This window comes from Acinetobacter sp. XS-4, from assembly GCF_023920705.1.
Taxonomy (GTDB): domain Bacteria; phylum Pseudomonadota; class Gammaproteobacteria; order Pseudomonadales; family Moraxellaceae; genus Acinetobacter.
This window is the reverse complement of sequence record NZ_CP094657.1, coordinates 3,920,365-3,978,035: the sequence shown is the minus strand read 5'-3', so window position 1 is coordinate 3,978,035 and position 57,671 is coordinate 3,920,365. Positions and strand designations below refer to the sequence as shown.

Sequence of the window (57,671 nt, the reverse complement as noted above, 5' to 3'; positions counted from 1 at the left end):
GCACATAACGCCGATCAAGTTGTTTTACAGATACAGGTAATAGAGGGGCGGCAATTGCTGCCATAATGCCGGGTACAGTAATAATAAGACCTGCTGTACCTACAGAAATATTTAAATCTGTTGCAACACTATTTAAAACACCAACAGGTAAAAATTCACTTGTTACTAATGCAAACGCTGCAATCGCAACGGCCAAAATGGCAAACCAGCTCCCTTGAGGGGAGGTCGTGGGTCGCGCTTTAGAAATAGAAGATTGGTCCATAGGAAATCCTTACTTGGCTAAATTTAGAGTGAAGAAAGGCAATTTATTAATTAACTAACGATCATTATGAAAATAAAATAGTTGATAAAAAATCGAACGTCAATTAATTTAATAACGATTGTTATAAAAATAGATGTGATCTTTATGACAAATAGGCATGAAACGAATTTAGCTGTTACAGAAGACGCTCTGAAAAAAAAGCGTGGACGCCCTAAATGCTTTGATGAACAACAGGTTTTGCAAAAAGCAATGTTGCTGTTTTGGGAGCATGGTTATGAAGCAACGTCTATTAGTGATTTAACACAAGCTTTGGAAATTACAGCACCTAGCTTGTACAGTGCCTTCGGCGACAAAGAAGGGTTGTTCTACAGATGTGTTGATTACTATTTAGCTCATGAAGGATGTCCAATTGACACTATATTTGTAGAAGCAAAAACTGCAAAAATTGCTGTTGAGTTATATCTTTATGACATTGTTAAAAGATTGGTTCAGCCGAATAAGCCAGCAGGTTGTATGGTGGTTGTTGCTGCTATGAATTGCTCTGATGCAACTCAAGATGTACAGCAAAACCTATTAGATAAGCGCATAAAGACAAAAGAAAAATTATTAAAACGCCTTCAGCAAGGTGTGGAGCAAGGGGATTTATCTTCTCATGCACCTTTACAGGAAGTGACTGATTTTTATACTACTGTTATTCAAGGGCTTACTATTCAAGCGAGAGATGGTGCGAGTAGTGAGCAATTACATAAAGTGGTAGGGCATGCCGTGAAAGCTTGGGCATTATTTTAGATTCTAGAAAAAGATGATGTCCTAAGTTCAATATCAATGTCGGAAATACGATATTTCAATTTATTAAGACATTCTTCAAAATAAAATCTCTTTTGTAGATGGTGTATTACTATGAGTCAGGTCATGAAATATCACAAATGGGCATTTATTTTTCCCATTTTGGCAGTACTGATTTGGTCTTTAAACATTGTAGTCACCCGCTATGTCTCGGATTATATTTCTCCAGTAAGCATTAGCTTCTATCGGTGGCTAATCGCTTTTATTATTTTGACTCCATTTATGTTTATGCCTGTGTGGAGACAAAGACGACTAGTAATACCATATTTGCCTAAGTTGGCTGTGTTAAGTGCATTTGGGATGGTGCTTTATCAAGGGCTTGCTTATACGGCTGCCCATTATACCAGTGCAACCAATATGGGTATTGTGAATGCATTTATCCCTATATTTACGATCTTTGTTTCGCTTGCCATTTTAAAAGATGTACCTAATCGATATGCAGTTTTTGGCAGTATTTTATCTTTCGCTGGTTTGTTATATGTCATGTCCCAAGGGAATATTAGCCAGTTATTAAGTGGAGGTGGACATCTTGGTGATGCATTAATGATTATTGCTGTATTTTTCTATGCATTTTATGGCGTTTTCCTTAAAAAGTGGCAGCTACCTCTACCAATCATGACGAGCTTATATGTCCAGATTGGTTTTTCTGTTGTGTTTCATCTGCCTTTAATTTTCTGGTTTGGACTGGATGCTTTAAATGCACAAAATGCGCCAAGCGCTATTTATGCAGGAGTATTTGCTTCACTCATTGCGCCTTTAGTTTGGATGTTAGCTGTTCAGCAATTAGGTCCTAATAGAACTAGTATTTTCATGAACTTGGTTCCAGTCTTTACCGCAATTATTGCAAGCGTTTGGTTGTCTGAGCAGTGGACTATTTATCACACAATAGGTGGCGTAATAATTTTAATTGGTATCGTTATGGCTCAAAAGAAGGTGAGCTCTAAAAAGAGTGAACTCATACAAGAGCAAAACTAAAGCGGTTAAAAAAACTATGGCATATTTTTAAAAAACTGATAAAAATATGCCATTTTTTTATTAGTTAAAGTTTTTCTATATGATTTATAAATAGTTTATAAAAATAGATTGAAATATAAATATTAAAAAAGCCGAATAAAAATATTAATATAATTTTAATTATTAAGCGAAAAACCTTAAATTCCCTACACTTTTCATGTTTTTTTTAGAGAAATAATATATTTCTCACATTTGATCACTTACTACATAATAGCGACCACTACGAAAGATGCTGTTTTTTGCAAATTATCTTTCGTTGCAGAGATATCCAAACCCTCTGGATGCGGTATATACCCATCCTTTTTTATGCTCAGTTATCCCTATATAACTGAGCTTTTTTTTGTCTGAGATTAGGCGCGGATAATCTCTCCAGTGAGAGCATTAATAATTCTACTTGGCTGCTGACTTTGGCCTAAATCACCATTGAGATAGTTTAATTGTGAACCAAAGTATTGGCAGGCGTCTTGTAGTGAATGAGCAGGCTCTTGCCCACTTGGGTTGGCACTGGTCGAGACAATAAACCCATGAAAAGCATTGCATAATGCTACACATAAAGGATGCGTGGTCACTCGAACAGCGACAAGAGGATGTTCACCTTTAATCCATGAAGGAATATGTTCGCCAGCAGGTAATAGCCAAGTTGTAGCTCTTTCTGAAAGTTTGTGATTCGTCCAACAATCAATAATTTCGTGTTGAGTCGCTTCAGGTAAAGAGGCCAACAGGTGTTCAACTTGACTAATATGACCTGCTAATAAAATGACCCCTTTTTGAATAGGTCTTTGTTTCAGCTCTAGAATTTTTTGGAAAGCTTGTTCATCAAAAGGGTCACAACCTAGCCCCCAAACGGCCTCAGTTGGATACGCCAAGACTTGACCTTGATGTAAACTTTCGGCTGCTTCGGTAACTGAGGTGGTAATCATGGTAATACTCTTCCTTTCAATCAGACAGAATTGCTGTTGTGCGCGCCTTTACTAAGAGCGACAACGTAAATACAGTCCTGATTGTTGCATACATAAACCAAGTAGTTCTAGTTCCATGAGTGAAGAGGTGAGTTCTGCCACAGTCTGAGAATGGTGTAGAACAAGCTGATCAATATTTTGTCCGACCCAGTCTAAAGACTGGTAAAGGTTAATTAAATGCTCAGGAATTTCTGGGGCGCAAGCAACGACTACCTCCTCAGTTGAGTTTTGCTGTTGGCTTTGCCATTGGGTAGGTAAAGCAAGGTCCTCAACAATCTGTTCAGGATGATCGACTAAAATGGCTCCCTCACGAATGAGCTGATGGCAACCTTGATGGAACTCACTATAAATATGGCCAGGAATAGCAAATACTGTTTTACCTTGTTCGGCAGCTTTGTTGGCAGTAATGAGAGAACCACTTTTTAAAGTCGCTTCTACCACTAACACCCCTAAACTCAGACCACTAACAATTCGGTTCCTGCGAGGGAAATGCTGTTGTAAGGGCGGCGTACCTGGCAAAAACTCAGTAATAATGGCGCCGTTTTGAGCCAAGATCTGCTCTGCAAGTTTTTTATTTTGAGCTGGGTAGGTACTATCTAAACCTGTTCCCGTTACTGCAATAGTACGTTGATGTGCTGAAGCTCCTTGGTGAGCAGCTTCGTCAATGCCATATGCCAAGCCACTACTTACGTAAAAACCTTTTTCACTTAAGTAATACGCAAAATCATAAGCAACCTGACGACCATGTGGGCTTGGTTTTCGACTACCTACAATTGCAACTTGTGGTTGCAATAAGGCTTGAGCTTGGCCTTTTCCAAAAATGATGGGTGGATGGTCTGTATATGGTAATAATTGCGTAGGATAGCCAGAATCATCTGAGGTTAAAATAAAGTCCGTATGTTGCTGGATCTGCTGAATCAGTTTTTCAAATTGAGCCTGACCCTGAGCAGTTTGAAATTCATCTACACGTTTTAAATGATTAGCATGTAATCCGAGATTGCGCCATTCGGACAACCCCGTAGGTTGGACCGCCTTTTCACAGCTACCAAAATAATCGACAATTTTTTTGAAACTAACTAAAGAGTGCTGCACCAAATACCACACTTTAAGCGTGTGGTAATGGTGTGAAGAAAGTTGAGTGAGCATTGTAAAGTGTATATCCAGCGTTAATCATCAAAACGAGGTGGCTGAATACTTGAACCTACTTTAATAGGTAAGTCACTTTCTAATACATAGGCATAGCTAAGCTGATCAAAGGTTCCAAAAACCATCAGACTACCAATCTGTTGTCCAGGTAATTGTATTGGTTCTTTGGTTTTTGGATCTCGAATGGTTTCACCTTTTTGGGTAATATCAAAAACTTGCCCCACTTGAATCCCTTGTGCTGCACCTCGGTCCAAAGTCACCACACTATTTTTGGCAGCGCTACCAATTGAACCCATTACACGAATGATCTTTCCGGCATCTGTAACTTGTTTGGCATCTACTGGATAAAATAAAGTAGGCAGTGTTGCATCTTCTTCTGGCATAACCCGATCGCCACGACGGACTTCGGAATCGTAGCTATCAGTTAACTCAAGTGTTGTTATGTCCTTTTCAGAAGAGATGGCAATCCCTGAGGCAACTTGTTGTAGTTCAATACCTAGACTGTGCTTTTTACCTTTACTGTCTGTGAAATAGTAAGGTTCACCTTCACGGTAAACTGCATAACGTTGACCATTAACTAAACCTTGTCCGCGTGCATAAATAGTTTGACCTTTTGCTGCAAGCACACGTTGATCGGCAGTTCCCACGATATATGGAGTATGTTCAATTGCATCGGCTGGTAAAATTGTGCTGTGTTCCAACCACTGTTTGATATGTTCAAGCGGAATAACAGGTACGTTATCGTTGAGAGATTCCACGCGAACTTGAGGTTGCAAGTTTGTCATTTGGCCTGTGTAGCGACGAATAATGCCAACACAACCATCTCCCTCATCCTTACCTATTAATGGTCGACCAGCTAAACTGCATAACAATAATCGGTCACCAGGATAAATCCAGTGTGGATTTTTGACATGTTGATTATTTGCCCAGATTTCTGGCCAGCGCCAAGGTTTAGTTAGGAAATGACCGGAAATATCCCACAGGGTATCTCCGCGTTTTACAACGTAGACATGTGGTGCATTACTTTTTAGAGAGGGTGGATTATGGTTCGGACTAGCAGCATGAACCTCTGCTACTGTACCCATTGCAACCCCTGTAAAAAGTGCGAAAGCAAGTAAATGCTTTTTTATCCCCAAAGCATGAAATTCAACCATGCCGTTAAAAACCTTTTTCATTATGATAATTCCTAAAAATTATGCGTGCAGATGCGTTATAATAGGCGGCTTACACACAATTTTTCGATGAAGTATTTCCTTCATTTGGTTTTTCAATCAATGGCATAAGTGAGGACGTCAGTATGGCCTTATTACCTATTTTAAGTTTTCCTGATCCCCGTCTTCGTACCATTGCTAAGCCTGTTGAAGAAGTTACTGATGAAATTCGTCAACTTGCAGCAGATATGCTTGAAACCATGTATGCCGCACCCGGTATTGGTTTAGCAGCTTCACAGGTAGATCGTCATATTCAGTTAATCGTTATAGATTTATCTGAAGCTAAAGATGAACCCTTGGTTTTTATTAACCCCAAAATCACTCCACTGACAGAAGATAAGCAGCAGTACGAAGAAGGCTGCCTATCGGTGCCACAAATATACGATAAAGTTGAGCGCCCGTCACGTGTGAAAATTGAGGCAATTAACCTTGAAGGTCAAGCATTTGAGATAGAAGCTGATGGACTTCTCGCTGTTTGTATCCAACATGAAATGGATCACTTAAATGGCAAATTATTTGTGGATTATTTGTCGCCACTTAAACGTCAGCGTGCTCGAGAAAAAGTCGAAAAAGTTGTTCGTCAACGTGAGCGTGAAAAAGTTGCAGTAAAACGTTAAAAATTTCTATTCTTGAAACATTAATATAGTGTGGATGTGATTTTTGGTTTTTCGTAGTGGTTTATTGCTTGCATGTGCAGCAGTATTTTTACAGGTTGCGGTATTTCTACAGCCGCTATTACCGAAGCAATATCAAATTGCTCCGGTCTGTGAAACTATTACTCGTGCTTTGCTTAAACCTAAAGCACAAATGGAAACCATGTCACATACCATGCATTCACATCATGAACATCATATTGAACAGGCACAAGCTTCCGGACAACATGATCATCATGATGCAAATCACCAGTGTCAATATTGTACCGTCTATGCCAATCTAGTTTTACCACCTGAATTCGGCGTAAAAGAAGTCTTAGTCCGCATACAAGTCCGCTTAGTCGCTTATCAACAAGCATTTCGACATGTTTACTTTGCGCTACAGCGACTTTTCCTACTCCCGCAAGGGCGCGCACCACCTCTATTTGCATAAATAAAAGCAATTTTTGTTGGGGTCTTAACTGACTTCAATATCACTTTATTTATGTTTTAGAGCGTATAAAAATGCCACATTCTAAATTTTTATTACAACCTTTATGGGTTGCGATGTTTGCTGTCTCTCATTCAGGTCTAGCTTTTGCTGATTCTCAAAAAAATGATACCGATACAAATTCACTTCATTCATTAGCACCCATTGTTGTTACAGCACAGCAAGGCAATGATGCAAATGGCTTGATCGTACATGCAGATCCAAAGCAGCCAATTCAGCCAGTACCTGCTACAGATGGCGCAGACTATCTACAAAGTATTATGGGTTTCAACTCAATACAAAGCGGTGGAACAAATGGCGATGTGACATTCCGAGGCATGTTTGGCTCACGCATCAAAATTCTAACGGATGGTACAGAGAACTTAGGTGCCTGCCCAAACCGTATGGATGCTCCAACTTCTTATATTTCACCTGAAAGTTATGACCGTATTTCTGTCATTAAAGGTCCGCAAACGGTTCAATATGCCAATACAGGTTCTGCTGCGACTGTTCTTTTTGAACGTCAGCCTGAAAAGCTCACCACAGAAAAACCTTATCGTGGACAAGCGAGTGTCTTGCTAGGTTCATATGGACGTATTGACCATAATGTTGAAGCGGCAATTGGTGATGAGAAGAAATATATCCGTTTAAATGCCAACCGTTCAGAGTCGAATAGTTATCAAGATGGTGACGGCAATACCGTGCCTTCAGCATGGAAAAAGTGGAATGCTGATGTAGCACTTGGCTTTACTCCAGATGAAAACACATGGATTGAACTCACAGGCGGAAAATCTGATGGTGAGTCGCTTTATGCTGGACGCTCAATGGACGGTTCTCAGTTTGCGCGTGAAAGCTTAGGTCTGCGGTTCGAAAAGAAAAATATCACTGATGTCATTAAGAAAATTGAAGGGCAGGTGAACTACAGCTATAACGACCATATTATGGATAACTTTAGCTTACGTACACCACCATTAGTTGAAATGATACATGGTGGTATGACCATGTTGATGCCGAATGCCATGGCAATGCAAGTAACGCGCCGTACACTAAACTCGCGTTTAGCCATGACTTCTGAATGGAATAAGTGGAGTTTAATTACAGGTGTAGATTCTCAATTTAATAAGCATGGCGGTAGTATGTCATCACCAAATATGCCTTCTATGAATGTTCCATACCGTCAAGATATGCGTTTTCAATCATACGGTGCTTTTGGTGAACTTGGTTATCAGTGGAATGACCTCAACAAACTGGTTACAGGTGTACGTTTAGATCGAGTCACAGTTGAAGATGAACGTGCCGACTCTCAAGCACAAGGTTTCAATACTAAACTTGAAAAGACTTTACCAAGTGCATTTGTTCGCTGGGAAAATCAACATCCTGAGCACGACCTAAAAAGCTATATCGGTTTAGGTTATGTAGAGCGTATGCCTGATTATTGGGAACTTTTCTCGCCCAAACATGGTAATGCTGGTTCAACCAACACCTTTAACGGTGTAAATCCAGAGAAAACACTACAGTTAGATCTGGGCTTCCAGCAACAACATGGTGCTTTAAATACATGGGCTTCTGCTTATGCGGGCTTAGTAGATGACTACATTTTAATGAGTTATCACCATCACCCAAGTACTGGAATGGGTGGGCATGATATGAGCCATGATATTACTGCAGGTGCTAAAAATGTCGATGCAACCATCGCAGGTGCGGAAGCGGGTATTGGATATCAATTTACCGACCATATTCAAGCAGATTTGAGTGCGATGTATGCATGGGGTAAAAACACTACAGATGACAAACCACTACCTCAAATTTCACCTTTAGAAGGTCGTTTAAATATCCGCTATGTAGCTGACAAATATAATTTAGGTCTATTGTGGCGAGCTGTTGCTGAGCAAAATCGTGTGAGTCTACATCAAGGTAATATCGTGGGATATGACCTAAAACCAAGTAAAGGTTTTTCAACTCTTTCTCTAAACGGAAGTTACAACCTTCGTAAAGATATTGATGTCTCTGTTGGTGTCGATAACGTATTAGATAAGACCTATACAGAACACTTAAATAAAGCGGGTAGTGCAGGGTTTGGATTTGCGAGCGAAGAGCAGTTCAACAATATCGGAAGAAATTACTGGGTTCGTATGAGCATGAAGTTTTAATAAACTGTAGCGAATGAAATGAACTGAAAATATTAATTTAAAGAGAGAAATGAAATGACAAATAAATTATCGCCTGAACAATCGTGGTGGGGATGGAAGTTACTTATTGTGGCTTCTATCTTGAGTTTATTATTTATGATTATCTTTTACTTGGCGATCAACAACGAGCCTGACTACATGCCAAGTCAAAAAAATAAGCAAATGATGGAGTCACCTGAGCAAATGAATCACGCTGAAATGCATAGTTCGTCAGCTCAATAAGCGCCTTAATATTTGAAAAAGGAAGTCTGGTTAACAGGCTTCCTTTTTTTATTTTTAGGTTTTAAAAATTATTGATGCATACTTGCTAAGGTTTTTGCCTTACCTTGATTCTGATAAAGCGTTAAGCCAAGCTTTTGTATATTGCGACCTGATTTGGATAAAAACTTTTCAACTTTTGGTGAAAGCTTTGCGCCACTATAAAGTAGTGAATTACGCATAATTAGATAATAAGCAAACCATGAAGCAGACTGCTGAGGCAATCCGAGTAGTTTCATTCTTTTCTTACCAATAAAAAACTGGGTAAGTTCTAAATGTTGTCGGTAAGCAAGTTTCTGCTGCAAAGAGCGTAAATGCAGATATTTTCTCTCAAAAGGCTCTTTAGATAAGCTCGATCCTAATTCAACACTGCTATGATCAGAGCGAGGGTGAGCAAACTGCATCCAGTAAAGTAACCGCCAACCTTCAGTTTCAGATTGAATAAGCCATTTTTCATCAATACCCATCAACCAGCCAACATAGCGCCAAAAATGTAAAAAAGTCTTAGCTTCTTGTTTCGTTGGCCATACACCTAAAGCTCTAATACCAAGTAAAACTACACTGCTAAAAGCTAAATTAGTCATTGCTAAATCAAATTGATTAAGTGGAATTCCCCAAATTTCACTATCCCAACGATCAGACTTTTTTAATTGTCGACGAACAAGTGCATGAATAAAACGAACATAAATCGTTGACGTGAAACCTGAGCTTAAACGAGAAAGCCCCTGAGGTTCAGTAATATCAACCCACCATTTTGTAGTTTCTGCTAAACGAGTACCCGCTTGTTTCTTCAATGCACCTGTTAAAATTAGGGGCTGATTAAATCCAGGATATAAATATCCTGCCATTAACGATAAATCTCTAAGAATAAAACCATTATTTATTCCTAAACGATGAGTAAATTTAATAGCCTCATCAATTTGGTACTGGTCTAACCATTCGGGCTTCTGTTCAATGTAATTAAAGAAATTTTCCAAATCAGTAGGTATTGGCTCAGATAGGTCATCGCGGCCTTGAAATAATATTTTCTCGAAAATCATTCGGTGACCTTTGGGATCTTGCATAACCCAATCAATCACCTTATCCATTTCAATATCCCCTTCACAAAGAGCACGTTGTAAAGATACATATTCTGTATAGTTTGGTTGAGCTGGTTTTTCGCAACAGACATTTAAAAACTGCGTAAAGAAATTACTGTCTTGCATGTCATTAAAAGAAGCAAGTCGAGTTGGGCTAATCGTTTGCATATCGTTACTTACTTATTGAACTGAATAATAAATAGGCTAATATGAATAATTATTCGCATTCAATTCGCATTTAACGAATAAACAACCGATGAGAAAAGCCCCACAGCAACAGCGTTCAAAAATTATTGTTGACCATATTTTAGAGGCGACACAACACTGTATTGCTCAATATGGGTTACTACATACCACAACTCCTAAAATTGCAGAGAAATCTGGAGTAAGTGTAGGTTCGATTTACCAATACTTTGAGAATAAAGATCAAATCATAGAAGAACTATTACGCCGTAAAAGCGAGCTATTAGGACATCAACTTAAAGAGCTGGTTGTGCAGCAAGGAAATATTCCTTTAGACCTGCTCATCCCCTTGGCGATAGAGCTAGGGTTTAATGCATTAAAAGCCGATCATGGATTTTTTATAGAAGTACTGAAACATTGGCATAACTATAGCCATTCGCAAGCTGCTCAGATTTTAGAAAAGCATTTTTTTGAAGTAGGGCTATATACATTTAGTAGAAATCCTCATCAGTGGGACTTCGAACAGGTGAAGCATAAATCCTTTGTAATTATTAATAGTACGCTTTTTACGATGATGCGATATGTGAGTCAGAACAATTTTCTTATATCAGAACAACAACTTAAGCGCGAATTGTCGAGCATGATCTTGGCTTATTTAGGTCAAAAATAAATAATTAAAATAATTAGATATATAAAACAATAGGTTATATTTGTTGTTGGTTTAAAAGTGAACGCTCAAGTCATAAGTTTCTAATTTTCGCTTGCCAATGAAATTTAATGGTCTATAATGCACATCCATCGGCGGTGATGCAGATAAGAACTTGTTGAAAAACAGTTACTTGGAATTAAGTTGATTACTTTAGGTAGTGAATTTGAAGAGAAGTTGGTTTTGAGAATAAGTTTTAAAAATATCGAAATTACCTGTTGACTTTTAAGAGATTGAGAGTAATATAGCCGACCTAGCTTGCTGGTGACGAACCAGGAAGAAGATCATTAAGAAATTATGAAGAACAACTTGTGTGGATTTTTACTGATTGATTGATCGAAATATTATCATTGATTGATTGGTTTAAATTACTCGAAGTTTATTTGAGCGAAATTTAAGTCAGAAAATTGATGAGCCAGAATTGGCACCTTGTCTTTAATAAGGTGCAAAATGATTTTTAACTGAAGAGTTTGATCATGGCTCAGATTGAACGCTGGCGGCAGGCTTAACACATGCAAGTCGAGCGGAGTGATGGTGCTTGCACTATCACTTAGCGGCGGACGGGTGAGTAATGCTTAGGAATCTGCCTATTAGTGGGGGACAACATTTCGAAAGGAATGCTAATACCGCATACGTCCTACGGGAGAAAGCAGGGGATCTTCGGACCTTGCGCTAATAGATGAGCCTAAGTCGGATTAGCTAGTTGGTGGGGTAAAGGCCTACCAAGGCGACGATCTGTAGCGGGTCTGAGAGGATGATCCGCCACACTGGGACTGAGACACGGCCCAGACTCCTACGGGAGGCAGCAGTGGGGAATATTGGACAATGGGCGCAAGCCTGATCCAGCCATGCCGCGTGTGTGAAGAAGGCCTTATGGTTGTAAAGCACTTTAAGCGAGGAGGAGGCTACTTTAGTTAATACCTAGAGATAGTGGACGTTACTCGCAGAATAAGCACCGGCTAACTCTGTGCCAGCAGCCGCGGTAATACAGAGGGTGCAAGCGTTAATCGGATTTACTGGGCGTAAAGCGCGCGTAGGCGGCTAATTAAGTCAAATGTGAAATCCCCGAGCTTAACTTGGGAATTGCATTCGATACTGGTTAGCTAGAGTGTGGGAGAGGATGGTAGAATTCCAGGTGTAGCGGTGAAATGCGTAGAGATCTGGAGGAATACCGATGGCGAAGGCAGCCATCTGGCCTAACACTGACGCTGAGGTGCGAAAGCATGGGGAGCAAACAGGATTAGATACCCTGGTAGTCCATGCCGTAAACGATGTCTACTAGCCGTTGGGGCCTTTGAGGCTTTAGTGGCGCAGCTAACGCGATAAGTAGACCGCCTGGGGAGTACGGTCGCAAGACTAAAACTCAAATGAATTGACGGGGGCCCGCACAAGCGGTGGAGCATGTGGTTTAATTCGATGCAACGCGAAGAACCTTACCTGGCCTTGACATAGTAAGAACTTTCCAGAGATGGATTGGTGCCTTCGGGAACTTACATACAGGTGCTGCATGGCTGTCGTCAGCTCGTGTCGTGAGATGTTGGGTTAAGTCCCGCAACGAGCGCAACCCTTTTCCTTATTTGCCAGCGAGTAATGTCGGGAACTTTAAGGATACTGCCAGTGACAAACTGGAGGAAGGCGGGGACGACGTCAAGTCATCATGGCCCTTACGGCCAGGGCTACACACGTGCTACAATGGTCGGTACAAAGGGTTGCTACCTAGCGATAGGATGCTAATCTCAAAAAGCCGATCGTAGTCCGGATTGGAGTCTGCAACTCGACTCCATGAAGTCGGAATCGCTAGTAATCGCGGATCAGAATGCCGCGGTGAATACGTTCCCGGGCCTTGTACACACCGCCCGTCACACCATGGGAGTTTGTTGCACCAGAAGTAGGTAGTCTAACCGCAAGGAGGACGCTTACCACGGTGTGGCCGATGACTGGGGTGAAGTCGTAACAAGGTAGCCGTAGGGGAACCTGCGGCTGGATCACCTCCTTAACGAAAGATTGACGATTGGTAAGAATCCACAACAAGTTGTTCTTCATAGATGTATCTGAGGGTCTGTAGCTCAGTTGGTTAGAGCACACGCTTGATAAGCGTGGGGTCACAAGTTCAAGTCTTGTCAGACCCACCATGACTTTGACTGGTTGAAGTTATAGAAAAGAAGATACAGAACTGATGATGTAAGCTGGGGACTTAGCTTAGTTGGTAGAGCGCCTGCTTTGCACGCAGGAGGTCAGGAGTTCGACTCTCCTAGTCTCCACCAGAACTTAAGAGAAGTTCGGATTACAGAAATTAGTAAATAGAGATTTAGATCTTAGTTTATTAACTTCTGTGATTTAAGTATCACGGTATTAAGCATGACCTGACGAAGGCGTGTTTATTCATTAACAGATTGGCAAAATTGAGTCTGAAATAAATTGTTCACTCAAGAGTTTAGATTAAGCAATTGATCTAAATGAATTGAGAACTAGCAAATTAACTGAATCAAGCGTTTTGGTATATGAATTAGATTGAAGCTGTACAGTGTTTAAGTACACAGGCAACAGATAGTAGCGATGAAGAATCGCACGGACAACACTCACTTGTAGGTGTTGACGACTGTTTGGGGTTGTATAGTCAAGTAATTAAGTGCATGTGGTGGATGCCTTGGCAGTCAGAGGCGATGAAAGACGTAATAGCCTGCGATAAGCTCCGGGGAGGCGGCAAATATCCTTTGATCCGGAGATTTCTGAATGGGGGAACCCACCTACTTTAAGGTAGGTATTGCAACATGAATACATAGTGTTGCAAGGCGAACGAGGGGAAGTGAAACATCTCAGTACCCTTAGGAAAAGAAATCAATTGAGATTCCCTTAGTAGCGGCGAGCGAACGGGGATCAGCCCATTAAGTTATGTGTGTTTTAGTGGAACGCTCTGGGAAGTGCGAACGTAGAGGGTGATATTCCCGTACACGAAAGGGCACACATAATGATGACGAGTAGGGCGAGGCACGTGAAACCTTGTCTGAATATGGGGGGACCATCCTCCAAGGCTAAATACTCCTGACTGACCGATAGTGAACCAGTACCGTGAGGGAAAGGCGAAAAGAACCCCTGTGAGGGGAGTGAAATAGATCCTGAAACCGCATGCATACAAGCAGTGGGAGCCGACTTGTTCGGTGACTGCGTACCTTTTGTATAATGGGTCAGCGACTTATATTCAGTAGCGAGGTTAACCGTATAGGGGAGCCGTAGAGAAATCGAGTCTTAATAGGGCGTTTAGTTGCTGGGTATAGACCCGAAACCAGGCGATCTATCCATGAGCAGGTTGAAGGTTGGGTAACACTAACTGGAGGACCGAACCCACTGTCGTTGAAAAGCCAGGGGATGACTTGTGGATAGGGGTGAAAGGCTAATCAAGCCTGGTGATAGCTGGTTCTCCCCGAAAGCTATTTAGGTAGCGCCTCGGACGAATACCATAGGGGGTAGAGCACTGTTTCGGCTAGGGGGTCATCCCGACTTACCAAACCGATGCAAACTCCGAATACCTATGAGTACTATCCGGGAGACAGACTGCGGGTGCTAACGTCCGTAGTCAAGAGGAAAACAATCCAGACCGCCAGCTAAGGCCCCAAAATCATAGTTAAGTGGGAAACGATGTGGGAAGGCATAGACAGCTAGGAGGTTGGCTTAGAAGCAGCCACCCTTTAAAGAAAGCGTAATAGCTCACTAGTCGAGTCGGCCTGCGCGGAAGATGTAACGGGGCTAAAACTATGTGCCGAAGCTGCGGATTTGACTTTAAGTCAAGTGGTAGGGGAGCGTTCTGTAAGCCGATGAAGGTGTATTGAGAAGTATGCTGGAGGTATCAGAAGTGCGAATGCTGACGTGAGTAACGACAAAACGGGTGAAAAACCCGTTCGCCGAAAGACCAAGGGTTCCAGTCCAACGTTAATCGGGGCTGGGTGAGTCGACCCCTAAGGCGAGGCCGAAAGGCGTAGTCGATGGGAAATTGGTTAATATTCCAATACTTCTGTGTAATGCGATGAGAGGACGGAGAAGGTTAAGTCAGCCTGGCGTTGGTTGTCCAGGTGAAAGGAAGTAGGCATGCATCTTAGGCAAATCCGGGGTGCTCTATGCTGAGATCTGATAGCAAGCTGTACTTGTACAGCGAAGTGGCTGATACCATGCTTCCAGGAAAAGTCTCTAAGCTTCAGTTACACAGGAATCGTACCCTAAACCGACACAGGTGGTCAGGTCGAGTAGACCAAGGCGCTTGAGAGAACTCTGCTGAAGGAACTAGGCAAAATGGTACCGTAACTTCGGGAGAAGGTACGCTGTTGTTGGTGATGGAACTTGCTTCCTGAGCTGATGACAGCCACAGAAACCAGGCCGCTGCAACTGTTTATTAAAAACATAGCACTCTGCAAACACGAAAGTGGACGTATAGGGTGTGATGCCTGCCCGGTGCTGGAAGGTTAATTGATGGGGTTAGCGTAAGCGAAGCTCTTGATCGAAGCCCCAGTAAACGGCGGCCGTAACTATAACGGTCCTAAGGTAGCGAAATTCCTTGTCGGGTAAGTTCCGACCTGCACGAATGGCATAATGATGGCGGCGCTGTCTCCAGCAGAGGCTCAGTGAAATCGAAATCGCTGTGAAGATGCAGTGTACCCGCGGCTAGACGGAAAGACCCCGTGAACCTTTACTGCAGCTTGACATTGAACTTTGACCTTACTTGTGTAGGATAGGTGGGAGGCTTTGAAGTTGGAACGCTAGTTCCAATGGAGCCGTCCTTGAAATACCACCCTGGTAATGTTGAGGTTCTAACTCTGCCCCGTAATCCGGGGCGAGGACCATGTCTGGTGGGTAGTTTGACTGGGGCGGTCTCCTCCTAAAGAGTAACGGAGGAGTACGAAGGTGCGCTCAGCGTGGTCGGAAATCACGCGTAGAGTATAAAGGCAAAAGCGCGCTTAACTGCGAGACCCACAAGTCGAGCAGGTACGAAAGTAGGTCTTAGTGATCCGGTGGTTCTGTATGGAAGGGCCATCGCTCAACGGATAAAAGGTACTCTGGGGATAACAGGCTGATACCGCCCAAGAGTTCATATCGACGGCGGTGTTTGGCACCTCGATGTCGGCTCATCTCATCCTGGGGCTGAAGCAGGTCCCAAGGGTATGGCTGTTCGCCATTTAAAGAGGTACGCGAGCTGGGTTTAGAACGTCGTGAGACAGTTCGGTCCCTATCTACCGTGGGCGCTGGAAATTTGAGAGGATCTGCTCCTAGTACGAGAGGACCAGAGTGGACGAACCTCTGGTGTACCGGTTGTGACGCCAGTCGCATCGCCGGGTAGCTATGTTCGGAAGGGATAACCGCTGAAAGCATCTAAGCGGGAAGCCTACCTCAAGATAAGATTTCCCTAGGACTTTATGTCCTCTAAAGAGCCGTTCGAGACTAGGACGTTGATAGGTTGGATGTGGAAGCATAGTGATATGTGAAGCTGACCAATACTAATTGCTCGTGAGGCTTGACTATACAACACCCAAGCAGTTGTATATAAAGCATCAATCGATTCATTAATGTACAAAGCAACTTGATTTAGTTATATGCTTAGCTAAAATGAACAAATAAAGTAAGATTCAATCAGCCCATCTGTAAAGTTTTGGAAAACGCATCGGCACATTAAGACCAATGCAAGTATCCATACCAGTTGTGCTGGCGACCATAGCAAGAGTGAACCACCTGATCCCTTCCCGAACTCAGAAGTGAAACCTCTTAGCGCTGATGGTAGTGTGGGGTTTCCCATGTGAGAGTAAGTCATCGCCAGCTCATTATTCTAAACACCCCCTACTTAATCGTTGGGGGTGTTTTTTTGTGCGCGGAAATTAATGAAATTGAAGAGTTTTAACTAAAAAACTTCATATTATTTCAATCTTTGCTTATGATTTAAACAATTAAAATAGAGTTTCTGCTTATGCAGTTTAAAATCATCGCGGCTCATGACCTAGATAAGCAACAACGGCAACAAATTGCTGAGCTGTGTTTTGCTGCTTTTGATGAAGATCCTTGGAGTCAATATACCTTCATGCAAACTGCTGTACATATAATAGGTATATTGGACAATACTATTGTGTCACATGCTTTATGGACAGATCGAATTTTCACCTTAAAAGATGATGTCATTGTAAAAACTGCTTATATAGAATATGTGACTACCGACTACAAGATGCGCGGGAAAGGGCTCGCATCGCAATTATTAAGATATTTAACTAATCTTTTAAGTACTTTAGGTTACGAACTCGCGGCATTACAGCCCGAAGATGAAGCATTTTATGAAAAATTAGATTGGATTTCGTGGTTGGGATATTTATACATCAAACAAGATGTTTCCACTTATCTAACAGATGATTATCAAATTATGCTATTTCCATTGACCACTAAGCTAAAAGAGCGACTAACGTATAATTTAGAAGAAGATACTATTTGTGCTGATTGGAGAGAGGGTGAACTTTGGTAACTCACGATATAAAATTTTGAAAAACATTAGCTTTAATTTATGACCAGACGATGTGCGATATTAGCCTGACGTTCTCTTATTTTTAATGCATGATATGGATAGATAAATAAACTTATTTAATCTAATAATTTGTTTTTTAAAATAATTTTTTAATTTTTATTTATTAAAAGAAATCTATGACAAGAGACACTGTTCATTTGAGAATTTAGGTATTACTTAGCTTTTCTACTTTCCTGTTTATTATAGAAGCTTATAATGATTCAGAATCATTCCAAATCTAATAAGGATATAACATGTCTACTGATCAGCAATTTCCAACACCCAATAATTTAGGGATCGCAGTTTATTCAAATAATGCAGAAGCTATTGGTAATACTCCTTTAGTTCGCATTAACCGTTTGATTAAAACCGGTGCAACCGTATTAGCAAAAGTGGAAAGCCGTAACCCTGCATTCTCTGTGAAATGTCGTATTGGAGCGGCACTAATTGCAGATGCAGAAAAGCGCGGCGTATTAAAAGAAGGCATGCAAATTGTTGAACCAACCAGTGGTAACACGGGGATTGCACTAGCTTTTGTTGCAGCTGCTAAGGGTTATCCAATTACTTTAACTATGCCAGCAAGCATGAGTCTTGAACGTAGAAAAGTATTAAAAGCACTCGGTGCCAATTTGGTTTTAACTGAACCTGCGAAAGGGATGAAAGGTGCGGTTGATGAGGCTGTACGGTTAGCAGCTGAACAGCCAGATGTTTATTTTCTGCCTCAGCAATTTGAAAACCCAGCGAATCCACAAATTCATGTGGATACAACTGGTCCTGAAATTTGGCAAGCAACAGATGGGCAAGTCGATATTTTGGTTGCGGGTGTAGGTACTGGCGGCACAATTACTGGTATTTCTCGTTATTTCGAACAAATTCAAAATAAACCTTTGTATTCTGTAGCCGTTGAACCTGCTGAGTCTCCAATTATTACTCAAACTAGAAATGGGGAGAACATTACACCTGCACCACATAAAATTCAGGGAATTGGTGCGAACTTTATTCCAAAGAATCTTGATTTAGATCTTGTTGATGAAGTCTTACCAGTGACTAGCGAAGAAGCAATTCAGTGTGCAAGAAACTGTGCAACCCAAGAAGGTATTTTAGTGGGTATTTCAAGTGGAGCAGCTTTGGCTGCGGCAGCTAAGGTTGCAGAACGCCCTGAAAATGCTGGTAAAACGATTGTTGTTATTCTTCCAGACAGTGGAGAGCGTTATTTATCTTCTGTTCTGTTTGACGGTTTATTTGACGAATAAAATTAACCGCATAAAAAAGCCCATCTATTGATGGGCTTTTATTTAAGCTTATTTATAAAGCACTTTTTAAAGCTTTTTGATGATGTTTAACAGATCGAGCATATTTTTTAGCTTTGTGCCGTGTCCAGAAGCTTCGCTCATATCCAGTTGGGCCAACATTATAATAAGCCGTAGCCTTAAACCAACTATCTGCTGATTGATAGTAATGATTTAAAATATATGCGCCACATTGAATATTTGTAGATTCATCATACAAATTACCAGCACAAGTTTGTTGCCAATAGCTGGGAATAATTTGAGTTAAACCTACTGCACCCGTAGGCGAGAGAGCATTAGTATTGTAACTTGATTCTTGTCTTATGATCGCGGCAAGTAAAAGAGGCGGCACATTATATTGGTCAGCACTTTGAATAATAATTGGAGATAACCGATTCGCTGTGCTTTGCGGAACAGAATAAGCTTTTTGTAGGCCAGACGAGAGCTTATTTGAACGCCATGAAAATGAACCACTATTCGGGCCTAAGCTGGTACACCCCGTCATTATTGTCATTAAAGCAATTACGAAAAATTTGAGACTCAAAATTTGTATTTGAGCAGGTTTAAAATAATTGTTAGATAGAGATGAGGTAAGCAAAATACAAAACCGATAATCAAATTTCAAATGAAATCATGGTATTCAGCTGTAACTAATCGATCAATATAAGTTCTGTTGCTCAGCACAAGCAAATAGTGAGAATTTTGTATAATTAAAATGAAAGAACCCCGACATCCTGTCGAGGTTCCTTCGTATTCAGCTTATGTAGCTAACTCCTGTCAACTACCGCTTCCTGCGTTCTTATTCTTCTTCAATGAGACATCCTGTCTCTCTATGTTTCATATAATATGAAAAAATACTGAAGATGAATATCCGCAAATCGCCGCAAGTTTTGTACGCTTTAACTTACAGACGGACTTCTTCAACTTTCTTAAATACAATGTCGACAAGTTTCTAGGCTATAGGAGCAGAAATCGATACACTTGGAAAAGCCAACAGCCATGCAATAATCCAAGCCGATACCCACAATGAAAGAAAATGATGATTTAGTCCCACTACTTTAAAAGTTCAAATACCTGAAATGATAAAAGACATCATTTCAGACAAAACTAAGAGGAATGAAAATTTCTGTTCTTTCATTGGCTTATATTCCTTTATAAGTATTTAAGGTCAATGCAAAATTTTCTCCAAATTGTTGAGCAGTTTTAATATCTCCTTCATCAAACCTATCGGCATTACTGCCATGTTCAGCCTGAGCCATTAAGCCTGACCATGAACCGAGACGATTCGCTGCTTGAGTATAAGGAATACCTTGGTGCTGTTCAGGCATAATCGGGTTGCCGACCCATAACATGCCGTGTTGCATACAAAAGGTAAAAAGTGAAATGAGCGTCGATTGTTTATCACCTGCAGGGAGGGAAGATACGGTAAAACCAGCCGCCAGTTTTCCTTTAAATTTCTGTTTTTTCCATAATGGACCTGTTGCATCCATGAGTTGTTTTAACTTGGAAGATACACCACCTAAATAAGTAGGGGATCCCCAAATTAAGCCATCATATTGAATTAGTGTTTCTGGGTTTTCGACAAGATGTTCAGCATTTAGCAAATCTACTTTAATATCTTTACGGCTCAAGATGCCAGTTTGAATTTGCTGAGCAATAAATTGGGTGTGGCCTTGGCGACTATAGTAAATAATGGCAACGGTTTTCATGAGTAGTTTCCTCTTTATTTAAAGTTGAAATAGTTTTGCAGTGAGATATAAGCCACAACCAAAAACACTATGGTTCATCAAACTTTTTAGGCAGTTCAAAAAAGGGTGAGGTGTTTTTGATGAAGCAAAGCCACTACCCATCGCAGGTTGCATAATAAAAAAAGGAATAAGAACGGTGACTACACCAAACAGAAGTGCTGGATAAAACTGAGGATGGCTAAGCCAAGTTGAGCCGACAATGAAGAGAAAGCTCAATGCAAAGATCAGCCCAACACTATAATGAGCAACCCAACCTAATAAATATTCATCTTTAATTTGAGGGCTTTGAGCTATAGATTGATGGATGATTTTTCCGTGGAATATCCAACCGACCCAGCGGCCGAGAAAGGCGAAATTTAAGGTCGGAATTTTAAAGATATTCAATATTAACAGCCAGATATCCATAATAATTGTTGCACCAATACCGAGACATAAAGCCTGAAAGAACAATGTGGAGAGATTCATTTTGAAACCTTGCTTTTATACGTCTGAAACGTGATAAATTTATTGTGCAAGTTCAAGTTCACTTGAAGTCAAGAGGCTGTTATGGATATTGGTGAAGTCGCTAAAAGAGCAAAAGTCACAACGGCTACGCTACGCTTTTATGAAGAGAAAGGATTAATTAAATCGATAGGGCGGCAAGGTTTACGTCGGCAATATGGTAAGCAGGTGCTTGATCAACTAGCACTCATTGCTTTAGGTCGTGCCGCAGGTTTTTCTTTAAATGAAATCGTAACAATGTTTGGACAAGATGGTAAGCCTGAGCTTGATCGGCAAAAACTAAAAGATAAAGCTGAACAGCTAGAGCACATGGCAAAGCGATTGCATTTTATCAGCCAAGGATTAGAACATGCTGCGGTATGTCCTGCTGAAAATCATATGGAATGTCCAACATTCCAGAACTTTTTAAAAGCAGCAATTGCAGGAGAATATCAACCAACGAAACTTTAATCAGTTTTTTAGCAAGAAGTTTAATTTTCTACTGAGCAGTTGGGCTTGTCATATTTTCGCCATAAAGATTTCATCTTTTTGAAGTAAAAACTTCATATAAGCTTGATTAAATTTGCTTAATTTTTTTACCAAACGTATAAAACTATGAGCAAAAAAACATTAGTGGCATTATTGTGCTGTGCCAGTTTAGGGTTGACGGCATGTAACGATGATAACGACCAAGAACAAACTTCACCTACTGAAAACCTGACTGAACCAACCTTAATTTCTTTTGCCAAGTTACCTGTAGAAACCTATGCAGCTGGTCCAGACTCTGGGGCATATGTGAAAGGTGCAAATGGAATTTATCCTCCATTTAAAGGCCAACCTGTACAAGGCTTTTCTGCTGCATTAAAAAATGAAGATGGCAGTTATATGGCAATGGCTGATAACGGTTTCGGAACTCAAGATAATTCAGCAGACTTTCTACTTCGTATTTATAAATTAAAGCCTGATTTCAAAACTCAAGCTAAAGGCACGGGTCAAGTAACTGTGCAAAGCTTTATCCAGCTACGTGATCCGAACAAATTAATTTCATTTAATATCGTGAACGGTAATACGCCTGAGCGTTTATTAACGGGTGCTGATTTTGACCCAGAGTCAATGCAACGTACTAGTGATGGCACTTATTGGATTGGCGATGAATTTGGGCCTTATTTACTTCATTTTTCAGCAGATGGCGTGTTATTAGATGCACCGATTGCTCTACCAAATCCGTTAAACCCGACTCAAGAATTACGTTCACCACAAAATCAGTTTAATAAAGCACAAATTAATTTTGTAGAGCCTTTGGTTCAGCAAAGTGGTGGTTTTGAAGGAATGGCAATTTCACCAGATGGGCAGTATCTTTACCCGCTTATAGAAAAGCCAATTAAATCAATTCGAGAAACAGAAAGACAATTGCTGATTTCTCAATTTGACCTGAAGAAAAAAGCGTATACAGGGAAATATTATTGGTTCCAGTTAGACAGCAAGGCAACCAATATTGGTGACTTCCAACTCTTTAATGATAAAGAAGGGATCATTATTGAACGTGATGCGACCCAGAATAATTTAGGCGGCTATAAAAAATTAATTCGTATTAAATTAAATGAGTCAGGCCAACTAGTAAGCCGTGAAGATTTAGTCGATTTAATTAAGATTGCTAATCCGAATATGTTGTATGGCACAGCTAGAGCAGGGGATATTGGTACGGGACAGGTTTTTGCTTTCCCATTTGAAACCATTGAAGATGTGATTATTGAGAATGGTACAACGCTTACCGTTTTCAATGATAATAACTTCCCTGGATCTACAGGACGTAATGCAAAATTGGCTGATAATAATGAGATTATTCAGATTCGTTTGCCAAAAGCTTTATTCTAAGTTTTATAAATAAAAATTAAAGCTGCGGCGGATTTTGTTCCGCCGTATTTATGCCAAGAATAAAATATTGAGCAAAGTTTAATCAAATTAATTTCTATATTGTTGTTTTCGCATGTTTTATAAACAGGGAAAATGAATGAAATTCATGTTAAAATGATCAGCTTTCATCTTTAGATGTCTCTCCTCCATCTGCTAGCCGAGATTCGCAAGCCATGTCTACTGCCTACACCATGCAGACTGCGCCAAAAGCGCTGTTTGATTACGACAAATATTGGGCGTCGTGTTTTGAACCCGCACCATTTTTGCCGATGTCACGAGAAGAAATGGACCAACTCGGCTGGGATGCATGTGACTTTATTTTAGTCTGTGGCGATGCTTATATTGACCATCCATCATTTGTATCGGGTGTAATTGGACGTGTGCTTGAAGCACAAGGTTTCCGTGTCGGAATTATTGCGCAGCCAGACTGGACCAATGTTGAAAGCTTCCGCGTTTTAGGTAAGCCAACAATTGCTTGGGGTGTAACCGCAGGTAATATGGATTCGATGATTAACCGTTATACGGCAGATCGTAAAATCCGTTCTGATGATGCTTATTCTCCAAACAATGAGCCGAACAAACGTCCTGACCGTGCTGCAACGGTATATTGCCAACGTTGTCGTGAAGCATTTCCAGACGTACCCGTGTTATTAGGTGGTATTGAAGGTAGTTTACGTCGTATTGCCCACTATGATTATTGGTCAGATAAAGTCCGTCGTTCGATTTTGATGGACTCAAAAGCCGATTTGCTCATGTATGGTAATGGTGAGCGTGCCATTATTGATGTGATGCACCGATTAGCTAAAGGTGAAAAAATCCACGAAATTACAGATGTTCGTGGTACAGCATTTATTATTAATAAACATAACAAAGCATCAAAAGCAAAGTTTGTTGAAGTTGCAAGTAATGATGTAGATAGCATTGGACGTGTTGATCCAATCATTAACCCATATGTCATGACTGAAGATATTGATGGCTGTGAGGTTGAAAAAGAAAAGGGTAACTCTTTAGCTCAGTATCAAGATTTCCAAAAAGAGTTTGTTGCAAATCCGATTGTGCGTGAAGGCGACAAATTAGATGACGACACTCAAATTGTTCAATTAAAGCCGGCACCGTCAAAAGCAATTAAACACAAGTTGCCACCACGAGAGTTAGCGGTAATTCGTTTACCTTCTTTTGAAGAAGTGGCAAATGATCAAGTGCTTTACGCGCATGCAAACCGTATTTTGCATCTTGAGACTAATCCGGGTAATGCACGTGCACTCGTTCAACGTCATGGTGAGCGTGATGTCTGGATCAATCCTCCACCAATTCCTCTAACCACTGAGGAAATGGACTATGTATTTGATCTTCCATATGTACGGTTACCGCATCCTACATATGGCGATGCGCGTTTCCCTGCATTTGATATGATCAAATTCTCGGTCAATATTATGCGTGGTTGCTTTGGCGGTTGTACTTTTTGTTCGATTACAGAACATGAAGGTCGTATTATTCAAAACCGTTCTGAAGAATCAATTTTACGTGAGATTGAGAAAATTCGTGACACGGCACCAAACTTCACTGGAATTATCTCAGACTTAGGCGGTCCAACAGCAAACATGTACCGTTTGCACTGTAAAGACCCTGAAATTGAGAAGAACTGTCGTAAACCTTCTTGTGTATATCCGGGCGTTTGTCAGAACTTGCATACCGATCATGCACCTTTAGTGCAGCTTTATCGTAAAGCACGTGCGATTAAAGGTGTGAAGAAGATTCTGATCGGTTCGGGTTTGCGTTATGACCTTGCGGTATTGAACCCTGAATATGTGAAAGAGTTGGTACAACATCACGTTGGTGGTTATTTAAAAATTGCGCCAGAACATACTGAAAATGGTCCTTTATCTAAGATGATGAAGCCGGGTATTGGTACGTATGATCGTTTCAAGCAAATGTTTGACCGTTTCAGTAAAGAAGCAGGAAAAGAGCAATACCTAATTCCTTACTTTATTGCAGCACATCCGGGTACTTCAGATTATGACATGATGCACCTTGCAATTTGGCTTAAGAAAAATGGTTTCCGTGCCGATCAGGTACAGACGTTCTATCCATCGCCAATGGCAACCGCAACGACCATGTATTATTCGGGCAAAAACCCGCTTGCTAAAGTAGCTCGCTATACTGAAAAGGTTGATATTGTAAAAGGTGACAAGCGTCGTCGTTTGCATAAAGCATTCTTACGTTACCATGATCCAAACAACTGGCCATTACTTCGTGAGGCTTTAAAAGAAATGGGCCGTGCCGATTTAATTGGTAATTCAAAGCAGCACTTGATCCCGACCTATCAGCCACAAGGTACTGCTGATGGTGAATATAAGTCCGCACGTAAGAAGAACTCTTCTGTCGCGGGTGATTCAGCAAAACGTGGTCAAGGGCAATCTCGTTCAGTAGCAGGACAAAAACGTCCACAAAAAGGACAGGTTCTAACCCAACATACAGGCTTGCCTCCTCGTGAAACAGGTGAGAAAAGACCATTTGGTGGAAAAAGTAAACCTAAAAGCAAAGTTCGTGGATAGTGATAAAACAGGCTCTTAAACAGAGCCTGTTTTGTTTTTAAAGTGTCTGTTTAAATCATATAGTGAGATTTTTGCAGATTAAAAGTACAAAAAACGTAACGAATAATGATAAATAGCAAAAATCTGACGAGCTGCACTTGATTGTTGTAGAGTCTATGATTATAAATAATGTGAGGGTGGCTAAATTTAAGCCAAGCTTGATAACTACAAGTGAAATTACTAAGTGAACCTTTTAAAAAACGGCTGTGTCGTTATCAATTAAAACAAAGTGTGATCTAGCAAAATCATTATAAAAAACCTAAAGGATTGGACCCATGTACTATTTAATCACGATCTTATTATTATTTCTGGCTGTTGTGATGGCAGTGAAAAGTCTTTCACGAAGGCATCAACATGATAGTGCCTTGAAACGCCGTGCAGTCTTAACCAGTCATGAGCAAATGACATTAACCAGACTACAAACAGTTTTACCTAAATTTACTGTGTTGGCACATGTATCGTTTGATGCACTATTAACTACAAAATATGCGCATACACGTCGAAAATATCAAAATATGGCGGCTGATTTTGTTGTACTTGATCAAAATTATCAGGTTGTTGTAGTGGTTGTTCTTGGAGAAAGTGGTTTACGCCGAGCTCATCAACAATATGAACGTCGTCTATTACAACTGGCTGGCTATCGTGTACTGCATTACAGTGAAGTGCCTGATTATCACGATCTAAGAAGGGACTTATTGACTCCAGAAACAGAGATGGCAACTTTACATGCAACGCCGCAATTAGAAAGAATGTCAAATGCTTTTGTGAAGTCTTAAAAATTAGAGACTATAGCAATTGATCGGAGAACTCATTAAAGAAGACCTAAATAACATGCTGACATTAAAAATTTTAAACCCACAAAAAAATTGAGCAATATAATTAGAAATATTGCTCAATTTAATGCCGTTTTATATTTATAAAAATTATGGAAGTACTGCAACAACCGTCATTTCTACAAGCACATCTGGCGCATAAAGTTTAGATTCGACACAAGTACGTGCTGGTGGATGTCCTTCACTAATCCATGCATCCCAAACTGCGTTCATTGCTGCATAATCTTTGTCGATATCTTTTAGAAAAATCATAACAGAAAGAATATGGGTTTTATCAGTTCCAGCTTCTGCCAATAGACGGTCAATATTATCTAAAGTTTGTTGAGTCTGTGCTGTAACATCTACGCTCGTATCATCTGCGAGTTGTCCAGCTAAGTGTACTAAATTACCTGAAATCGCAACTTCGCAGTAGCGTGAAGTCACGTGTAAACGCTTTACCGTCATAAAAATGCTCTAGAGTGGCTTTATTTAATAGTATTGATTTTATGAAGAGTTGCTATGAGGGTGCAAGCAAGTAGAACGGAATTTCAGTAGATTATTGTGATGAAGGGATGTCAAAGCCATGTATCAGATGGGCCCTGTAATATTCGGATTTGGTCGTCACGCCAATCACAGGACGATATGCCGAAAGTAAAGGTTGCTTTTGGCATGTTGCAAATACATGGGTAATGAATATGCGCTGATTAGGTTACTCTAAACTTGGAGTAAAAGGGAATAGCTTTTGTTTAAAAGTTGCTCTTTTGGGTAAAAATTAGACAATCACCAAAGGTTAAGTTGGAAGTCATCCGCTTGAGTCTGTAATTGATAAACTCCTATACCAATTAAACGAAACTGGAAATGTTCGGGAATCTGCATTTCATTTAATAATAAAAATAAAACTTGGATTAAGTCTTGTAACGACTGGATGGGTCTTTTAAAGCTTTTACTATGTTGTAATGTTTGAAAATTCTTGAGTTTAAGTTTGATATTCACACCACGCGCATTGAGCTGTTTTTTCTCTAAGCTTTGCCATACTTTTTCGGCTAATCCCTGCCAATAAGGCTGACATTGAACCAAGGTAAAGTCACTATCGAAAGTTGTCTCTTTCGAAATTTGTTGGCGAGCTCTTTCAGCTTGAACAGGTCTATGATCAACTCCCTGCGCATATAGGTAGAGTTGTTGTCCATATTTACCAAAGTGGTGAACTAAAACAGCCTCTTCAATTTTCTGTAAATCGCCCAAAGTATGTAATTGAAGCTGCTGTAATTTTTCCTGAGTGACTTTGCCGACGCCAGGAATTTTTTTAAGTGGAAGGTCTTGAATGAAATTGGCAACCTGCGAAGGTTTGATTACACATAAACCATTAGGCTTGTTCCAGTCCGAAGCAATTTTTGCTAAAAATTTATTAGGGGCTACACCTGCGGATGCAGTCAGTCCAGTTAACCGAAAAATATCTTCCCGAATGTGCATGGCAACTTCGGTTGCACTCGCAATCTGTTTTAGGTTTTCAGTGACATCTAAATAAGCTTCATCTAAAGATAAAGGTTCAATAAGCAGAGTATATTGCTGAAAAATAGAGTGAATTTGAGCGGAGACTGTACGATATTTTTCAAAATTTGGCTCAATAATAACCACTTGAGGGCATAATTTTCTTGCCTGAGTCATCGACATGGCTGAGCGTAAACCAAATTCGCGGGCAGGATAAGATGCAGCAGCAATCACAGCTCGCGGATGATGCGAAGAAATAACCACAGGGAGATGCTTTAGATCAGGACGCTCTCGCAATTCGACTGATGCATAAAAGGCATCCATATCGATATGAATGATTTTGCGCATATTATTGTGCTTTCACGATGCCTTGCAGCTGTAAGAATTGGTGCCATTCTTTGACTGAACCCTCATAAACATTTAAGTCTACGGGCTTTGTCATCCCTTCAATTTTACCCTGATTACTATGCTGCCAGAAGAGCCATTTTCTCTTGTCTTTAAGTTCAGGTTTACCTTCATAATCACGAACCCAAAGTGGTGTATTGGGAAAACTACCGATTAACACAATGTGGTAAAAAGTTTTAGAAATATAAAAGATAGGCTGTTTGCCATAATGCTGTTTTAAGCGATCATGCATGATGCCTATTTCTTTAAGTAATTGTTCTTTGGTATGTGCATTAATACAATTGCCGTCATATTCCAGATCAATAACGGGTGGAAGGGCATCTGATTTTTTAGGCACAGTCGCAATAAAGTTATCTGCTTGCGTTTTACCATCACGACATAAACGGTAAAAATGATAAGCCCCTACATGAAGCCCATGTTCGCGGGCTTTGAGCCAGTTTTCTTGAAATTTTGAATCTTTGTAATTGCCACCTTCAGTCGCTTTTAAATAAACGAATTGAAACTTTTCTGGTGATATTTTTTTCCAGTCGATATCACCTTGATGGTGAGAAACATCGAATCCTTGAACTGGATAATCTTGCGCAACGGCTTTTTGTTGATAGAACAGACCAAAATAAGCTAGGAATCCCATAACACATGTTAAGCCAATTCCGATTAAGGTATTGTACCGTGCTGTGGAAAAGGTTTTAGCCAGTTTGGTCATGCAAAACTCATTAAAAATATGAAGCCGACATCATAGCGTGATTCAGGAGTCAGAAACCACGCTAAAAATGCAACGGCTTATACGGGGGTATTTTTTGGAATTTGCCAGAAAATAAGAGCCGCAATTACATTGATACAGCCGAGACAAATTAAAGTGACATGGAATGCTGTAGTCACATGAGCTGCACCATAATAGCTGGTGAATACATTAATGAGTGTACCTGCCAGTGCCACGCCAATACTCATTGATAGCATCATGATCATCGATAAAAAGCTATTGCCGCTACTCGCATCTTGTTGAGGTAGATCTTTTAAGGTCAATGTGTTCATGCCAACAAATTGTAATGAGTTTAATGTGCCGAATAAGAAAAAGTGCAAGGCTCTAAACCAAGTTGGAGTGTCGACTGTCATGATGGCGAAAGAGGCAATACATAGCCCGACCAGTGTTGTGTTGATGAGTAAAAAACGTCGATAGCCAATTTTTTGAATAATAGGTCTGACAATTGGTTTTGAAAATAACGATCCTAAGACTAATGGGATCATCATTAAACCTGCTATGAAAGGTTCAAAGCCAAAAGCCACCTGTAGCATGAGTGGTAAAACAAAAGGTAAGGCATTACCACCAAAGCGGGCAAAGAAATTACCTAAAATACCAATCGCATAAATTTTGTTTCTAAAAAGACGGCTGCGGAACAACGCATTTTGATGAGTATGAGAATGATAGGCATACCAAAGTGTTGCGATTATGCCGACCACTAATAACGAAATGCTGAACCATTTTGAATATTCAGGTGAGGCTAAATGTTCAATACCCAAAGACCAGCCAATCATGGCCACCACTAACAAGATGAAACCACCTAAATCAAATGTTTTGACTGAAGGCTCTTTTAAATTAGGCATGACTTTTAATGTCATTAATATGCCTAAGATACCCATGGGAATATTAATCAGGAAAATCCAGTGCCAGGTTGCAACTTCAACTAACCAGCCACCTAAAGTTGGACCAGCCAACGGCCCGAGTAAACCTGCAAGACTCATTAAGCTCATTGCAGCTAAAAACTGAGTTCGGGGAATAATTCTTAAAAGTGATAGTCGGCCAACAGGAAGTAGTAAAGCTCCGCCTACGCCTTGGATGACTCGGAAAAATAAGAGCTCATTGAGACTCTGAGAAAGACCACAACCTAAAGAGGCTAAAGTAAAAATAACGATTGCCGATAAGAAAATATTTCTAACACCAAAGCGGTCTGCTAACCATCCACTTAAAGGAATGCAAGCCGCTACTGATAAGACATAGGCCACTACTACGCTGTGCATGCGCAAAGGATTTTCATTTAGATGGTGAGCCATTGCAGGAATAGCAGTATTTACAATCGTTGTATCCAAAGCCTGCATAAAAAAGCCAATGGAAACCAAAAGAACGAGTAAGCGATATTCAGGTTGCAAGGCTTGGTGAGTCGGCGTGGCATTCATAACATTTGAAAGTTAACGTTTTGGTCTAGTGTAAAACAAATTGGAGCTAAAAGAAGCAAAACTAATAAGAAGCCTATTATGGTGAAATTCACATGAAAATGTCATCAGAATTAAATGGTGTGCTTATAAATTAATCAATTCAAAATAAGCTATGGATATTAAAATGAAATTTAAGTTTACAGCATTGCTCGTTGCAATTTTATCAGTGGGGATAAGTGCTTGTAATGATAGTGACAATACCGTAAGCCAACCAGAAACCGAAATCACTCCAAATAGTATTCAGTTAAGTTTACTGGGACGTTATGAAACAGGTATTTTTATTGAAAGTGCAGCGGAAATTCCTGCTTATGATCCACAAAGTAAACGCTTATTTGTAGTAAATGCACAAAAAGGTTTGGTTGATATCTTAGATGCTTCTAAACCTGAGAAACCCGTCCATATTAAAGAATTATCTGCTCGCCTATATTTAGCGGATTCAGAGGTAAATAGTGTTTCAGTACATAATGGGATTGTAGCTTTAGCTGTACAAGCAAAAGTCAAAACTGATCCGGGGATTGTTGTATTTTTTAAAGCCAGTGATCTTAGCTTTATTAGTAAGGTTGAAGTTGGTGCTCTGCCGGATATGTTGACTTTTACACCAGATGGTCAGAAAGTTTTGGTCGCAAATGAAGCTGAGCCTAATGATGATTATTCTGTCGATCCTGAAGGTTCAGTGAGTATTATTGATGTGAGTAATATTCAGCAGCCAAAAGCAGTTATTGCTGATTTTAAAGCATGGAATAATCAAAAGGCAGCATTGCTAGAAAAGGGTATCCGTATTTTTGGACCAAATGCGACTGTCGCACAAGACTTAGAACCCGAATATATTACTATTTCGGATGATAGCAAAACTGCTTGGGTCACATTACAAGAAAATAATGCATTGGCGCAAATTGATTTAACTCAACAAAAAGTGATTGAGCTTTATCCTTTGGGTTATAAGGATTATGGCATTGCGGCAAATGCATTAGATGTTAGTGATCGTGATGGTCCACAAGATAGCAAAGGTAATCCAACTGGTAAAATTAATATTCAGCCATGGTCAGGTCTGGTGGGCATGTATCAACCAGATTCAATCTCGCATTATATGGCTAATGGCCAGACTTATTTGGTAACTGCCAATGAGGGTGATGCACGTGAATGGCTATCAGATGAGGATACCTATTTTGCAGGTGATATCACTAAAGGTTTTGCTGAAGAAATTCGTGTAAAAGATTTATTCAAGAAAAAAGGATTTAATGCAGACGGAGATTATCCTGCACATCTGCAAAAAATTGTAGCAGGTGTAAAAGGCGCACGTTTGAATCCAGCGATTTTTGGCTATTGTGGTGCAACGGCAACTGATGCTGCTGGTTGCCGTGAAGATAATCAGTTAGGCCGTTTAAAAGTCACTTGGACCAAAGGCTACCAGACTAATAATGATGGCTCACCTAAATTAGATGCTGATGGTTATCTAACTTATGACAAGCTTTATGCTTATGGTGGGCGCTCATTTAGTATATGGAATACTAAAGGGCAGTTAGTTTGGGACTCTGGTAGCGAATTTGAACGTAAAATTGCTGAGCTATTCCCAGATTATTTTAATAGTGATCATGAGGAAGTGACATTTGATAGTCGCAGTACGGGCAAGGGACCAGAACCAGAAGGTGTTACTGTTGGGACCATTGGTAAGAAAACATATGCTTTTATTGGATTAGAGCGAGTAAGCGGTATTATGGTCTATGATATTACTAATCCGCAAAAGCCGCAGTTTGTTGAATATTTTACGACTAGAAATTTCAAAGAAACTGACATGGCAAAACAAGGTGACTTAGGCCCAGAGGGTTTAATCTTCATTTCGGCAAAAAATTCGCCAAATGGTCAGCCATTATTAGTAGTAGGTAATGAAGTGAGTGGTAGTACGGCAATTTATCAAATTAATTTAAAATAAATTAAATACAACGTACAAATAAAAAGAGCCTATCAGGCTCTTTTTATTATTTAGAAAATTACACAACAAATCTTTTCGGCATTTTTAAATTTTTAATGACGTTATAAATTTGATTAACATCATCACATACAATTAATTTAGCACGGTGCTGAAGTGGGAGGAAACCTTCTTGAACCGCATGATCTAACTGGGTAATCAATGCATTATAAAAGCCATTTACGTTATATAAAATCATCGGTTTTTGGTGTTGGTTGAGTTGGCCCCAAGTGGCTATTTCCAATATTTCTTCGAAAGTTCCTAAACCACCGGGTAATGCAATAAATGCACTTGCACGCTCTGCCATCATGGCTTTGCGTTCGTGCATGGTTTCTACGACATGTAATTCGGTTAAGCCTGCATGGGCTACTTCATAATCGAGCATAAATTCAGGAATGACACCTACAGCTTCTCCGCCGTTTGCGAGAACGCTTTCAGCAACTTGTCCCATTAAACCAATACTGGCACCGCCATAGACTAAACCAAAACCTTGGTCAGCAATTCCATGAGCGAGTTCAATCGCCTTTTCTCGGTAGATTGGGTTATTTCCTGCACGTGAACCACAATATAATGCAATAAGAGGTTGTTTTGTTTTTACAGCTGTTATTGGTGAATCATTTACTGCCATTGTTAATACGCTATTCATTGTTCTATTTTCACCTTATCACGTTCATATTTCTTGTCTACAGTAAGCAAAAGATATGACAACTTTATAAGCAGATTTATAGGAAAGATTCATGTTTTGTATGGGTTTGGTGAATGCCTGTCATGAACAAATAAAAATGATGAATTTATGTTAAATCTTGCCTATACTAAAAATTCGTTTAACAACATATGAACAAATATGGGTAGTGGTTGTAGTCGCTCCGTTTTAATTTCTTGTCCTAAAAAAACATTTTCCCCACTTTGTGTAGGCGCGCCTGTTGTGTTGCCAAATAAAGATAAAATCCAGTCAGCACAGGAGCAGGATCGATGATCTTTGAATGGATGTCTGATCCCTCTGCTTGGGTGGGCTTAGCAACTTTAATCATTCTTGAAATTGTATTGGGGATCGATAACCTCGTTTTCATCGCTATTTTGGCCGAAAAACTGCCGCCAGAGCAGCGAGCTAAAGCACGTATAATTGGTTTAGTGCTTGCCTTGGGAATGCGTCTTATACTCTTAGCCTCAATTGCTTGGGTCGTGACACTAACTGAACCACTTTTCCATATTCTTAATCATCCATTCTCTGGTCGTGATTTGATCTTGCTGTTTGGTGGTGTGTTCTTGCTCTTTAAAGGCACCATGGAATTGCATGAGCGCATGGAAGGTAACCAACTTCATAAAGAAGATAATCCTGTTCATGCTGCGTTCTGGATGGTTATTGTCCAGATTGTTGTGCTTGACGCCGTATTCTCGCTAGATAGCGTGATTACAGCTGTAGGTATGGTGAAAGAGCTGTCAATCATGATGGTTGCAGTGGTCATTGCTGTCGGAATCATGTTGTGGGCATCAAGACCACTGATGGACTTTGTGAATAAGCATCCAACGGTTGTTATTCTGTGTCTTGGTTTCTTGATGATGATCGGTTTCTCTTTGGTGGTGGAAGGTTTTGGTTTCCATATTCCGAAGGGTTACTTATATGCTGCAATTGGCTTCTCTGTTTTGGTGGAAATTATCAATCAGAGCATGCGCCGCAATCAGGAAAAACTGGTTACAACCACAGACTTGCGTTATCGCACTGCCTCTGCCGTTTTACGTATGTTAGGAAGTAAAAGCAGTGGTTCTAGCTCAGATACGCAATCTTCTGATAAAGAAGACGTATTGGCTACACAAGCTTTTGCAGATGAAGTTTTTGACGAAGAAAATGGCGCTTATCACAGTGTGCTAGTGCAAGGAGTTTTGAGTTTATCAGAACGTCCTGTAAAGTCTGTTATGACGCCACGACCTGAACTTGAATGGATTGATTTAGACGACGAGCCAGAAGTTTTAAAAGAACGTTTAATGTCAATGACACACTCTCGTTTGATTGTTGCACGTGGTGAACTTGATAATATTGAGGGTATTGCACTTACTCATAAAGTTCTAAATGGCTTCATTGAAACAGGTGTGGTCGATTTCCAAAAGCATTTACGTGAACCCGTCATCGTGCATGAAAATGCTCAAGTACTTATGGTGATGGAACAATTGCGTCAAGCACCTTTACAAATGGCAATCGTTTTAAATGAATACGGTTCAATTGAAGGTATTGCAACGCCAATCGATATTTTAGAAGCGATTGCGGGTGAATTCCCTGATGAAGATGAGCTAGATGCAGCCGCTGAGAGTTTGGCAGATGGTTCATTAATACTTGAAGGTTCAACGGATATTCGTCACGTATCGCTTTTATTAGGCCGTGATTTGGTTGATGAGAGTGAACAGTATTCAACTTTGTCGGGTTACTTGTTATTCCATTTAGGCCGCTTGCCAGAAAATGGTGAAGCTGTTGAAGCAGATGGTTATCGCTTTGAAGTGATTACGATGGAAGGTCATAAAATCGAGAAAGTTCATATTGTTTCTATCGAACAAGATGAATCAAAAGATTAAATGACATTTTAAGCCTAGAAACATCATAAAATAGCTCAACTCTGAGCTATTTTTTTATTTGAGAAACACAGAATGACTCAACACACTTGTCCATGTGGAAACGGTAACTATCAAGAATGTTGTGAGCCGTTACATTTAGGCACAGCAAAAGCCCTGACAGCAGAGCAGCTTATGCGTTCGCGTTATAGTGCTTTTGCATTACAGCAAATTGATTATATTGTGAAAACAACCGCTTTAGGCCAGCAAACTGCACTTGATAAAGAGGCTATTGCAGACTGGAGTAAACAAAATCAATGGTTGGGTTTAGACGTCGTTAACGCCAAAGAGAGACTAGATAAAACCCATGCACAGGTTGAATTCAAGGCACATTATCATGATGGGCAAAAAGCTCAGGTTCACCATGAGGTTTCACATTTTGTATATCAGCAACAACAATGGTTTTTTCTTGATCCTACTGTAGATATGCATGTCACTATGAAACAGCCTTGTATATGTGGCTCTGGAAAAAAATTTAAACAATGCTGTGCACAATTCCTATAACTTTATCTTAAAATACGCGCACCGTTTGGCCTGAGGGAAAGGGCAATGTTACTCACCGTTATTTATATTATTGCGATTACTGCTGAAGCCATGACAGGTGCATTGTCTGCTGGGCGACGGAGTATGGACTGGTTCGGTGTCGTACTGATTGCCTGTGTGACTGCTTTAGGAGGCGGGTCGGTACGTGATGTATTACTCGGCCACTATCCTTTAACTTGGGTAAAACATCCTGAATATTTGGTTCTGACGTGTTGTGCTGCATTTGTCACAATCATTATTGCTAAATGGATGCGTCACTTACATAACATCTTTTTGGTACTCGATGCCTTAGGCCTAATTGGATTTACCATTATTGGTTGTCAGATTGCCTTACAAATGGGGCATGGTTTTGTCGTATCGGCAGTAGCAGGGGTGCTAACTGGAGTTTCTGGCGGTATTTTACGTGACATTTTATGTAACGATGTCCCGTTCGTTTTCCGTCGCGAACTGTATGCGAGTATTGCTTTTGTCGCGGTCATTTGCTACTGGGTATGCTTAGATTTGGGATTCAGTTTAGAGTTAACTGTTGTTTCAACCTTAATTTTCGGTTTTACTCTGCGTCTGATCGCGATCTATTTTGGCTTAGAAATGCCTAAGTTTATTTATAAAGATGACGATGCAGAATCAGCTTCATCAACCGATGAACATTAATCATGCAGAATGCGATGTGAGCATGCTATAACAATTAAATATTGTCTTGCTCACTTATTTTTCCAGTAGAGTTTTCTTATGGATCTGGTTTCACGTATACAAAATCTTCCAATTGGCAAATTCCACTACACATTATTGTGGGTGGTTGGGTTAGGTTGGATGTTTGATGCGATGGACACCGGTATCATTGCTTTTATCATGACAACGCTTGTTAAAGACTGGGCATTAACCCCAGCCCAAAGCGGTTGGATTGTGAGTATTGGCTTTGTAGGAATGGCTATTGGAGCAGTTTGCTCGGGGGCTTTAGCAGATCGGTTTGGTCGAAAGACAATATTTGCCACGACCATGGCAATTTATAGTATTGCGACTGCCTTATGTGCTTTTGCTCCAGATTTAAAATGGTTATTGATTTTTCGTTTTATTGTTGGCCTTGGACTCGGCGGACAATTGCCTGTTGCAGTGACATTGGTGAGTGAATATATACCCTCACATGTACGTGGTCGTTTTATTGTATTACTTGAAAGTTTTTGGGGTTTAGGTTGGTTAGTTGCGGCGTTAATTTCCTATTTTATTATTCCTAAATTTGGCTGGCATATTGCATTTCTAATGGGCGGCCTCCCTCTGATTTATATTTTAGTGATTTGGAAAAAACTCCCTGAGTCGATACCGTACTTGATTAACCGTGGTCGTATCGAAGAAGCGCATGCTTTAGTACAAAAACTAGAAGCTCAGGCGGGTGTCCAAATCGTTCATCACATTGAAGTTGTACCTGTAGCCATACAACAAAAGGTCTCTTTTAAACAACTTTGGAGTGGTCCTTTTGCACGTCGTAGCTTAATGCTGTGGCTCATCTGGTTTGGAATCGTGTATTCCTACTACGGCATTTTTACGTGGTTGCCAAGTTTATTGGTGAAACAGGGCTATGACATTGTTAAATCTTTTGAATATGTTTTGCTGATGATTTTGGCACAGCTACCAGGTTACTTGGCTGCGGCCTGGTTTGTAGAGCGATTGGGTAGAAAAATTACACTCGCTTCATTTATCGGGTTTTGTGCACTGTCTGCATATTTCTTTGGACAAGCCGACAGCGTAAACAGCATTATGTTTTGGGGCTGCCTCATGTCGTTCTTCAATTTAGGGGCATGGGGAGTGTTATACACCTATACGCCAGAACAATATCCAGCCAATATTCGAGCTTTTGGTTCGGGCTGGGCATCGGCAATGGGGCGTTTAGGTGGAATTTTAGCGCCAATCGTTGTTACCCATATGATGGTTGCAAAGCATGGGTTTAGTCATGTTTTCATGATGTTTACAGTTGTTTTACTTTTGGTTGCAGCCGTAATTTTAATATTAGGTGAAGAAACCCAAGGGAAAAGACTAGAGTCGATAGGCCTATAGTTTTGCCTAACTTTATAGCAAGTAACTAAAAATATAGAGAGATGAGACATAATTTGACGCTCAGGTGACAGACTCCCTCTTGTGTCTGTAACATAGCCCACTTAGCATAAGACTCATTTAAAATAACGACTGATTTGGAAGATAAGCTGACTATGACCAGCCTTGCGCATCAAGCGACAGAAAACCGCTCTGTGGCCGAATTTACTGAACAGGCTTACCTGAATTATGCGATGTACGTCATTATGGATCGTGCATTGCCGCATATCAGTGATGGCTTAAAACCTGTACAGCGCCGTATTGTCTATGCCATGAGCGAGTTAGGCTTAAAAAATAGCGGCAAGCCAAAAAAATCAGCGCGTACAGTAGGTGATGTGCTCGGTAAGTATCATCCTCATGGTGACTCGGCATGTTATGAGGCGATGGTGTTGATGGCTCAGCCGTTTAGTTATCGCTATCCTTTAATTGAAGGGCAAGGTAACTGGGGTGCACCAGATGATCCTAAGTCATTTGCTGCGATGCGTTATACCGAAGCAAAACTTTCTGCCTACAGTGAGTTGTTGTTAAATGAGTTAGGTCAGGGCACAACTGACTGGCAAGATAACTTTGATGGTTCATTAAAAGAACCTATTACGTTGCCAGCGCGTATTCCTAATATTCTACTCAACGGTACAACCGGTATTGCTGTTGGTATGGCGACCGATATTCCGCCACATAATTTACGTGAAGTGATTAAAGGAACGATTGCGTTAATTCGTAATCCGCAAACTTCAGATGAAAAATTGGCTGAATATATTCCAGCGCCAGATTTACCAACAAAAGCTGAAATTATTACGCCGCCAGAAGAATTACTCAAAATCCAGACCACTGGTCGTGGCAGTTACCGCATGCGAGCGGTGTATACCATAGAAAAAAATGAAATCGTGATTACTGAATTACCTTATCAAGTATCGGGCTCTAAGGTGATTACTCAAATTGCCGACCAAATGCAGGCTAAAAAGCTACCATTAGTCGTTGATGTGCGTGACGAGTCGGATCATGCAAATCCAACACGATTAGTGATTGTACTTCGTTCTAACCGCATTGATGCTGAAGCGGTGATGAGTCACTTATTTGCCACCACCGATTTAGAATCGAGTTATCGTGTTAATTTAAACATGATTGGTGAAGATGGACGTCCTCAGGTTAAATCGATTCGTCGTATCTTGCTTGAATGGATTGAGATCCGTAAAAAAACGGTAACTCGCCGTTTAGAGTATCATTTAAACCGAATTGAAAAACGTCTGCATATTTTGGCAGGTCTTTTAATTGCTTATCTTGATATTGATACCGTCATTCGTATTATTCGTGAAGAAGATCAGCCTAAACCTGTATTAATGGAACATTTCAATATTGATGAGATACAGGCAGAAGCAATTTTAGAACTCAAGTTGCGTCATTTAGCAAAACTTGAAGAGATGGAAATCCGTCATGAACAAGATGAGCTTGCTGCAAAAGCAGCCATTATTCGTGAGCAATTAGAAAATCCAGAATCTTTAAAAAATCTGATTATTGGGGAATTAAAAGAAGACGCGAAAAAGTTCGGTGATGAACGCCGTTCTCCAATCGTGGCGCGTGCTGAAGCTGTTCAGATTAAAGAACAGGATTTAATGCCAGCTGAACCAGTAACGGTGGTTTTATCTGAAGCGGGATGGATTCGTGCTGCAAAAGGTGCGGATGTTGATGCAGAGAACTTAAACTATCGTGCGGGCGACCAATATTTAAGTCACGCTGTGGGTAAAACCAATCAACGAATTTATTTCCTTGATGAGACAGGGCGTAGTTATGCCTTACCTATTAGCAGTTTGCCATCAGCAAGAGGTTTGGGCGAACCATTAAGTTCTAAACTTGCTCCTGCCAGTGGTGTGTCGTTTATTCAGGTTTATCTAGAAGATGAAGAATCTGAACTTATTGCTGCCAGCACATCTGGTTATGGGTTTAAAACTCAAGCCAAACAGTTAGATACCAATGCCAAGGCAGGGAAAACATTCTTGTCTGTTCCTGAAAAATCAAAAGCTTTACCATTGATATCTGCTCAGAATATGACACATTTGGCTGTGCTCAGTTCAACAGGCCGACTCTTAATCATTGATTTGGCAGAACTCCCAAATCTAAATAAGGGTAAAGGTAATAAGTTGATACAACTTGACGCGAAAGAGCAAATTTTATCCATGACAACCCTGAACTTAGATGAAATAATTCAGGTGGTTGCAGGTCAGCAACATCTAAAATTAAAAGGTGATGATCTACAAAAATATATGGGTAAACGAGCTTCAAAAGGTCAGCTCTTACCACGTGGATATCAAAAAGCAAATAAACTGTTGATTCAGAGATAAAGCTAGCGTCTGGCAACATAAATACGCTATATATGGCAACATGTTCAAGCAATGAACTGAACTTGTTGGTATTGAATAACGATTAAAAGGACAGCAATTTGGAGTACGTAATTTGTACTCCATGCAAAAAATTTGGCAGGGTTAAATTGTCAAAACTTCTGTCTCATAATCTTGTTCGAAGTGTCATGAATGTGCCAATAAGTTTTAAATATGTTCTGGCACCAAGAAGCTAAAGAATAGCTGGGGCATTGAATAACAGTTATTACTAAGGATTACGAATCGGAGATAATGGCATTATGGAAAAAATTTGGTTTGCAGAATACCAAAAAACAGGGATTCCAGAAACAGTAGCATTGCCTGCGGAAAATACCTCACTTGTTGATATTTTTGAGAGTAATTTCCAAAAATTTGGTTCTCGCGATGCCTTTATCTTTATGGATAAAGCGATGTCATTTAATGAGTTAGAGCTTGCAAGCCGTAAGTTCGCGACCTATTTGCAAAATTTGGGGTTAGCAAAAGGAACTCGTGTGGCAGTGATGATGCCGAATGTATTGCAGTATCCTGTAGTTGCATTAGCTGTGTTACGTGCAGGTTTAGTGTTAGTAAACGTTAACCCACTTTATACGGCGCGTGAACTTGAGCATCAATTAAATGACTCAGGTGCAGAAGTACTTGTAATTATCGAAAACTTTGCCAGTGTTTACCAAAGCATTTTGGGTAAAACTCCAGTGAAGCATGTTGTAGTTGCATCAGTCGGAGATATGCTTGGTACACTCAAAGGTACTCTGGTGAATTTTGTACTACGTAAAGTACGTAAACAAATTCCAGCTTGGAATATTCCAGGGCACGTTAAATTTAACTCAGCATTAAATAAAGAAAATGCGAGTAATTATAAGCGTCCGACTTTAACTTTAAGTGACACTGCTGTACTTCAATACACTGGTGGTACAACAGGCGTTTCAAAAGGTGCAGAGCTTACCCATCGTAATCTTGTAGCAAACTTACTTCAGTGTGACGGTATTTTCCAAAGTAAATTTGGAGCAAACGATGGTGCTAAAGGCGACCGTATTGTTTGTGCATTGCCGCTTTATCATATTTTTGCGTTCATGGTTTGCGCGATGTACGGTATGTATAAAGGTCAGGCAAATATCCTGATTCCGAACCCGCGTGATTTACCAGCTGTTATTAACGAATTACGTAAATATCAACCATCATTCTTCCCAGCGGTAAACACATTGTTTAATGCTTTAGTGAATAATGAAGAATTCAAACAACTTGACCATAGCAATTTAAAAATGGCGATGGGCGGTGGTATGGCCGTTTTACCTTCTACAGCAGAAGCATGGAAGAAAATTACTGGTACAACCATTATTGAAGGTTATGGCTTGTCAGAAACTTCACCGGTAGCAACTGCAAATCCACCTGCTTCTACTGAATTTAGCGGCACTATTGGTATTCCGTTACCTTTAACTGAAGTTGCTATTTTAGATGATGACGGTAAAGAAGTTGCTTTAGGTGAGCAAGGCGAAATCTCGATTCGCGGTCCTCAAGTGATGAAGGGCTACTGGAATCGTCCTGATGAGACAGCTAAAGTCATGACAGCGGATGGTTTCTTCCGTACTGGCGACATCGGTGTGATGGATAGCCGTGGATATACAAAAATTGTAGACCGTAAAAAGGATATGATTTTGGTTTCTGGCTTTAACGTTTACCCAAGTGAAATCGAAGAAGTTATTGCTAAACATCCAAAAGTATTGGAAGTTGCAGCCATTGGTGTTCCAGATGAAAAATCAGGTGAAGTGCCAAAACTCTTTATTGTGAAAAAAGATCAAAGTTTAACGACTGAAGAAGTTTTGAGCTTCGCTAAAGAAAACTTAACAGGCTATAAACGCCCTCGTTATGTAGAGTTTATGGATGAATTACCAAAATCAAATGTAGGCAAAATTTTACGTAAAGACTTACGTAAACCAGCCTAATCAGTTAATAAAAAAAGCGCCTTAGGGCGCTTTTTTTATTTTAGTTTTTATGGCTTTTTATAAACCAGCGGTCTATATAAGGGCGTCCAATTCCGACCATTCCAACAAAAACAAGCATTGTGCCGAGTTGCAGGCGTAGGTGAGTTAAATCAAGCTGACCATAACTTAAATAATTATCTGCTAAACAATATATCGTAATCACAATGAGCCAATGCCACAAAGTAAGTCGTTTAATACCGACTGCAATAAAGGTAATTGTTAAAATAACAAAGGTGCCAAGTGTCGATTGCCAATTCAAATTTGCACAAATCACACTAAGTAAAAAAGCCATAATAGGGAGTACGATCTTTAATATGCGATCTATCTGAAGTTGATTCTGTTTTTGCTTATCCAAGACTTCAAACAATTCTTTTTGATCAGGTTGTTGCATACATGGCCCTATTAATCAGTGATGACAAGTGATTGCATAAAATTTCAGGTAAAAACGCAATGTTATGATAGCATGATCAACAGTATTTTCAGTGATGGATGGCACTATGCAGGGCATCAGCGGCATTATCTATATTATTTTAGTGGCATGTTTGCTGCCATACGCATTTACCGTAATTGCAAAGTTTACAGGTGGTTTTCAGCCTGTTGATAATCAAAATCCGAGAGCCTTTTTTGCCAAAACAACTGGTCTGGCTGCTCGTGCGAATGCCGTACAACAAAATAGCTTTGAAAGCTTACCTTTATTTTTAACGGCTATTTTAATGGCCGAATATATGGTTGTTCCGGAATATTTTATTCTGAGATTAGGCTGGGCATACATTATTTTAAGAGTTATTTATGGGATCTGTTATTTAAGTAACTGGGCAACTTTGCGCTCGATTGTTTGGTTCTTATCTATATTGTGTCCAATCTTCTTATTAGTGGTTACGATTAAACTGACTTGAGTGTCATTCTGTCATCATTCATATCAACTTTCGCATGTGCACATTGTATAATCGGCATCATTTTGACGATATCCACGCTATAATCGAGTGGATTTTACATCTGACTTCATAACGAAAGAGTATTGATATGAGTTACAGCGATATCCCAGCAGGTAAAGATGCCCCAAATGACATCTATGTCATCATTGAAATTCCTGCAAATGCAGCACCAATTAAATATGAAATCGACAAAGATTCTGATGCATTGTTTGTAGACCGGTTCATGGGCACAGCAATGTTCTATCCAGCGAACTATGGTTATGTTCCAAATACTTTGTCTGAAGATGGTGACCCGTTAGACGTACTTGTTGTAACTCCACATCCTGTTACTGCGGGTTCTGTAATTCGTTGCCGTCCAGTGGGCAAATTAAAAATGGAAGATGACGGTGGTATCGATGCGAAATTAATCGCTGTTCCACACGAAAAATTGTCTCCATTGTATAAAGACGTTAAGGAATATACAGATCTTCCGCCGCTATTGATTAGCCAAATTGAACATTTCTTCAGTCACTATAAAGATTTAGAACCAGGTAAGTGGGTAAAAATCAGTGGTTGGGAAGGTGCTGACGTTGCTAAAGCTGAAGTATTAAAAGCAATTGAAGCTGCTAAATAAGCTTTAATTGATAAGGCTCAGAATGCCTTAATTGATATTCTGAGCTTAATAAAAAACCTACATCTGTTGCCAGACGTAGGTTTTTTTATGCTTGATAAATTTGTGAATTAGAATAATTTCACAGGAATATCAAGGAATAAACGCCATTCGTTTGTGTCACCAATGTAAGCACCTTGGTATGAATCACTTGCACGATAGTACGAGTTACGAATACGAAGGCTTGCATCTTTAGCAAAACCGCTTTGAACTGTATATTTCACTTGGTTGAAGAACTCACGTTCTTGAGCACTGTCAGTTACATTTCTAACTTTGATGTCCCAACCATATACATAAGCTGTAGTCCAGTTTAGACCAGGTAATACGCCCAACTTACCAAAATCAACGTTGTATTGAATTTGTGCAGATTTTTCATCGTTACCGATGAAGTCAGACATGTAAGAGTTCGGTAAATAAATACTTTGGAAACCATCAGCGTTTTGACCATAGTCATAACCAACATTACCACTGTTTTGTTGGTATGCTAACATCACACTATGTGGGCCAGTCGCATAAGTTCCTGAAATTGCCCAAATATTATTTGTCTTTTCTTCGCCTGCGATACCATCATTACCATAATTTGGTGCTACAGACCCAGTTGCCGAATAAGTATGGGCACTTGCATCGAATTTAGTGTGGTAGCCACTAAAATCGTAAGTTAATGAACTGTCATTCGCCAAAGGCTGTTTAAAGTTTACATTTACATAATGACGTTCAAGCGCATTTTTGCTGTCTAAACCATAATAAGATGCATTTAAATTATCATCAAATTTGTACTTAGCACCCCAAACAATGGCACGATCAAGACCTCTACCAGAAGCATCAGCATCAGTATTGATTTGATCAGACATTTGGTCTTTAGTAAATTTACCAGCAACCAATTCAAGATTCTTGATTTCATGGCTAGTTAATAAAGTACCTGTAAAGTATTCAGGTACCATACGTCCAGTATTACTTGCAAGAACAGGTAAATCGAGTACTTGAGTACCGTAACGTACTGTTGTATTCGAGAAACGTGCTTTAACGCTACCACCACCACGAGCCCAGTGATCGTAAGCCGAACCGTCGTTGTATTTTGGAATCATTTGGTTTCCGGCATTTTTATTTTCGCCGATTTTAAATGAACCATCGCCAACAACGCCAACGCCGAAGCCAACAATACCAGGGGTGAAACCAGAATCGATACTTACAATTGCTGACTGAGCAAATGAGCTAGTATCTTTCGCGCCCTGTTTTTTGTCACGACTGATATAACCTGTACGGAAGAGAATAGAACCGTTCGCATCTTCAACAAATCCTTTTGCCTCACTTTGCTCGCTTGCCTGAGCTGAGGAAATTATTGCCGCAGAAATGAGAACTGCTAATGTAAGTTTTTGTGCATTTAGCATATTTAAAGAACCTCATAAAAACGATAATCCTGTGCCTTGTTATTGTTCAGGGCCTAGGATTTGAATCAATTGTATAAGTAATCTATAAAAAAGATATATTTTTGTTGATTTTATTTTATATATGCTATGCAGAAATTGATTAATGTGCTACTGCTTGTTTACTAAATTTACCATTAATCTTTTATACTTAATGTATTGTTTAAAATAAAAAAAGTAATTTATTTTTTAGTGTATTTTTACCATTTATTTTATATTCAAAGCTCAAAAAATAGTTGATTCTTGTGTCTATTTTTTACTCTTTTTTGTTGGATATGTTTACTTTTTAATCTTATCTTAAGTTCCTTTTTTTACTGCTCTCTTATAAAAATTCTTTAAAATGTTACTATATAACATTGGTTTGAATCGTGATGTATAAAAATAGATCACTATAAAAGACCAATTTAATTCAGTTGGGTTGGTCAAATTTAGTGCGATATTCTGCGTAAAGTTTGTGCATTATTCTTTTTGCTCATATTGTTGTTTAAAAAAGACCCAAAATAGTTCATAAGCTTTAAAATAGAAAAAATAAAGAAATCTAATTAAATGAAATGCCCATTTACAGACCATTAAAACCCCAGCTTTAAGAAATTTACGTAATTTTTATATTTCTTCTTCAAGGTTAAATAGAAATTTTACATTGAGTAAATGAATACTTCCCATCTCGGTTATTAGTTTCCGATAAGGGGTTTTCGTATGTTCGTTATTTCTAATCGCACAAGAATTTTATTTTATTTCATTGTTTTTCATGGATATAAATTTGTAAAAATTAAACAGGGGTTTTATTGTAAAGCAAGTTTGATTTCAAAATTAATGAAGTGTGCTGATAGCAAATATGGAGTTGGCACAGCAATTGCTAAAGCTTAAGTAACACAATGTGTTTTATATACATAAATCGTGCATTCATTATGGGGGAGATCAAAATGATGAAATTTGCACTTAAGACCTTAGGTCTTGGTATCTTTGCAGCAGGTTCAACCATGGCTATGGCTGAAGATGCACCATCTTTTTATGGTATCACAGCAACAGGGAGCGTCGCAGCAACCACAGACTACCGCTTCCGCGGAGTTACCCAATCATCAAATAATCCAGCCATTCAAGGTGGTTTTACTTTTTCTCATAAGTCGGGTGCTTATGTTGCGCTTTGGGGTTCAAGCGTTGACTTTAATACGCCAGGTGTTTCAACTGAAACTGATATCTCATTAGGTTATACCAATACCTTAAAACTGTCAGATAAGCTGGCACCGACCTATGACGTGGGTGTAATTCATTACGGTTATATTGGTTCTGACTCAAAATTTACTAACCCATACAATGGGGATACTGGTTTTGACTTTAACGAATTTTACGGAAAATTAACTTTTGCTGATTCTTTATTTAAAGGTGATGCACTTAGTGTGGGCGTAAGCTACTCAGATGATTATTGGGGCCACTCTGATGAGTTCTGGTATTTCAATGTCGGCTATTCAGCACCAATTGCAGATACAGGATTTACAGGCCTTGCTTCAGTTGGTTATAACAAGCTTAAAAATAAAGATTCTTTACTTGTCGTTGCGGGTGGACCAGGTGAAGACGATAGCTATATCGATTATAAAGTTGGCGTAAACTATAACATCTTGGGTATTGTTGCTGAGCTAGATGTTGTTGGTACAGACATTAGTACTTCTGGCATGACTGATGCTCAGAAAAAACCTTATGACACAGGTCTGGTGTTTAGTTTAACTAAAACATTCTAAGTTTATGCTGTAAAAAAGCGGGTTTATTGACCCGCTTTTTTTATTAGTTTTCTATTTCAGAAAGTAGCTGTTTTAACTGATTAAGCTCAATATCGTTGGCTTTGAACAGTGGCTTACGTGGTGAACCAGCAGTAACACCTTTTAGCTGCAAACCTGCTTTAATCGTTTTAGGTAAACCACCAGTTACAATAAAGCGTAGTAGAGGAAGTTGTTGATAAAATGACTTCTGGGCTTGTTCTAATTCACCATTTTTTACATGTTTGATAAGTTGTTGAGGTTGTTGACCTAAAAGATTTGGCGCTGCTGTACACCAACCGCTTGCTCCAGCACATAAAGCTTCTAAAGCTAGAGGATTACAGCCGTTATAAAATGGGAGTTCTCCTTTTGATAGCTCTTGAATTTTATGCATACGCTGAATGTCACCACTACTTTCTTTCACCATCGTAATATTTGTAATGTTATTAAACATACGCACGATTAATTCTGGAGACATATCAACACCGCTAGTCGCAGGGTTGTTATAAATCATAATCGGTAAAGTCGTTGTTTGGGCAATTGCCTGATAATATTCAAAAATCTCTTGGTCTGTTAGCTTCCAATAAGATACAGGAATCACCATAAGTGCATCTGCACCATATCTTTGCGCGATCTGTGCCTTTTTGATGGCTTGATCAGTGGTGAGTTCGGAAATCCCAATAATGACAGGTAAGCGTTTATTAATACTTTTAATTGAAGTTTTAGCCACTAAGCACCACTCATCCCATTCAAGATAAGCGCTTTCGCCTGTACTACCTAAAGGCGCAATTGCATCGCAGCCGTTTTCAATAAGCAAATCGAGCATCTGTTTTAAAACAGGAAGATTAATGGTGTTGTCATCAGAAAAAGGAGTAACAGGGTAGCCAATAATGCCGTTTAGTTTCATGGTCGAAATCTCTTTTTAAATACAGTCAGAATGTTTTTTCAAAGCTTTACGTGCGTAGTAAGCAAAGTTCACTTTGTTGCGTTTATCGGTAGACACCCAGTCATGAGCTTCTGTTGCTAAATCGTGGGGGATCGGCTGAATTTGTCCTGCCGACATGGCTAGTAGTTGTAGTTGAGCTGCGCGTTCAATTAAAAGAGCCAAGTTGCATGCTTCTTCAATAGTTTTTCCTGTGACCAGTTGACCATGGTGAGACAACAAAACAGCACGGTTTTTACCCAGGGCAGAAGAAATCAAAATACCTTCTTCATTGCCCACAGGAACACCCGGCCAATGGCCTACAAAAGAGCAATCTTCGTAAAGTGCGCAGACATCCATTTGAGAAATCATGAGTGGAATTTGAAGCATGGATAATGCAGCTACATGAGTCGGATGTGTATGGATAATGCAATTCACCTCTGGGTGTTCTTTATAAATCCATGTGTGAAAGCGGTTGGCTGGGTTTGCCATACCTTCTTGATTAATGGGTTCTAGGTCTTGATTCACCTCAAGCAAATTTGAGGCAGTAATTTCATCAAAGCCTAAACCAAAACGCTGAGTAATAAAGGTCTCTTTATTTTCACTACGACATGTAATTTGACCTGCTAAACCAGCATCATGGCCATGATCAAATAAAATACGACAAGTGAGTGCAAGCTTTTGGTAGTCAGTTAAATCTGAGTCGCTAATCCACTTTTGCATGTCTTGCTGTGCGTGTTGCATGAGGTCTTGTTTGTTTACAGAAGCAGTCTTCATCTCTTCTCCAGTCCAGTTGACCAAATTAAGTAAGTGAAGGCAGAATAGAAAACAACTGGATGAATCAATACATCCAGTTTTAATAAGTTATATGGTCCAGATGGGGCAAATATGCTAAGACCTTGGCAAATACATTTTCGTATCGATGAAAGAGAAGAAAAGACGGTTTTTTTAAAACTGACCAATTTGATTAGTCAGGAAATTTTAAGTGGCCGGTTGGCACAAGGGACTATGCTGCCGGGGTCTCGTAGCCTATCAAAAGAATTAGGAATTAATCGGAAAACAGTGCAAGCGGTCTATGAAGAATTAGAAGCACAAGGATGGCTTGTAACTCGCCCTCGAAAAGGCACATTTGTGGCAGATGTTTTGCCAGACAAACAACTCCAAATAGAGTCAGTATCTGAGCGAAAAGTGAATGAGAAGCCAATTATTCAAGAAGTTGCTTTATATCCACATAACGATGGTGTGCCAGATCCACGGCTTATTCCCTACGAACTATTTTCACGCGCCTATCGGCATGCACTAATTAAAATTACTCAAAACCAGTACATGGGATATGGCGACCCGCGGGGAATGATTGAGTTAAGACAAGCCTTACAACAAATGCTATCGATGGAGCGTTTTATGAATGCTGCCGAAGATGAAATTTGTATTGTACGGGGTAGCCAGATGGGAATTTTTGTTGCATCCCGTGCATTACCCAATCGGCAGGGAATTATTGTTGTTGAAGAGCTGTATTATCCATCTGCTTTTAAAGCGTTCCAATCGAATGGTTTTCAGGTCGTTTCTGTCAAATTAGATGAACAAGGTATTGTTATTGAGGATTTAGAACAGATTTTACAAGAACATTCTGTCGCTGCCATTTATACAACCCCGCATCATCAATATCCTACAACTGTCACGATGCCAATGAATCGTCGTCTTCAACTCTTAGAGCTTTCAAAAAAGTGGGGGTTTTATATTATTGAAGATGATTATGACCATGAATTCCATTATGACAGTCGGCCTATGCCACCTTTAGCGAGTTTGCCTCATTCTGAATTAGTCATTCATGTTGGCTCATTGTCTAAAGTTTTTGCACCAGGGATTCGTTTAGGCTACATCGTGGCATCTTCACCAATCATTCAATCGATTACTGAAGATATTTTATTGATTGATCGACAAGGTAATAATATTACGGAACTTGCTTTGGCAGATTTAATGCAACGGGGTGAAATTAAAAGGCACATCCGTAAAATGAAAAAAATATATCAGCTACGCCGTGACCATGCGTTAACTGAGTTTCACCGAATTTTTGCAGAGCGTGTTCAGATACAACCACCCGCAGGTGGAATGGCGTTATGGGTGAAATTCCAGAAACCATTTACTCAAGATCAGCTGATAAAATTAAAAGAACTCAACATTGATACAGAGTATAAGTTTAAACAAATCGAGCCTTCTAATCGTTGTATTCGTTTTGGTTTTGCAGCTTTATCAGAGAAAGAAATCACTTCTTTAATCGAAACCTTAAATGATGTTCTTAATAAAGGAACAGCGGACTCATCATCCGCTGTTTCATTTTAAGAATGATTGCCGCGATAAGAGAGCGCTTCTGTAAGGTGAGAGCTTTGAATCACCTCACTTTGAGCCAAATCGGCAATGGTCCGTGCTACTCGTAAAACACGATGATAAGCACGAGCTGATAGATTTAAACGTTGCTGAGCCATTTCAATCATTCGCTGTGAAGTACTATCAAGTACAGCATGTTGTTCTAGTTGCTTCGGTGAGAGTGCCTGATTTAAACAATTTTGTCTTTGCATTTGTTGTTCATAAGCAGAAATCACGCGTTGCCTTACAGCCGTAGAGTCTTCAGTAGGTGTTGGATCTTGCAGTTCCTGAGCTTTTAAAGGCGGTACATCAATATGTAAATCAATACGGTCAAGTAACGGTCCAGATATACGGTTCTGATAGCGCTTAATACTTTCAGGCGAACATTGGCAACGGCTGTCTTGATTAAATGCGTAGCCACATGGGCAGGGGTTCATCGCTGCAATCAGTTGGAAGTTAGCCGGATAAGTAATTTGCCGAGCTGCTCGTGAAATAATAATTTCTTTTGACTCAAGCGGCTGGCGTAAGACTTCAAGCACTTTTCTATCAAATTCGGGAAGTTCATCTAAAAAGAGCACACCTAAGTGAGATAGGGTAATTTCGCCGGGTTTGGGGTGAGAGCCGCCCCCAACGAGTGCAATCGCTGATGCTGTATGATGGGGCGCTCGAAATGGACGTTGACCAAAAGTATGCGGTGTATTTGAAATCGAATAAATACTCGCAACTTCAAGTGTTTCTTGATTAGAAAGAGGTGGCAAAATTGAAGGAAGACGTGAAGCGAGTAAAGTCTTACCTGTGCCTGGTGGTCCTTTAAAGAGCAGAGAGTGTCCTCCCGCGGCGGCTATTTCTAGTGCGCGACGTGGGCGTAGCTGACCTTTTACATCTGCCAGATCAAATTTATAAGGCATTTGATTTGATGTGGTTGAAGGTTCAACCGAAGTTAGAGACTTTGTGCCCAGAAAATGTTCACAGACTTCTTTTAAGTGGCTCACTGGATAACATTCAAGATCCGGTAAATGGCTAATATCCTGACTATTATCGAGAGGTAAAAGCATTTTATGCTTGGCCTGTTGACAAGCCATTGCCAAAGTTAAAGTACCTGACACTGGTCTTACATGACCATCCAGCGCTAATTCACCAATTAATTCAAAATCTTCGGCACAGTTTTCTGGAAGCTGGCCAGAGGCAATTAAAATGCCTACAGCAATTGGTAAATCTAGGCGTGACCCATCTTTGGGCAAATCTGCTGGTGCAAGATTAATGGTCAGCCGTTTGGTTGGAAATTGAAATCCACTATTAATAATGGCTGAGCGAACTCGGTCTTTACTTTCTCTTACTGCCGCCTCTGCTAGTCCGACAATGGTAAGAGAAGGTAAGCCTTGACTCACATGTACCTCAACTTCAATCAGAGGTGCATGTAAACCCAAAAGTCCCCGTGTATAAATTTTAGAAAAAGACATCTTATTGTTCCATTATGGTGCTTCATTTTTAATCGTTGTAAAGTATAAGTGCGCTACGTTGGTGCTTATTTTTTATTCTTTAAAGTTTCTTCTAACAGACTTACTTGTTTTTGTAGCTCTTCTAAACGTTGATTGGCTGACTGAAGTGCAGTTTTTTGACGATCAATCTCTTGTTTAGAAACAAGGTCTAACTTTTCGACTGCTTCATTTAATAATGCACGTAAATTTTTTTCCAAATCTTTTTTAGGCTCATCAATTTGTTCCAAAATGGCCTGTAGTAAAGTTTCTAGCATAAAATATCCAAAGTGTTGTATTACCTTATAGTTTACAGTTTAACACTGCTTGAACTTGGGATATAGGTTTCAATTCTTTTAGTACAAATAGAACATTAAAACGACACTCAACAATACTGAAAATTCATTTTATTTTTAATAGCTCATCTACATCTTGATCACTAAATAGGTTATAAAGAAAGTTCATGCAATAGATTCATTTCCCTCAACCTTTGAAATATTGGCATGAAAATTGAACATAAAACCTTACTGGTGAAAAGAAGCCGAAGGAAACAAACATGAAGCTTGTAACTGCAATTGTAAAACCGTTTAAATTAGATGATGTGCGTGAAGCGCTCTCTGACATTGGTGTACAAGGGATTACCGTAACTGAAGTTAAAGGTTTTGGTCGTCAAAAAGGACATACAGAACTCTACCGTGGTGCAGAGTATGTAGTTGATTTCTTACCTAAAGTAAAAATCGAAATTGCGATCAGTGATGAAATGGTTGACGCGGTAATTGAATCAATTACTCGTGTAGCAAGCACTGGAAAAATCGGCGATGGTAAGATTTTTGTGACGAATCTGGAACAAGTAATCCGTATCCGTACGGGTGAAACTGGACCAGATGCTGTCTAATTGGCACAAAGCTTGCTGAGTAGAAAATAACTCGCAAATGAGGTTGGGGGACACGAATGAAAAAAATGCTTATGGCGCTGAGTCTATCAGGCGCTCTTTTGGGTGGTACTGCCGTTTGGGCAGAAGATGCTGTAACAACGCCTACATCGGAAGTTGCGGCTACATCAACATCTCCAGCTACTGCAACCACTGCAGAAGCACCAGTTGCTGAAACTCCAGCAGCTCCAGCACCAACACCAAAACTTGATACAGGCGATACAGCTTGGATTTTAGTTTCAACAGCTTTGGTTTTATTAATGACCATTCCTGGTTTGGCACTATTCTACGGCGGTATGGTACGTAAGAAAAATGTATTAAGTACTATGATGTTCAGCCTTTCCGCTGCAATTTTAGTAAGTTTGCTGTGGGTGATTGCTGGGTATTCAATCGCGTTCTCTGGCACAGGTGCATTTTTTGGTGATTTGTCTAAAGCAATGCTAAACGGAGTCGCGTTTGATGCATTGAGCGGGACAATTCCTGAAAGTCTCTTTGTTATTTTCCAAATGACCTTTGCCATCATTACAGTTGCAATCCTTAGTGGTTCTATTGCAGACCGTATGAAGTATTCAGCTTTCATGGCATTCATTGCAATTTGGGTACTTGTTGTTTATGCACCAATTACTCACTGGGTTTGGGCAGCAGATGGCTGGTTATTTAAAGCAGGTGCGTTAGATTTTGCTGGTGGTACAGTTGTACACATCAACTCAGGTGTTGCAGGTTTAGTTGCTGCTTACATGCTTGGAAAGCGTATTGGCCTTGGCCGTGAATCTATGGCTCCGCATAACTTAACTCTAACTGTGATTGGCGCAAGCTTACTTTGGGTGGGTTGGTTTGGCTTTAACGGTGGTAGTGCTTTAGGTGCTGGTGCTCGTGCGAGTATGGCGATTTTAGTGACTCAAGTTGCTGCCGCTGCTGCTGCATTATCATGGTTAGTTGTTGAACGTATGATTCGTGGTAAAGCCTCTGTATTAGGTGGTGCTTCTGGTGCTGTCGCTGGTTTGGTTGTGATTACACCAGCAGCAGGTTTCGTCGGTGTGGGCGGTGCTTTAGTCATGGGCCTTATCGGTGGCGTAGTGTGCTTCTGGGGTATCACTGCACTTAAACGCTTACTTAAAGCCGATGATGCTTTGGATGCATTTGGTTTACATGCTGTAGGTGGTATTGTCGGTGCGATTTTAACTGGCGTATTTTACAGTGATGAAATTATCAAAGCGGCCAACGTTACCTTGGCACCAACATTCGCTGGTCAATTATGGGTACAAGTTGAAGGCGTATTGGCAACCATGATTTACAGTGGTGTCGCGACTTTCATTATTCTTAAAGTGATTGATCTTGTGATTGGTATCCGTGTGAACGCTGATGATGAGCGCATGGGTCTGGATTTAAGCCAACATGGCGAACGTATTGAATAATCATTATTAATAATCTGCTGTCTTAAAAAACAGTCTTGCGCTGTGATCAAAGCGATGCTTTGATCTTGCTCGGGACTGTTTTTTTGTCTTATAGAATGCTGGTTCTGTAAGTGTAGAAATTTTGCTACACTAGGTCAAAGTAATCGACCCTATAAATCCGCTATGCATTGTCCATTTTGCAACGCCGCAGATAGTAAAGTCATCGATTCACGTTTAGCCGCCGAAGGCTGTCAGATTCGTCGACGTCGTGAGTGTGTAAGTTGCGGTGAACGTTTTACCACTTTTGAAAGCTATGAAGTGGTAATGCCCCGTGTGATCAAATCGAATGGAAAAAATGAACCTTTCGATGAGGCCAAGCTACGCCGTTCGTTAATGCATGCTCTGCAAAAACGTCCGGTCACACAAGAGCAGATCGAAACAGTTTTAAGTGATATTCAGTTGCAGATTCGCCGTTTAGGTGAGCGTGACGTGAAGTCTCGAACAATTGGTGAAGTCGTCATGCAATCTTTATTTGCACTTGACCATGTCGCTTATGTGCGATTTGCTTCTGTATATCAAGATTTTCAGGATGTTGAGGCGTTTCGCCGTCAAATTGAGCAAATGCAACAACGTGAACAATAACGATTTGAGATTTTTATGTCTGAGTTGAAACAAGATCAATATTGGATGCAGCAAGCCATTGAACTTGCCAAACGAGGTCTATATTCGACTAAGCCTAATCCAAATGTTGGTTGCGTGATTGTCAAAGATGATCAGTTAATTGGTGAAGGCTTTCATCCTAAAGCAGGTCAACCACACGCTGAGGTTTTTGCTTTACGTCAAGCAACTGAACAAGCACAAGGTGCAACAGCCTATGTCACGCTTGAACCATGTGCACATTATGGCCGCACTCCTCCCTGTGCAGAAGCACTGGTTAAGGCACAGGTTAAAAGGGTAGTTGTGGCATGTCCTGATCCAAACCCGCTTGTTGCGGGTAAGGGTGTTCAAATTTTGAAAAATGCCGGAATTGAAGTAGAAGTTGGCATTTGTGAAGATTTAGCAGAAAAATTAAATCAAGGTTTTTTAAAGGCGATGTCTACGGGCATGCCTTATGTACGCTTAAAAGTAGCTTCAAGCTTAGATGGACGTACAGCAATGGCGTCTGGTGAATCGAAGTGGATTACCGGTGCAGTTGCACGGCAGGATGTTCAGCATTGGCGTGCCATTTCAGGAGCCGTGATTACAGGCATTGAAACTGTGATTGCAGATGATTGTCAGCTTAATGTTCGCTCACTGAGTCATATTGATATTGAGACAGTTGCTCAGCCAAAACGGGTTGTTTTAGATCGTCGGGGGCGTTTGCCACTTAACGCTAAAATTTTAGAAAACCCTGAAACTGTGATGGTCATGGGACCATATCGCGAAGAACTTGCCAATTTAGGCGTGATACAATTAGAAATTCAGCCTTTAAAAGTGCTGTTACAGACCCTATCTAAGCAACATCAAATTTATGATGTATTGGTGGAAGCCGGTGCGACATTATCTACTGCCTTTTTACAAGAAGGTTTGGTAGATGAGTTGATCAGTTATATTGCCCCAACATTTTTGGGGGAAAGTGCAAGAGCCATGTTCAATGCAGAGTTTGAATATATGGCACAACAACTTCGTTTTACACTTCTTGATGTGACACAACTTGATCAAGATATACGCTTAAGGTTAATCCCTACGCAAGAGAAAGTATGAATTCAGAGCCTTCGGTTTATCACAAACGTCGTCATGCGGCCCGTACGACAGACGAATATCTTTTCCATCAGCTTGTTCCTTACCTAGGTAACAAGCGCCGATTGCTCCATCTAATTTTAGAAGCCCTTGAAATTACAGGGACACTGAATAGCAAGAAAAAGAATCCTCCGATTTTTGCCGATTTCTTTGCCGGCAGTGGTGTCGTGTCTCGTTTGGCGCGTCAAAATGGTTATCGTGTGATTGCAAATGACTGGGAACCTTATAGCCATGCATTAAATCATGCGATTTTAGCTTGTACCGATGCACCTGCTTTTAAAGAGCTGGGTGGTTATCAGAAGGCAATCGATTATTTAAATCGTTTACCTGAAGTTAAAGGTTGGGTAACGCATAACCTTTGTCCACGTAACGATGATGTATACGATCCAACCCGTGACCGTTTGTTCTTTAAACGCCGTAATGGTATGCGTATTGATGCGATTCGCCAGCAGATTGCAACATGGCAGGCACAAGGTGCAATTAATGATGTAGAGATGAGTGCTTTGCTCGCGCCATTACTCTATTCAGCAAGTTTTGTGAGTAACACCAGTGGTGTATTTAAAAGCTTTCACCAAGGGTGGGGCGGACGTACACAAACTGCATTGGAACGAATTGAGTCATTACTTTGGTTAACACCAAGCCGTTTTTGCGAGATTGGTGATCGTAAGCGTCCTGCTGCTGAAATGTGGTGTGTAGATTCCCAGCATTTAGCAAATCAAATGAGTGGTTTTGAAGTCGATGTTGCCTATCTCGATCCACCATATAACCAACATGCATATAGCAGTAATTACCATGTTTTGAATGCATTAACTTTATGGGATCAGGTTGATTTACCGTCACCAGATACCAAAGGTTATAAGAGTGGAATTGATAGAGCGTGGCGTAAAGAGCGCCCGAGTCCATATAACTCTTCTAAATATGCGAAAGATGCGTATGAAAAGTTACTTTCAACCATCAATGCCCGCTATATTCTGACCAGTTATTCAACTGATGGTAATATCGAGCCGAAAGATTTGCTTATGGCTAATTTGGAGCGCGGTAAAGTGACCTTGTTAACACAAGATGTTCCGCGCTATCGAGTAAGTAAACAGCGACAGTCTGAACGTGCACGCGTGCTTGAGTTTATTGTGATTACTGATACTCATGCTAAGTCAGGACCACCATTACGTCAGTTATTAGGCCAGCTTTACCACTTCGCCGAGCTAGGTGGTGTAGATACCTCAGGTAATAGTACACAGCTCGCACTTTGGTAAGCGCTGCAATTTAAGCAGTGTAAAAAGATTTGGAGATTGAGCCATGTTTACAGGCATTATTGAAAGTTTAGGAAAAGTCGAAAGCCTGCAAAGCGTAGGTGGTGATGTGCGTTTACGTATTCAGACTGATCTGGATATGTCAGATGTACATTTGGGTGACTCAATTGCAACCAATGGTATTTGTCTCACCGTGATTGAATGGGGCGATAACTGGTACGCAGCTGATGTTTCTCGTGAAAGTTTGAATCGTACGACTTTGGGTAACTGGAAAGTTGGGCAACGTGTCAATGTTGAAAAGGCAATGTTGCCGACAACACGCTTTGGTGGACACATTGTAAGTGGTCACGTTGATGGCGTAGGTGAAATTACCGTAGTGCGTGAAGATGCTCGCTCAATCTATTATGAAGTTACGGCACCCGCAGAACTTGCTAAATATTTAGCAGAAAAAGGTTCTGTGACTGTAGATGGGATTAGCTTAACAATTAACCACTTACGTGGAAATATTTTAAGCTTAAACTTAATTCCGCATACAGCAGAACGTACTAACATTGGAACGTGGCAAGTTGGCAGCAAAGTAAACCTTGAAGTCGATGTTTTAGCGCGTTATATCGAGCGTTTATTGCTAGGTGACAAAGCTGCTGAACAAAAAACAGAGTCAAATATTAGTATGGCTTTTTTAGCTGAGAATGGTTTTTTAAAATAAAAGCTAGATCGTTAAAATAAAAAAACCGGACACTTGTTCCGGTTTTTTGTTTTGAAAATTTAGTGCTTAGTTAGCGTAACAGAGTGGGTGCCGACCCATG

General features: G+C 40.1%; 51 protein-coding genes, 2 tRNA genes, 3 rRNA genes and 2 pseudogenes (2 of these 58 only partly in view). 37 read left to right on the top strand and 21 right to left on the bottom strand.

Features of this window, described 5'->3' with window-relative positions; translation table 11 throughout:
- A protein-coding gene (locus MMY79_RS18490) for an MFS transporter (RefSeq protein WP_005309158.1) crosses the window boundary here: on the bottom strand, positions 1 to 262 show its start. The gene continues 953 nt to the left of window position 1, outside the view; the window shows 262 of its 1,215 coding nt (coding positions 1-262); its start codon is at positions 260 to 262; its stop codon lies beyond the left edge, outside the window.
- A gap of 135 nt (positions 263 to 397) precedes the next feature.
- Here MMY79_RS18490 and MMY79_RS18485 point away from each other — a divergent pair, with 135 nt between their 5' ends.
- Together MMY79_RS18485 and MMY79_RS18480 are read left to right on the top strand one after the other, a co-directional pair.
- Entirely contained in the window at positions 398 to 1,051 is a 654-nt protein-coding gene (locus MMY79_RS18485; protein WP_252610825.1) for a TetR/AcrR family transcriptional regulator, read from the top strand.
- A gap of 111 nt (positions 1,052 to 1,162) precedes the next feature.
- Complete coding sequence (locus MMY79_RS18480) at positions 1,163 to 2,083, top strand: DMT family transporter (protein ID WP_252610824.1); 921 nt, start codon at positions 1,163 to 1,165, stop codon at positions 2,081 to 2,083.
- A gap of 389 nt (positions 2,084 to 2,472) precedes the next feature.
- Here MMY79_RS18480 and MMY79_RS18475 read toward each other — a convergent pair whose 3' ends face one another.
- The 3 genes from MMY79_RS18475 to MMY79_RS18465 are packed head-to-tail and all read right to left on the bottom strand — an operon-like array spanning position 2,473 to position 5,402.
- A complete protein-coding gene (locus MMY79_RS18475) occupies positions 2,473 to 3,042 on the bottom strand; it encodes a Sua5/YciO/YrdC/YwlC family protein (protein WP_252610823.1) in 570 nt (189 codons plus the stop codon).
- 51 nt (positions 3,043 to 3,093) lie between these two features.
- Positions 3,094 to 4,227, bottom strand: a complete 1,134-nt coding sequence (dprA, locus tag MMY79_RS18470) for a DNA-processing protein DprA (protein ID WP_252610821.1) — start codon at positions 4,225 to 4,227, stop codon at positions 3,094 to 3,096.
- Between the two features lie 20 nt (positions 4,228 to 4,247).
- Positions 4,248 to 5,402, bottom strand: a complete 1,155-nt coding sequence (locus tag MMY79_RS18465) for a LysM peptidoglycan-binding domain-containing protein (RefSeq protein ID WP_252610819.1) — start codon at positions 5,400 to 5,402, stop codon at positions 4,248 to 4,250.
- A 122-nt stretch (positions 5,403 to 5,524) separates the two neighbouring features.
- Between MMY79_RS18465 and def the strand changes: the two genes are divergently transcribed.
- The 4 genes from def (at position 5,525) to MMY79_RS18445 (ending at position 8,971) form a co-directional block, all read left to right on the top strand.
- The gene (gene def, locus MMY79_RS18460; protein WP_004795267.1) at positions 5,525 to 6,055 is read left to right on the top strand and encodes a peptide deformylase; all 531 of its coding nucleotides are present in this window, start codon (positions 5,525 to 5,527) and stop codon (positions 6,053 to 6,055) included.
- Positions 6,056 to 6,098: 43 nt separating this feature from the next.
- Positions 6,099 to 6,524 (top strand): DUF2946 family protein, encoded by a 426-nt coding sequence (locus MMY79_RS18455; RefSeq protein WP_005309169.1) that lies wholly within the window; start codon positions 6,099 to 6,101, stop codon positions 6,522 to 6,524.
- Positions 6,525 to 6,595: 71 nt separating this feature from the next.
- Positions 6,596 to 8,710 carry a TonB-dependent copper receptor gene (locus MMY79_RS18450; protein ID WP_252610817.1) on the top strand — a complete coding sequence of 705 codons (2,115 nt, stop codon included), beginning with the start codon at positions 6,596 to 6,598 and terminating at the stop codon, positions 8,708 to 8,710.
- Positions 8,711 to 8,764: 54 nt separating this feature from the next.
- Positions 8,765 to 8,971 (top strand): hypothetical protein, encoded by a 207-nt coding sequence (locus tag MMY79_RS18445; protein ID WP_252610815.1) that lies wholly within the window; start codon positions 8,765 to 8,767, stop codon positions 8,969 to 8,971.
- Positions 8,972 to 9,039: 68 nt separating this feature from the next.
- Here MMY79_RS18445 and MMY79_RS18440 read toward each other — a convergent pair whose 3' ends face one another.
- Entirely contained in the window at positions 9,040 to 10,254 is a 1,215-nt protein-coding gene (locus MMY79_RS18440; protein ID WP_252610813.1) for an oxygenase MpaB family protein, read from the bottom strand.
- Positions 10,255 to 10,342: 88 nt separating this feature from the next.
- Between MMY79_RS18440 and MMY79_RS18435 the strand changes: the two genes are divergently transcribed.
- The 8 genes from MMY79_RS18435 to cysK all read left to right on the top strand — a co-directional run bounded on the left by MMY79_RS18435 (position 10,343) and on the right by cysK (position 18,757).
- Positions 10,343 to 10,939 carry a TetR/AcrR family transcriptional regulator gene (locus MMY79_RS18435; RefSeq protein WP_252610811.1) on the top strand — a complete coding sequence of 199 codons (597 nt, stop codon included), beginning with the start codon at positions 10,343 to 10,345 and terminating at the stop codon, positions 10,937 to 10,939.
- A 494-nt stretch (positions 10,940 to 11,433) separates the two neighbouring features.
- A 16S ribosomal RNA gene (locus MMY79_RS18430) occupies positions 11,434 to 12,971 on the top strand.
- Positions 12,972 to 13,030: 59 nt separating this feature from the next.
- Positions 13,031 to 13,107, top strand: a tRNA-Ile gene (locus MMY79_RS18425).
- A 56-nt stretch (positions 13,108 to 13,163) separates the two neighbouring features.
- Positions 13,164 to 13,239, top strand: a tRNA-Ala gene (locus MMY79_RS18420).
- Positions 13,240 to 13,590: 351 nt separating this feature from the next.
- Positions 13,591 to 16,483, top strand: a 23S ribosomal RNA gene (locus MMY79_RS18415).
- Between the two features lie 179 nt (positions 16,484 to 16,662).
- Positions 16,663 to 16,777, top strand: a 5S ribosomal RNA gene (gene rrf / locus MMY79_RS18410).
- The 16S, 23S and 5S rRNA genes sit together here with 2 tRNA genes alongside, the layout of an rRNA operon.
- A 145-nt stretch (positions 16,778 to 16,922) precedes the next feature.
- Positions 16,923 to 17,465 (top strand): GNAT family N-acetyltransferase, encoded by a 543-nt coding sequence (locus MMY79_RS18405; RefSeq protein ID WP_252610809.1) that lies wholly within the window; start codon positions 16,923 to 16,925, stop codon positions 17,463 to 17,465.
- 293 nt (positions 17,466 to 17,758) lie between these two features.
- Entirely contained in the window at positions 17,759 to 18,757 is a 999-nt protein-coding gene (cysK, locus tag MMY79_RS18400; protein ID WP_252610807.1) for a cysteine synthase A, read from the top strand.
- Between the two features lie 52 nt (positions 18,758 to 18,809).
- Here cysK and MMY79_RS18395 read toward each other — a convergent pair whose 3' ends face one another.
- The 4 genes and pseudogenes from MMY79_RS18395 to MMY79_RS18380 all read right to left on the bottom strand — a co-directional run bounded on the left by MMY79_RS18395 (position 18,810) and on the right by MMY79_RS18380 (position 21,006).
- On the bottom strand, positions 18,810 to 19,418 hold the full coding sequence (locus MMY79_RS18395; RefSeq protein WP_252610805.1) for a transglycosylase SLT domain-containing protein: 609 nt from the start codon (positions 19,416 to 19,418) through the stop codon (positions 18,810 to 18,812).
- Positions 19,419 to 19,745: 327 nt separating this feature from the next.
- Positions 19,746 to 19,931 (bottom strand): annotated as a pseudogene (locus tag MMY79_RS18390) (DUF2798 domain-containing protein).
- 4 nt (positions 19,932 to 19,935) lie between these two features.
- Positions 19,936 to 20,502: a flavodoxin family protein gene (locus MMY79_RS18385; RefSeq protein WP_252610803.1), complete on the bottom strand. Its 567-nt coding sequence runs from the start codon at positions 20,500 to 20,502 to the stop codon at positions 19,936 to 19,938.
- An 18-nt stretch (positions 20,503 to 20,520) separates the two neighbouring features.
- Positions 20,521 to 21,006, bottom strand: a complete 486-nt coding sequence (locus MMY79_RS18380; protein WP_252610801.1) for a DUF2938 domain-containing protein — start codon at positions 21,004 to 21,006, stop codon at positions 20,521 to 20,523.
- 81 nt (positions 21,007 to 21,087) lie between these two features.
- Here MMY79_RS18380 and MMY79_RS18375 point away from each other — a divergent pair, with 81 nt between their 5' ends.
- From MMY79_RS18375 to MMY79_RS18360, 4 genes are all read left to right on the top strand, one after another.
- Complete coding sequence (locus tag MMY79_RS18375; RefSeq protein WP_252610798.1) at positions 21,088 to 21,492, top strand: helix-turn-helix domain-containing protein; 405 nt, start codon at positions 21,088 to 21,090, stop codon at positions 21,490 to 21,492.
- 144 nt (positions 21,493 to 21,636) lie between these two features.
- Positions 21,637 to 22,896: an esterase-like activity of phytase family protein gene (locus MMY79_RS18370; protein WP_252610796.1), complete on the top strand. Its 1,260-nt coding sequence runs from the start codon at positions 21,637 to 21,639 to the stop codon at positions 22,894 to 22,896.
- Positions 22,897 to 23,108: 212 nt separating this feature from the next.
- Complete coding sequence (locus MMY79_RS18365) at positions 23,109 to 25,490, top strand: YgiQ family radical SAM protein (protein WP_252610794.1); 2,382 nt, start codon at positions 23,109 to 23,111, stop codon at positions 25,488 to 25,490.
- 314 nt (positions 25,491 to 25,804) lie between these two features.
- Entirely contained in the window at positions 25,805 to 26,305 is a 501-nt protein-coding gene (locus MMY79_RS18360; protein ID WP_252610792.1) for a DUF2726 domain-containing protein, read from the top strand.
- 147 nt (positions 26,306 to 26,452) lie between these two features.
- Here MMY79_RS18360 and MMY79_RS18355 read toward each other — a convergent pair whose 3' ends face one another.
- On the bottom strand, positions 26,453 to 26,806 hold the full coding sequence (locus tag MMY79_RS18355) for a RidA family protein (RefSeq protein ID WP_004795237.1): 354 nt from the start codon (positions 26,804 to 26,806) through the stop codon (positions 26,453 to 26,455).
- A gap of 224 nt (positions 26,807 to 27,030) precedes the next feature.
- Here MMY79_RS18355 and MMY79_RS18350 point away from each other — a divergent pair.
- A pseudogene (locus tag MMY79_RS18350) lies at positions 27,031 to 27,117 on the top strand (hypothetical protein).
- Between the two features lie 4 nt (positions 27,118 to 27,121).
- Here MMY79_RS18350 and dinB read toward each other — a convergent pair.
- From dinB to mdtD, 3 genes are all read right to left on the bottom strand, one after another.
- Positions 27,122 to 28,177, bottom strand: a complete 1,056-nt coding sequence (dinB, locus tag MMY79_RS18345; RefSeq protein ID WP_252610791.1) for a DNA polymerase IV — start codon at positions 28,175 to 28,177, stop codon at positions 27,122 to 27,124.
- Between the two features lies 1 nt (position 28,178).
- Entirely contained in the window at positions 28,179 to 28,937 is a 759-nt protein-coding gene (locus MMY79_RS18340) for a glycoside hydrolase family 25 protein (protein ID WP_252610789.1), read from the bottom strand.
- A gap of 77 nt (positions 28,938 to 29,014) precedes the next feature.
- Positions 29,015 to 30,406, bottom strand: a complete 1,392-nt coding sequence (gene mdtD / locus MMY79_RS18335; RefSeq protein WP_252610787.1) for a multidrug transporter subunit MdtD — start codon at positions 30,404 to 30,406, stop codon at positions 29,015 to 29,017.
- 163 nt (positions 30,407 to 30,569) lie between these two features.
- On the opposite strand from mdtD, the gene MMY79_RS18330 reads away from it, so the two are divergent.
- Entirely contained in the window at positions 30,570 to 32,375 is a 1,806-nt protein-coding gene (locus MMY79_RS18330) for a choice-of-anchor I family protein (RefSeq protein WP_252610785.1), read from the top strand.
- A 58-nt stretch (positions 32,376 to 32,433) separates the two neighbouring features.
- Here MMY79_RS18330 and MMY79_RS18325 read toward each other — a convergent pair whose 3' ends face one another.
- On the bottom strand, positions 32,434 to 33,057 hold the full coding sequence (locus MMY79_RS18325) for a TIGR00730 family Rossman fold protein (RefSeq protein WP_252610783.1): 624 nt from the start codon (positions 33,055 to 33,057) through the stop codon (positions 32,434 to 32,436).
- Between the two features lie 326 nt (positions 33,058 to 33,383).
- On the opposite strand from MMY79_RS18325, the gene MMY79_RS18320 reads away from it, so the two are divergent.
- The 6 genes from MMY79_RS18320 to MMY79_RS18295 all read left to right on the top strand — a co-directional run bounded on the left by MMY79_RS18320 (position 33,384) and on the right by MMY79_RS18295 (position 41,952).
- On the top strand, positions 33,384 to 34,976 hold the full coding sequence (locus MMY79_RS18320; protein WP_252610781.1) for a TerC family protein: 1,593 nt from the start codon (positions 33,384 to 33,386) through the stop codon (positions 34,974 to 34,976).
- Between the two features lie 72 nt (positions 34,977 to 35,048).
- Positions 35,049 to 35,516: a YchJ family protein gene (locus tag MMY79_RS18315; RefSeq protein WP_252610779.1), complete on the top strand. Its 468-nt coding sequence runs from the start codon at positions 35,049 to 35,051 to the stop codon at positions 35,514 to 35,516.
- A 45-nt stretch (positions 35,517 to 35,561) separates the two neighbouring features.
- Entirely contained in the window at positions 35,562 to 36,206 is a 645-nt protein-coding gene (locus tag MMY79_RS18310) for a trimeric intracellular cation channel family protein (protein WP_016139541.1), read from the top strand.
- 78 nt (positions 36,207 to 36,284) lie between these two features.
- A complete protein-coding gene (locus tag MMY79_RS18305) occupies positions 36,285 to 37,604 on the top strand; it encodes an MFS transporter (RefSeq protein WP_174729928.1) in 1,320 nt (439 codons plus the stop codon).
- A 152-nt stretch (positions 37,605 to 37,756) separates the two neighbouring features.
- A complete protein-coding gene (parC, locus tag MMY79_RS18300) occupies positions 37,757 to 39,976 on the top strand; it encodes a DNA topoisomerase IV subunit A (protein WP_252610777.1) in 2,220 nt (739 codons plus the stop codon).
- A 296-nt stretch (positions 39,977 to 40,272) separates the two neighbouring features.
- Complete coding sequence (locus MMY79_RS18295) at positions 40,273 to 41,952, top strand: long-chain-fatty-acid--CoA ligase (protein WP_004795215.1); 1,680 nt, start codon at positions 40,273 to 40,275, stop codon at positions 41,950 to 41,952.
- A 40-nt stretch (positions 41,953 to 41,992) separates the two neighbouring features.
- Here the strand turns inward: MMY79_RS18295 and MMY79_RS18290 are convergent, their stop codons facing one another.
- Positions 41,993 to 42,382, bottom strand: a complete 390-nt coding sequence (locus MMY79_RS18290; protein ID WP_005301519.1) for a hypothetical protein — start codon at positions 42,380 to 42,382, stop codon at positions 41,993 to 41,995.
- A 106-nt stretch (positions 42,383 to 42,488) separates the two neighbouring features.
- On the opposite strand from MMY79_RS18290, the gene MMY79_RS18285 reads away from it, so the two are divergent.
- Together MMY79_RS18285 and ppa are read left to right on the top strand one after the other, a co-directional pair.
- Positions 42,489 to 42,887 (top strand): MAPEG family protein, encoded by a 399-nt coding sequence (locus MMY79_RS18285; RefSeq protein WP_009392286.1) that lies wholly within the window; start codon positions 42,489 to 42,491, stop codon positions 42,885 to 42,887.
- Between the two features lie 127 nt (positions 42,888 to 43,014).
- On the top strand, positions 43,015 to 43,539 hold the full coding sequence (gene ppa / locus MMY79_RS18280; protein ID WP_252610775.1) for an inorganic diphosphatase: 525 nt from the start codon (positions 43,015 to 43,017) through the stop codon (positions 43,537 to 43,539).
- Positions 43,540 to 43,646: 107 nt separating this feature from the next.
- On the opposite strand, the gene MMY79_RS18275 is transcribed toward ppa, so the two are convergent.
- Positions 43,647 to 44,963, bottom strand: a complete 1,317-nt coding sequence (locus MMY79_RS18275; protein ID WP_252610773.1) for an OprD family outer membrane porin — start codon at positions 44,961 to 44,963, stop codon at positions 43,647 to 43,649.
- 732 nt (positions 44,964 to 45,695) lie between these two features.
- Here MMY79_RS18275 and MMY79_RS18270 point away from each other — a divergent pair.
- Both MMY79_RS18270 and MMY79_RS18265 read left to right on the top strand, forming a co-directional pair.
- Positions 45,696 to 45,866 (top strand): hypothetical protein, encoded by a 171-nt coding sequence (locus MMY79_RS18270; RefSeq protein ID WP_252610771.1) that lies wholly within the window; start codon positions 45,696 to 45,698, stop codon positions 45,864 to 45,866.
- Positions 45,867 to 45,922: 56 nt separating this feature from the next.
- Positions 45,923 to 46,735 carry a TorF family putative porin gene (locus tag MMY79_RS18265; protein ID WP_252610770.1) on the top strand — a complete coding sequence of 271 codons (813 nt, stop codon included), beginning with the start codon at positions 45,923 to 45,925 and terminating at the stop codon, positions 46,733 to 46,735.
- Between the two features lie 43 nt (positions 46,736 to 46,778).
- Here MMY79_RS18265 and MMY79_RS18260 read toward each other — a convergent pair whose 3' ends face one another.
- Together MMY79_RS18260 and MMY79_RS18255 are read right to left on the bottom strand one after the other, a co-directional pair.
- Positions 46,779 to 47,657 (bottom strand): dihydrodipicolinate synthase family protein, encoded by an 879-nt coding sequence (locus MMY79_RS18260; protein ID WP_252610768.1) that lies wholly within the window; start codon positions 47,655 to 47,657, stop codon positions 46,779 to 46,781.
- Positions 47,658 to 47,672: 15 nt separating this feature from the next.
- Positions 47,673 to 48,449, bottom strand: coding sequence for an aldolase (locus MMY79_RS18255; RefSeq protein WP_252610766.1), 777 nt, complete (start codon positions 48,447 to 48,449; stop codon positions 47,673 to 47,675).
- A 111-nt stretch (positions 48,450 to 48,560) separates the two neighbouring features.
- Here MMY79_RS18255 and MMY79_RS18250 point away from each other — a divergent pair, with 111 nt between their 5' ends.
- Positions 48,561 to 50,012 carry a PLP-dependent aminotransferase family protein gene (locus tag MMY79_RS18250; RefSeq protein WP_252610764.1) on the top strand — a complete coding sequence of 484 codons (1,452 nt, stop codon included), beginning with the start codon at positions 48,561 to 48,563 and terminating at the stop codon, positions 50,010 to 50,012.
- Here the strand turns inward: MMY79_RS18250 and MMY79_RS18245 are convergent.
- Together MMY79_RS18245 and MMY79_RS18240 are read right to left on the bottom strand one after the other, a co-directional pair.
- A complete protein-coding gene (locus MMY79_RS18245; protein WP_252610762.1) occupies positions 50,009 to 51,496 on the bottom strand; it encodes a YifB family Mg chelatase-like AAA ATPase in 1,488 nt (495 codons plus the stop codon). The two genes, MMY79_RS18250 and MMY79_RS18245, sit on opposite strands and share 4 nt — an antisense overlap.
- A gap of 65 nt (positions 51,497 to 51,561) precedes the next feature.
- Complete coding sequence (locus tag MMY79_RS18240) at positions 51,562 to 51,789, bottom strand: accessory factor UbiK family protein (protein ID WP_002121136.1); 228 nt, start codon at positions 51,787 to 51,789, stop codon at positions 51,562 to 51,564.
- Positions 51,790 to 52,067: 278 nt separating this feature from the next.
- On the opposite strand from MMY79_RS18240, the gene glnK reads away from it, so the two are divergent.
- From glnK to MMY79_RS18210, 6 genes are all read left to right on the top strand, one after another.
- A complete protein-coding gene (gene glnK / locus MMY79_RS18235; RefSeq protein ID WP_000780326.1) occupies positions 52,068 to 52,406 on the top strand; it encodes a P-II family nitrogen regulator in 339 nt (112 codons plus the stop codon).
- A gap of 56 nt (positions 52,407 to 52,462) precedes the next feature.
- Entirely contained in the window at positions 52,463 to 53,857 is a 1,395-nt protein-coding gene (locus tag MMY79_RS18230) for an ammonium transporter (protein ID WP_252610760.1), read from the top strand.
- Positions 53,858 to 54,019: 162 nt separating this feature from the next.
- A complete protein-coding gene (gene nrdR / locus MMY79_RS18225; protein ID WP_003654416.1) occupies positions 54,020 to 54,478 on the top strand; it encodes a transcriptional regulator NrdR in 459 nt (152 codons plus the stop codon).
- 15 nt (positions 54,479 to 54,493) lie between these two features.
- On the top strand, positions 54,494 to 55,579 hold the full coding sequence (gene ribD, locus MMY79_RS18220) for a bifunctional diaminohydroxyphosphoribosylaminopyrimidine deaminase/5-amino-6-(5-phosphoribosylamino)uracil reductase RibD (protein ID WP_252610758.1): 1,086 nt from the start codon (positions 54,494 to 54,496) through the stop codon (positions 55,577 to 55,579).
- Complete coding sequence (locus tag MMY79_RS18215) at positions 55,576 to 56,868, top strand: DNA adenine methylase (protein WP_005301611.1); 1,293 nt, start codon at positions 55,576 to 55,578, stop codon at positions 56,866 to 56,868. Before ribD ends, MMY79_RS18215 begins: the two co-directional genes overlap by 4 nt.
- A gap of 43 nt (positions 56,869 to 56,911) precedes the next feature.
- Positions 56,912 to 57,571, top strand: coding sequence for a riboflavin synthase (locus tag MMY79_RS18210; RefSeq protein WP_005301612.1), 660 nt, complete (start codon positions 56,912 to 56,914; stop codon positions 57,569 to 57,571).
- A 59-nt stretch (positions 57,572 to 57,630) separates the two neighbouring features.
- Here MMY79_RS18210 and MMY79_RS18205 read toward each other — a convergent pair whose 3' ends face one another.
- Positions 57,631 to 57,671, bottom strand: partial view of a hypothetical protein gene (locus tag MMY79_RS18205; protein WP_252610756.1) — the final stretch only. It continues 178 nt past the right edge of the window; 41 of the gene's 219 nt are visible here — the last part of the coding sequence; its start codon lies off the right edge, out of view; its stop codon occupies positions 57,631 to 57,633.

Bases quoted from the DNA above. Each gene is read 5' to 3' on its own strand.
- MMY79_RS18480 (WP_252610824.1), top strand. From the start codon at position 1,163: ATGAGTCAGGTCATGAAATATCACAAATGGGCATTTATTTTTCCCATT.
- MMY79_RS18475 (WP_252610823.1), bottom strand. From the start codon at position 3,042: ATGATTACCACCTCAGTTACCGAAGCAGCCGAAAGTTTACATCAAGGT.
- dprA (WP_252610821.1), bottom strand. From the start codon at position 4,227: ATGCTCACTCAACTTTCTTCACACCATTACCACACGCTTAAAGTGTGG.
- MMY79_RS18465 (WP_252610819.1), bottom strand. From the start codon at position 5,402: ATGAAAAAGGTTTTTAACGGCATGGTTGAATTTCATGCTTTGGGGATA.
- def (WP_004795267.1), top strand. From the start codon at position 5,525: ATGGCCTTATTACCTATTTTAAGTTTTCCTGATCCCCGTCTTCGTACC.
- MMY79_RS18450 (WP_252610817.1), top strand. From the start codon at position 6,596: ATGCCACATTCTAAATTTTTATTACAACCTTTATGGGTTGCGATGTTT.
- MMY79_RS18445 (WP_252610815.1), top strand. From the start codon at position 8,765: ATGACAAATAAATTATCGCCTGAACAATCGTGGTGGGGATGGAAGTTA.
- MMY79_RS18440 (WP_252610813.1), bottom strand. From the start codon at position 10,254: ATGCAAACGATTAGCCCAACTCGACTTGCTTCTTTTAATGACATGCAA.
- MMY79_RS18435 (WP_252610811.1), top strand. From the start codon at position 10,343: ATGAGAAAAGCCCCACAGCAACAGCGTTCAAAAATTATTGTTGACCAT.
- MMY79_RS18405 (WP_252610809.1), top strand. From the start codon at position 16,923: ATGCAGTTTAAAATCATCGCGGCTCATGACCTAGATAAGCAACAACGG.
- cysK (WP_252610807.1), top strand. From the start codon at position 17,759: ATGTCTACTGATCAGCAATTTCCAACACCCAATAATTTAGGGATCGCA.
- MMY79_RS18385 (WP_252610803.1), bottom strand. From the start codon at position 20,502: ATGAAAACCGTTGCCATTATTTACTATAGTCGCCAAGGCCACACCCAA.
- MMY79_RS18380 (WP_252610801.1), bottom strand. From the start codon at position 21,006: ATGAATCTCTCCACATTGTTCTTTCAGGCTTTATGTCTCGGTATTGGT.
- MMY79_RS18375 (WP_252610798.1), top strand. From the start codon at position 21,088: ATGGATATTGGTGAAGTCGCTAAAAGAGCAAAAGTCACAACGGCTACG.
- MMY79_RS18370 (WP_252610796.1), top strand. From the start codon at position 21,637: ATGAGCAAAAAAACATTAGTGGCATTATTGTGCTGTGCCAGTTTAGGG.
- MMY79_RS18365 (WP_252610794.1), top strand. From the start codon at position 23,109: ATGTCTACTGCCTACACCATGCAGACTGCGCCAAAAGCGCTGTTTGAT.
- MMY79_RS18360 (WP_252610792.1), top strand. From the start codon at position 25,805: ATGTACTATTTAATCACGATCTTATTATTATTTCTGGCTGTTGTGATG.
- MMY79_RS18355 (WP_004795237.1), bottom strand. From the start codon at position 26,806: ATGACGGTAAAGCGTTTACACGTGACTTCACGCTACTGCGAAGTTGCG.
- dinB (WP_252610791.1), bottom strand. From the start codon at position 28,177: ATGCGCAAAATCATTCATATCGATATGGATGCCTTTTATGCATCAGTC.
- MMY79_RS18340 (WP_252610789.1), bottom strand. From the start codon at position 28,937: ATGACCAAACTGGCTAAAACCTTTTCCACAGCACGGTACAATACCTTA.
- mdtD (WP_252610787.1), bottom strand. From the start codon at position 30,406: ATGAATGCCACGCCGACTCACCAAGCCTTGCAACCTGAATATCGCTTA.
- MMY79_RS18330 (WP_252610785.1), top strand. From the start codon at position 30,570: ATGAAATTTAAGTTTACAGCATTGCTCGTTGCAATTTTATCAGTGGGG.
- MMY79_RS18325 (WP_252610783.1), bottom strand. From the start codon at position 33,057: ATGAATAGCGTATTAACAATGGCAGTAAATGATTCACCAATAACAGCT.
- MMY79_RS18320 (WP_252610781.1), top strand. From the start codon at position 33,384: ATGATCTTTGAATGGATGTCTGATCCCTCTGCTTGGGTGGGCTTAGCA.
- MMY79_RS18315 (WP_252610779.1), top strand. From the start codon at position 35,049: ATGACTCAACACACTTGTCCATGTGGAAACGGTAACTATCAAGAATGT.
- MMY79_RS18310 (WP_016139541.1), top strand. From the start codon at position 35,562: ATGTTACTCACCGTTATTTATATTATTGCGATTACTGCTGAAGCCATG.
- MMY79_RS18305 (WP_174729928.1), top strand. From the start codon at position 36,285: ATGGATCTGGTTTCACGTATACAAAATCTTCCAATTGGCAAATTCCAC.
- parC (WP_252610777.1), top strand. From the start codon at position 37,757: ATGACCAGCCTTGCGCATCAAGCGACAGAAAACCGCTCTGTGGCCGAA.
- MMY79_RS18295 (WP_004795215.1), top strand. From the start codon at position 40,273: ATGGAAAAAATTTGGTTTGCAGAATACCAAAAAACAGGGATTCCAGAA.
- MMY79_RS18290 (WP_005301519.1), bottom strand. From the start codon at position 42,382: ATGCAACAACCTGATCAAAAAGAATTGTTTGAAGTCTTGGATAAGCAA.
- MMY79_RS18285 (WP_009392286.1), top strand. From the start codon at position 42,489: ATGCAGGGCATCAGCGGCATTATCTATATTATTTTAGTGGCATGTTTG.
- ppa (WP_252610775.1), top strand. From the start codon at position 43,015: ATGAGTTACAGCGATATCCCAGCAGGTAAAGATGCCCCAAATGACATC.
- MMY79_RS18275 (WP_252610773.1), bottom strand. From the start codon at position 44,963: ATGCTAAATGCACAAAAACTTACATTAGCAGTTCTCATTTCTGCGGCA.
- MMY79_RS18270 (WP_252610771.1), top strand. From the start codon at position 45,696: ATGTTCGTTATTTCTAATCGCACAAGAATTTTATTTTATTTCATTGTT.
- MMY79_RS18265 (WP_252610770.1), top strand. From the start codon at position 45,923: ATGATGAAATTTGCACTTAAGACCTTAGGTCTTGGTATCTTTGCAGCA.
- MMY79_RS18260 (WP_252610768.1), bottom strand. From the start codon at position 47,657: ATGAAACTAAACGGCATTATTGGCTACCCTGTTACTCCTTTTTCTGAT.
- MMY79_RS18255 (WP_252610766.1), bottom strand. From the start codon at position 48,449: ATGAAGACTGCTTCTGTAAACAAACAAGACCTCATGCAACACGCACAG.
- MMY79_RS18250 (WP_252610764.1), top strand. From the start codon at position 48,561: ATGCTAAGACCTTGGCAAATACATTTTCGTATCGATGAAAGAGAAGAA.
- MMY79_RS18245 (WP_252610762.1), bottom strand. From the start codon at position 51,496: ATGTCTTTTTCTAAAATTTATACACGGGGACTTTTGGGTTTACATGCA.
- MMY79_RS18240 (WP_002121136.1), bottom strand. From the start codon at position 51,789: ATGCTAGAAACTTTACTACAGGCCATTTTGGAACAAATTGATGAGCCT.
- glnK (WP_000780326.1), top strand. From the start codon at position 52,068: ATGAAGCTTGTAACTGCAATTGTAAAACCGTTTAAATTAGATGATGTG.
- MMY79_RS18230 (WP_252610760.1), top strand. From the start codon at position 52,463: ATGAAAAAAATGCTTATGGCGCTGAGTCTATCAGGCGCTCTTTTGGGT.
- nrdR (WP_003654416.1), top strand. From the start codon at position 54,020: ATGCATTGTCCATTTTGCAACGCCGCAGATAGTAAAGTCATCGATTCA.
- ribD (WP_252610758.1), top strand. From the start codon at position 54,494: ATGTCTGAGTTGAAACAAGATCAATATTGGATGCAGCAAGCCATTGAA.
- MMY79_RS18215 (WP_005301611.1), top strand. From the start codon at position 55,576: ATGAATTCAGAGCCTTCGGTTTATCACAAACGTCGTCATGCGGCCCGT.
- MMY79_RS18210 (WP_005301612.1), top strand. From the start codon at position 56,912: ATGTTTACAGGCATTATTGAAAGTTTAGGAAAAGTCGAAAGCCTGCAA.